Raw genomic sequence first — 57,671 nt, 5'->3', positions numbered from 1 at the left:
TTCGGGCATGGCGACGGTGCGGCGGTGTTCGCCGCTTACCCGGATACCCCCGAAGTGGTGCTCAAGCGTGGCGCCGAAGCGTGCCTGATCCGCTGTGGCGGCGAGTCGTTCGAGGTGCCGGCGCAGCGGGTGGAGCAGGTGGTGGACACCACGGCGGCGGGGGATTCGTTCAGTGCGGCGTATCTAGCGTGTCGCTTGCGCGGCGGTAGCCCGCAGCAGGCGGCAGAGGCGGGGCATCGCTTGGCGAGCCGGGTGATTCAGGTGCCGGGGGCGTTGATTCCAAGAGCCTGAGGCAACCTGTAGCCGCTGCCGCAGGCTGCGATAAGGGCCGAAGGACCTTCAGCGATCTTGAGTACGCCACGCCCGTTCCGGTCGTTCGCAGCCTGCGGCAGCGGCTGCAGGGGTATCTGGTCGCTTCTGTAGGAGCGAGGCTTGCCCGCGATGCGTTGTCAGGCGACGCGGTCAATCACGGTAGAACACCTGCACCAGGTGATAACCGAACTTGCTCTTGATCGGCCCGTGCACGGTGCGCAGGGGCTTCTTGAAGATCACCTGGTCGATGGCCCCGACCATCTGCCCCGGCCGTACTTCACCCAGGTCGCCGCCGCGTTTGCCGGAGGGGCAGGTGGAGTATTTCTTCGCCAGCACGTCGAAGGCCTCGCCCTTGGCGATGCGCTGCTTGAGCTGTTCGGCCTCTTCGGCGGTTTTCACCAGGATGTGGCGGGCTTGGGCTTTCATGGGGCGGTTACCTTGGAACGGTGCGGACGGCGGTCGCGGATTATGCCTGAAATCAGCCCTGCTGGCCGATCATCTGACGAATCTTCTGGGCCAGGGCCTCGATGGAAAACGGCTTGGCGATCAGGTCCATGCCGGCGTCGAGAAAGCCCTGGCGCTCGGCGGCCTTTTCCGCGTAGCCGGTCATGAACAGGACCTTGAGCTGCGGCCGCTGCTGGCGGGCGATTTCCGCCAGTTGTCGGCCGTTCATGCCCGGCAGGCCGACGTCGGTCACCAGCAGGTCGACGCGCCGCTCGGACTCCAGCAATGGCAGCGCGCTCTTGGCGTCCTCGGCCTCGAAGGTGGTGTAGCCCAGCTCGCGCAGCACGTTGAGCACCAGCATGCGCACCGCCGGGTCGTCTTCCACCAGCATCACCGATTCGCCGGCCACCGCGTACGGCGCTTCGACGCTGGCCTGTACCGGGCTGTCGGCCTGGACGGCGCTGTGCAGGCGTGGCAGGTACAGGCGCACGCAGGTGCCTTGGCCCGGTTCGCTGGTGATGGTCAGGTGGCCGCCGGATTGCTGGGCGAAGCCATAGATCATCGACAGCCCCAGGCCCGTGCCCTGGCCGATGGGCTTGGTGGTGAAGAACGGATCGAAGGCCTTGGCCAGCACCCGTGGGGTCATGCCGGCGCCGTTGTCGCTGACGCCGAGCATCACGTAGTCGCCGGCCTTGACCGGCTCCAGGGTATTGAGGTCGCTGCCGTTGAGGTAGCTGTTGGCAGTCTCGATGGTCAGCACGCCGCCGTCGGGCATGGCGTCGCGGGCGTTGATCACCAGGTTGAGCAGGGCGTTTTCCAGCTGGCTGGCATCGCTGTTGATCGACCAGACGTTGTCGCCCAGGTTCATCTTCAGCTCGATATGTTCGCCCTTGGTGTGGTTGAACAGGTCGTGCAGCGAACGCACCAGCTGGTTCGGCTCCAGTGGCCGGCGGTCCAGCGACTGGCGACGGGAAAACGCCAGCAGGCGATGGGTGAGGGCGGCCGCGCGCTTGGCCGAGGACATCGCGGCCTCGGTGAAACGGCCGATCTCGGCGCTGCGATTGTCGTCGATGTAGCGCTGCATCAGTTCCAGGCTGCCGATGATGCCGGTGAGCATGTTGTTGAAGTCATGGGCGATACCACCAGTGAGCTGGCCCACAGCTTCCATCTTCTGCGCATGGCGCAGGGCGTTTTCGGCGCGCTCGCGCTCGAACATCTCGCTCTGCAGGCGCTGGTTGGCGGCGGCCAGCGCCTGGGTGCGCTCGGCCACCCGTTCTTCCAGGGTTTCGTTGAGGTGGCGCAGGGCCTCCTCGGTCTGTCTGCGCTCGGTTTCGTCGATCACGAAGATGTAGAAGCCATTGATCGCGCCATCGGCGCCGTAGCGCGGCAGGTACTTCATCAGCGCATGCCGCGTGCGCCCGTCGCGGTGCGGCGTCTTGGCTTCGAAGCTGCAGGGCTTGCCGGCCAGGGCGGCGGCGATCTTGTCGGCGCGAGTGGCGTAGAGGGCGTCGCCGATCACCTCGCGGATGGTCCGGCCGTACAGTTCCTGCGGGGTCAAGCCGTACCAGTCGAGGTAGGCGCTGTTGTTCAGGCGAAAGCGCTCTTCGTGGTCGACGTAGCCGATCAGCACCGGCATGGCGTTGATGATCAGCTGTAGCTCGGTCTGGCTCTGGCGCAGCGCCTGTTCCATCTGCTTGCGGTCGGTCAGGTCCAGGGCGGCGCCGAGGAAACGCACCGGCCGGCCGTGGTGATCCTTGTAGCAGCGCCCGCGGGCGAAGACCCAGCGGATCTGGCCGTCGGGCTGTTGCAGGCGGTATTCCTCGGCGTACTCGGTGCCGTGGGTGATGCAGTGCTTGATGCTGCGCGCCACCATGCCGCGGTCTTCCGGGTGCACGCCCTTGAGGTATTCGCTGATGGGCAGTTGCCCGGCCAGGGCCGGGTCGATGCTGTGCAGTTGGGCGAAGTGGGCGTCGGCGATAAAACGGTCGTCGCCGATGTCCCAGTCCCAGGTGCCGACGGCGTCGGTCGCCGCCAGTGCCAGTTGCAGGCGCTCTTCGGTTTCGTGTTGGGCCTTGAGGCTGGCCGCCGAGCGCTGCTCCAGTTCCAGGGCGATGCGTCGGCGCTCGTTGGTTTCGATGCTGGTGACCAGGATTCCGGCGACCTCGCCGCTTTCGTCGCGGATCGGGCTGTAGGTCAGGTCCAGCCAGACCTCCGACTCACGGCCGTGGCGCTGCAGGGTGAAGGGTTTTTCGCTGAAGGTGCGCACCTGGCCTTGCAGCACGGCGCTGTAGATCGGTGCGGCGAAGTCCTTGAGTTCCGGCCAGGTCAGGTGGGCCGACTGGCCGAAGGCGCCGGGGTGCTTGTTGCCGGCCAGCAGGGCGAAGCCGTCGTTGTAGATCTGCGTCAGCTGCGCGCCCCACAACAGCAGCATCGGCATCGGCGAGTGGATCACGATGTCCACCGCGGTGCGCAGGCTCTGCGGCCAGTGGTCGACCGCGCCCAGCGGCGTGGCGGCCCAGTCCAGCCGGGCAATCAGGGTTTCGGCTTCGCTGCCGGAGGTGGGGGCGTTCATGTCGGGGGTGTCCTGAGCGTGCATCACGCCGGCATTGTAGCCGCTGCCGCAGGCTGCGATCGACGGCGTAGCCGGCGCAAGGGAGGTATCTGCGATCCGTCAGGCAGACTGCGTCGCCAGGTTTGCGGCCCCTGCGGGGCCGATCGCAGCCTGCGGCAGCGGCTACAGGGGCAGCGATTTCCGCGGATGGCCCGTTTCGCGGGGGGCGGAATTTGTGTTGAGCACGTCCGGCCTCATCGCGGGCAAGCCTCGCTCCTACAGGGGGAGTCGTACACACCATGGCGATCAATACGCGCTTCTGTAGGAGCGAGGCTTGCCCGCGAAGGGGCCCTCAAGGCCTAGCTGCGCAATTCCACCCGATCGCGAAACTGCTCCAGCGCCTCGGGGTTGGCCAGGGCGTCGGTGTTTTTCACCGGCAACCCGTGCACCACGTTGCGCACCGCCAGTTCGACGATCTTGCCGCTGATGGTCCGGGGAATGTCGCTGACCGCGAGGATCTTCGCCGGCACGTGGCGGGGCGTGGTGTTGGCGCGGATCACCTGGCGGATCTGCTCCTGCAGGGCATCGTCCAGTTGCACGCCGTCCTGCAGGCGGACGAACAGCACCACCCGCACGTCGTTGTCCCATTGCTGACCGATGGCCAGGCTTTCCAGCACCTGCTCGAGTTTCTCCACCTGGCGGTAGATTTCCGCGGTGCCGATGCGCACGCCGCCGGGGTTGAGCACGGCATCGGAGCGGCCGTGAATCAGCCAGCTGCCATGGGCCAGTTGCTCGGCATAGTCGCCCTGGGCCCAGACCCCGGGGAACTGGCTGAAGTAGGAGGCGCGCAGCTTCTCGTGCCGCGGGTCGTGCCACAGGCCGATGGGCATGGCCGGGAAATGCCGGGTGCAGACCAGTTCGCCCTTTTCGCCGATCACCGCCTGGCCCTGGTCGTTCCACACCTCCACGGCCATGCCCAGGCCCTTGCCCTGCATTTCGCCGCGGTGCACCGGCAACAACGGGTTACCGATGATGAAGCAGGAAATGATATCGGTGCCGCCGGACATGGAGGCCAGGCACAGGTCCTGTTTGAACGCCCGGTACACGTAGTCGAAGCTCTGCGGCGACAGCGGCGAGCCGGTGCTGAGCAGGGTCTTGAGGCTGGTCAGGGAATGGCTTTGGCGTGGCTCGATGCCGGCCTTTTCCAGCGCCACCAGGTACTTGGGGCTGGTGCCGAAGACGCTGATGCCTTCCTGGTCGATCAGGTCGATCAAGTGTTCGGGCGCCGGGTGGAACGGCGAGCCGTCGTACAACAGCACCGTGGCGCCCACCGCCAGAGCGGAGACCAGCCAGTTCCACATCATCCAGCCGCAGGTGGTGTAGTAGAACAGCACCTCGCCTGCGTGCAGGTCGGAGTGCAGGCCGTGCTCCTTGAGGTGCTGCAATAGCACGCCGCCGGTGCTGTGGAGGATGCACTTGGGCACGCCGGTGGTGCCGCTGGAATAGAGGATGTACAGCGGGTGGGAGAAGGGTACGGCGACGAACTGGGGCTCGCCGCCGGGGCGGTAGAAGTCGTCCCACAGCGCAACCCTGGCCGAGGTGCGGAAGTCTTCGGCGCGGGCTTCGGGCCGGGCGTACGGCACGACGATCAGCTGTTGCAGGGACGGCAGGCGTTCGAGGATTTCGTTGACCTTGGCCGTCTGGTCGATCTGTTTGCCGGCATAGCGGTAGCCGGCGCAGGTGATCAGCACCTTGGGTTCGATCTGGCCGAAACGGTCGATCACCCCCTGGGTGCCGAAGTCCGGCGAGGAGCTGGACCAGACGGCCCCGAGGCTGGTGGTGGCGAGCATGCCCACCAGGGTCTGCCAGGTATTGGGCATGCAGGCGGCGACCCGGTCGCCGAGGCCGACGCCGGCGGCCCGCAGGCTCTGTTGCAGGCCGGCGACATGGGCCGCCAGCTGGTTGTAGGTCAGCTGTTCGCGCTGGCCGTTCTCGTTGATCGCCACCACCGCGACGCCATCGTCACGGCGCTTGAGCAGGTGTTCGGCGAAGTTCAGGGTGGCGTCGGGAAACCACTGGGCGGCGGGCATGCTGCTGCCTTCGATCAGCACCGCGCTGGGGGGCGCATGGAACTCGACATCGAAGAAATCGACTATGGCCTGCCAGAAGGCTTCGCGCTGCTCGATGCTCCATTGGTGCAGGGCCGGGTAGTCGTCGATGTCCAGGTCATAACGGTGATTGATCAAGCGCCGGAAGGCTTCCATGCGGGTCTTGCTGATGCGCTCGGCACTGGGTTGCCAGAGTAATTCGGACATGGGTAGCCTCTTGTTTTTCTGCTGCACACACACACACACAAAGCGGGTCCAACTCTACCTGTAGCCGCTGCCGAAGGCTGCGATAAGGTCCGAAGGATTGAGTACGCCACGACCGTTCCGGTCGATCGCAGCCTGCGGCAGCGGCTACAGCGACTTATTGCGCCAACCAGCCGCCGTCGATATTCCATGCCGCGCCACGCACCTGGCTGCCGGCCTCACTGCACAAGAATAGGACCAACTCGCCCAACTGCGAAGGCGTGACGAACTCCAGGGACGGCTGTTTTTCCGCCAGCAGGTCGTGCTGCGCCTGTTGCGGGTCGACACCGGCCGCGGCGCGGTCGTCGATCTGTTTCTGCACCAGCGGGGTCAGGACCCAGCCCGGGCAGATGGCGTTGCAGGTGACGTTGCTGGTGGCGGTTTCCAGGCCGACCACCTTGGTCAGGCCGATCACTCCGTGTTTGGCCGCCACATAGGCGGCCTTGCCCACCGAGCCGACCTGACCATGCACCGAGGCGATGTTGACGATCCGCCCCCAGCCCTTGGCACGCATGCCCGGCAGGCTCAGGCGGGTGCTGTGGAACACCGACGACAGGTTGATGGCGATGATCGAGTCCCAGCGCTCCACCGGGAATTCCTCCACCGCCGCCACATGCTGGATGCCGGCGTTGTTGACCAGGATATCGACGCCGCCGAACTCGCGCTCGGCGTAGGCGAGCATGTCGGCGATCTGCGCCGGGTCGCTGACGTCGGCCGGGTGATGGCCGACCTTGCCGCCGCTGTCTTTGTTGAGGCGCGCGACCTCGGCGATCACTGTCGAGGCATCGCCGAAGCCGTTGAGGATCAGGTTGGCGCCGGCCTTGGCCAGGCTCAGGGCGATCCCCAGGCCAATGCCGCTGGTGGAGCCGGTGACGAGGGCGGTCTTGCCCGCAAGATTGCTCATGAATACCTCACACAATGCCGGTGGCGTAGAAAGTGGCGATCACGACGAAGACGGCCAGGGTCTTGATCAGCGTAATGCAGAAAATGTCCTTGTAGGCTTGGCGGTGGGTCAGGCCGGTGACCGCCAGCAGGGTGATCACCGCGCCGTTGTGCGGCAGGGTGTCCATGCCGCCGCTAGCCATGGCGGCCACGCGGTGCAGCACTTCCAGGGGGATGTTGGCGGCGTGGGCGGCGCTGATGAAGGTCTCCGACATGGCCGCCAGGGCGATGCTCATGCCACCCGAGGCGGAGCCGGTGATGCCGGCCAGCAGGGTCACGGTGATGGCTTCGTTGACCAGCGGGTTGGGGATGCTTTTCAGCCAGTCCGACAGCACCAGGAAGCCCGGCAGGGAGGCGATCACCGCGCCGAAGCCGTATTCCGAGGCGGTGTTCATCGCCGCCAGCAGGGCGCCGCTGACCGCGCTCTTGCTGCCCTCGGCGAGCTTGCCGCGAATGGCCGAGAAGCCGCACACCAGGACCACGATGATGCCCACCAGCAAGGCGGCCTGGACCGCCCAGATGGCAGTGAGCTTAGTGACATCGGTCTGCACCGGGGCGGCCATGCCGGCCAGGGCCAGGCTATGGGTCTTGCCGTACCACAGGGGAATCCAGTGGGTGAACAGCAGGTTCATCAGGCCCACCAGCAACAGTGGCGACAGGGCGATCCAGGGGTTGGGCAACTGCAGATCGGCGGCGGTTTCCGGCTCGTTGCGCAGGTCGCTGCCGTAGCCTTCACCGGCCTTGTACGCCTTGTTGCGCTGGCGCTGGAGGAACAGCATGCCGGCGCAGAACACGAAAATGGTGCCGATCACCCCCAACCAGGGCGCGGCCCAGGCGGTGGTGTTGAAGAAGGTGCTGGGGATGATGTTCTGGATCTGCGGGGTTCCGGGCAGGGCGTCCATGGTGAAGGAGAACGCACCGAGGGCGATGGTCGCCGGGATCAGGCGCTTGGGGATATTGCTCTGGCGGAACATCTCGGCGGCGAACGGGTAGACCGCGAACACCACCACGAACAGCGAGACGCCACCGTAGGTCAGCAGGGCGCAGACCAGCACGATCACCAGCATCGCCTGGCGGGTGCCGAGCAGGCGGATGGCCGCCGCGACGATGGAACGGGAGAAGCCCGACAGCTCGATCAGCTTGCCGAACACCGCGCCAAGCAGGAATACCGGGAAGTAGAGTTTGATGAAGCCGACCATCTTCTCCATGAACACGCCAGTGAAGGCGGGCGCCACGGCGGACGGGTCGGTGAGCAGGACGGCGCCGAGGGCGGCGATGGGGGCAAAGAGGATAACGCTGTAGCCACGGTAAGCAGCCAACATCAGCAGCGCGAGGGCTGCCAGGGCAATGATCACACTCATGGTGTGTCTCTCCAGGATTGTTATTTTTGTAGGGTGTTGCGGGTGTGGAAGGGGCTATAGCGAGTTTTGTGCCATGTATTTAAGTAGTTGATAAATAACAATATTTTTATGGTTTTGGAGAGTGGAAGCGAAGCTTTGTCTCTGTTTTGAGAGTTTTGGTGGCCGATAGGGCCTTATCGCGGGCAAGCCTCGCTCCTACAGAAGCGCGTAGGCCTTGCAGGAGCGAGGCTTGCCCGCGATCAGCGCGTAGCGCTGGCTCTTTCTCTGTATGGAGATCAGTGTCTCTTTATTGAGACTCTTCGATCCCCAGCGCCGCCATCTTCTTGTACAGGGTCGAGCGCCCCAGCCCCAGGCGCGCCGCGGCTTGCACCACCTTGCCGCTGCAGTGCGCCAGGGCCGTCTCGATCACCTGGCGGTCGAAGCGCTCCCGCGCCGCGGCGAAGGTTTCGTTGGGCTGCACCTCGGCGGCCTGGACGCTGGCGGCGCGCGGCACCGGGCTGAAGGTGCCGATGGCCGCGCGCAGGTCGCCGGCATTGAGCATCAGGTCGTCGCTGAGCAGGGCGGCCCGCTCCAGGACGTTGCGCAGCTCGCGGATATTGCCGGGCCAGGCGTGCTGGCCGAGCAGGGCCAGGGCATCGGGGGTCAACTCGTGCTGGCTGCGCAGTTCTTCGAGGATGGCTTCGCTGAGGGCCGGCAGGTCGTCCAGGCGTTCGCGCAGCGGCGGCACCTGGATCGGCAGCACATTGAGGCGGTAGTACAGGTCGGCGCGGAATTCGCCGCGCTTGATCGCCGCTTCCAGGTCGGTGGAGGTGGCGGCGATCACCCGCACGTCGCTCTGGATCACCTCGTTGGAGCCCACCGGCTCGAACTCTTTCTCTTGCAGCACCCGCAGCAGCTTGCTTTGCAGGGGCAGGGGCATGTCGCCGATCTCGTCGAGAAACAGCGTGCCGCCCTGGGCGATCTGCAACTTGCCGGCGCGGCCCTTGCGGTCGGCACCGGTGAAGGCACCGGGGGCGGTGCCGAAGAACTCGGCCTCCAGCAGGGCTTCGGGAATCGCCGCGCTGTTGATGCTGACAAAGGCCTTGTGCGCCCGTGGCGACGCAGCGTGGATGGCCTGGGCCAGCAACTCCTTGCCGGTGCCGGTCTCGCCTTGCAGCAGCACCGGCGAGTCGGCGCTGGCGCTGCGCCGGGCACGGCGTTTGACTTCCAGGCTGGCGGCGCTGGTGCCGATAAAGTGGGCGAAGTTGTATTTGGTCTGCCGTGCCCGCAGCAGCGACCGCGTGGAAGCAAGCTCTTCCTGCATGCTCAGGTAGCGCTTGAGCATCGGCGACAGGCTGCGCAGCTCGTCGAACAGGGCAAAGCCGATGGCGCCGATCACCGCCCCGGCGTCGTCATGGATCGGCAGGCGCATCACCACCAGCGGGTCCTTGGGGGTGTCCTGCATGTCCAGCAGGATCGGCCGCCCGGTGCGCACCACTTCGCGCAGCAGGCTGCCGGGGATCACGCTTTCGCAGGCCTTGCCGATGGCGAACGCCGCCGACTCCAGGCCAAAGCGCCGGGCGTAGCGCTCGTTCATCCAGACGATATTGGCATCGCGGTCGACGATCACCGTGCCCTCGCTGGATTGCTCGATGATCTCGAACAGCGAACGGATCGCCAGTTGGCGAACCCGCTGGTAATCCTTGAGGCTTTCGGTGTCGTTCATGGGGAAGGTCCTGAAGGGCGCGCGCGCCGATTATGCCGGGAATCTTCACGGCGACGCGACCATCAGGGTTAGCGTCTGTAGGAGCGAGGCTTGCCCGCGATTCAGGCGCTGCGGTATTGCAGGTACACCGCGTCGCATCTATCGCGGGCAAGCCTCGCTCCTACAGGACAGGTTCAGGCCGGGTGGGCGGCGGCCAGCAGTTCCTGGGTGTAGGGATGCTGCGGCGCTTCGAACACTTCGTGGCTGGGGCCGCGTTCGACCACCTTGCCATCCTTGATCACGATCATGTCGTGGGCCAGGGCGCGGACCACGGCCAGGTCATGGCTGATGAACAGGTAGGTCAGGCCATGCCGCTCCTGGAGCTGGCGCAACAGCGCCACCACCTGCTTCTGCACGGTGCGGTCGAGGGCCGAGGTGGGTTCGTCCAGCAGGATCAGCGCCGGTTTGAGCACCAGGGCGCGGGCAATGGCGATGCGCTGGCGCTGGCCACCGGAGAACTCGTGGGGGTAGCGATGGCGGCTGGCCGGGTCCAGGCCGACTTCTTCCAGCGCCTGGATCACCTGCTGTTCGCACTGCTGGGCGGTGGAGTGGCTGTGCACCTCCAGCCCTTCACTGATGATCTGTTGCACCGACATCCGTGGGCTGAGGCTGCCGAAGGGGTCCTGGAACACCACCTGCATCTGCTTGCGCCACGGCCGCAACTGCTTCTGGTTGAGGCCGTCGAGGGCCTCGCCCTGGAAGCGGATGCTGCCTTCGGAATCCAGCAGGCGCAGGATCGCCTGGCCGAGGGTCGACTTGCCGGAGCCGGACTCGCCGACGATGCCCAGGGTCTTGCCCCGTTGCAGGCTCAGGCTGATGCCGTCCACCGCCCGCAGGTATTGCTTGCGACGCAGCAGCCCGCCGCCGATCTGGAACTGCACGTTCAGGTCGTCCACCTGCAGCACCACTTCGCGCTCGTCCCGGGGCAGGGCTTCGCCTTCCGGCTCGGCATTGAGCAGTACGCGGCTGTAGGGATGCTGCGGCGCGCTGAACAGGGTTTCGCAGGGTGCCTGTTCGACGATCTGCCCGGCCTTCATCACGCACACACGCTGGGCGATGCTGCGCACCAGGTTGAGGTCGTGGCTGATCAGCAGCAGGGACATGCCCAGGCGTTGTTGCAGGGATTTGAGCAGCAGCAGGATCTTGCGCTGCACCGTCACGTCGAGGGCGGTGGTCGGTTCGTCGGCGATCAGCAGCTCCGGTTCGCAGGCCAGGGCCATGGCGATCATCACCCGCTGGCGCTGGCCGCCGGAGAGCTGGTGTGGGTAGGCCTTGAGCCGTTCCTCGGGTTTCTGGATGCCTACCAGGCGCAGCAGTTCGAGGATCCGCGCCTGGGCCGCCTTGCCACCCAGGCCCTTGTGCAGCAGCAGGGTTTCGCCGATCTGCTTCTCGATGCTGTGCAGCGGGTTCAGCGAGGTCATCGGCTCCTGGAAGATCATGGCGATGCGGTCGCCGCGCAGTTTCTGCAAGGTCCGGGCTTCGGCGCCGAGCAATTCCTGGCCGCGGTAGCGGATGCTGCCGCTGCTGTGGGTGTCGCAGTCGGGCAGCAATTGCAGGATCGAATGGGCGGTCACCGACTTGCCCGAACCCGACTCGCCGACCAGGGCCAGGCACTCGCCAGGGCGAATGTCCAGGCACAGGTCGCGCACCACCTTCTGGGTGCCGAAGGCGACGTTGAGGTCGCGGATTTCGATCAGGTTGTCAGTCATTTCAGCATCCGCTTGGTCAGGAACATGGCTCAAGAACGTGGATCGAAGGCATCGCGCAACGCCTCGCCGATAAACACCAGCAGCGACAGGATCAGCGCCAGGGTGAAAAATGCCGTCAGGCCCAGCCAGGGCGCCTGCAGGTTCTGCTTGCCCTGGCCGATCAACTCGCCCAGGGAAGCGCTGCCGGCCGGCATGCCGAAGCCGAGGAAGTCCAGGGCGGTGAGAGTGGAGATCGCCCCGGTGAGAATGAACGGCAGGTAGCTCAGGGTGGCGTTCATCGCGTTGGGCAGGATATGCCGCACGATTACCTTGCGGTCGTTGAGGCCCAGGGCGCGGGCGGCCTTGACGTATTCCAGGTTGCGCCCACGCAGGAACTCGGCGCGCACCACGTCCACCAGGGCCAGCCAGGAGAACAGCGCCATGATCCCCAGCAGCCACCAGAAGTTCGGCTCGACGAAACCGGAAAGGATGATCAGCAGGTACAGCACCGGCAGCCCCGACCAGACCTCCAGCAGGCGTTGGCCCAGCAGGTCGACCCAGCCGCCGTAATAACCCTGCAGGGCACCGGCGGCGATGCCGATCAGGGCGCTGATAAAGGTCAGGGCCAGGGCGAACAGAATCGACACCCGGGCGCCGTAGATCACCCGGGCCAGCACGTCCCGCGCCTGGTCGTCGGTGCCCAGCCAGTTGACCGCGGTCGGCGGGCTCGGGGCGGGGCGGCTGAGGTCGTAGTTGGGCGTGTCTTCGCTGAACGGGATCGGCGGGAACAGCAGCCAGCCGCCGTCCTGGCGGATCAGCTTCTGCACGTAGTCGCTGCGGTAGTCGGCCTGGAACGGCAGCTGGCCGCCGAACTCCTGCTCGGTGTAGCGCTTGAACACCGGGAAATACAGCGAGCCCTGGTAGCTGACCACCAGCGGTTTGTCGTTGGCGATCAGCTCGCCGCCGAGGGTGAGGATGAACAGGCCGACGAACAGCCACAGCGACCACCAGCCACGGCGGTTTTTCTTGAAACGGTCGAAGCGCCGGCGCGCCAGCGGGGAGAGCTTGAGCATCAGGCGTTCCTCGCGGCGAAGTCGATACGCGGGTCGACCAGGGTGTAGCAGAGGTCGCCGATGAGTTTTATCAGCAGGCCGAACAGGGTGAAGATGAACAGCGAGCCGAACACCACCGGATAGTCCCGCGACACCGCGGCCTCGTAGCTCATGCGCCCGAGGCCGTCGAGGGAGAAAATCACCTCGATCAACAGGGATCCTGCGAAGAACACGCTGATAAAGGCCTGGGGAATGCCCGAGACCACCAGCAGCATGGCGTTGCGGAACACATGGCCGTACAGCACCCGGCGCTCGCTCAGGCCCTTGGCCCGGGCGGTGACCACGTACTGGCGGGTGATTTCGTTGAGAAACGAGTTCTTGGTGAGGATGGTCAGGGTGGCGAAACCGCCGATCACCAGGGAAGTCACCGGCAGCACCAGGTGCCAGAAGTAGTCGGCGATCTTGCCCAGGGTGCTCAGTTGCTCGAAGTTCTCCGAGACCAGCCCGCGCACCGGGAACCAGTTCAGCGAGGTACCGCCGGCGAACAGCACGATCAGGAACATGGCGAACAGGAAGGCCGGCATGGCGTAGCCGATGATGATCGCGGTGCTGCTCCAGATATCGAAATGGCTGCCGTGGTGCACCGCCTTGCGAATCCCCAGGGGGATCGACACCAGGTAGGTGATCAGGGTCGCCCAGAGGCCGAGGGAGATGGTCACCGGCATCTTTTGCAGGATCAGCTCGGTGACCGTGGCGCCGCGGAAGAAACTCTTGCCGAAGTCCAGTTGCGCATAGCTCTTGAGCATCAGCCACAGCCGTTCGTGGGCCGGCTTGTCGAAGCCGTACTGTTTCTCGATGTCCTTGATCAGCTGCGGGTCTAGGCCACGGCTGGCCCGCGAGTTGCCGCTGATGCCGTCGCTGGAACCGCCGAGGTTTCCGCCGCCACCTATGCCTTGCAGGCGGGCGATGGCCTGTTCCACCGGGCCACCGGGGGCCGCCTGGACGATGGCGAAGTTGACCAGCAGGATGATCAGCAGGGTGGGGATGATCAGCAGCAGGCGCCGCAGGATATACGCCAGCATCAGTGCGGCCCTCCAGGCTGGCCGCGCTGGATGCGCTCGGCCGCCATTTGCTCGTTGGTCAGGGGCGTGCGGCTCATTTCCCACCAGCTTTCGATGGCTTCGTCATTGCTGGCGGGAATGGCCGGCATGCCGAAGCGGTTCCACCACACGGTGGAGGTTCCTGGCGGGTAGTAGTTGGGGATCCAGTAGTAATTCCATTGCAGTACGCGGTCCAGGGCATGGGCATAGCGCAACATCTGCGGCTGGGTGGTGGCCTTGACCAGGCCGGTGATCAGGCTGTCCACCGCCGGGTTCTTCAGCACCATCAGGTTGCTCGAGCCAGGGTCGTTGGCCGCCGCCGAACCGAAGTAGTTGTACAGCTCCAGCCCCGGCGAGGTGGTCACCGGGTAGCCGGTGACGATCATGTCGTAGTCGCGGGCCATCAGCCGGTTGACGTACTGCGAGGCGTCGATGCGGCGGATCTCCAGGGTGATGCCGATCTGCGCCAGGTTGCGCTTGTAGGGCAGCAGCAGGCGCTCGATGCCGCTCTGGCTATTGAGGAAGGTGAAGCGCAGCGGCTCGCCGTCGGCGTTGACCAGCGTGTCGCCGTCGGGTTTCCAGCCGGCCGCTTCGAGCAGGGCCAGGGCTTGCAGTTGCTTGTCGCGGATCAGGCCGCTGCCGTCGGTTTTCGGCGCCTGGAAGACCTGGGTGAAGACTTCGTCGGGAATCTGCCCGCGCAGCGGTTCGAGGATCTTCAGTTCCTCGGCATCCGGTAGCGCCCGCGCGGCCAGGGTGCTGTTGGAGAAGAAGCTCTGCTGACGGATGTACAGGTCGCGCATCATCTGCCGGTTGCTCCACTCGAAGTCCCAGAGCATGGCCAGGGCCTGGCGCACGCGGCGGTCCTGGAACATCGGCTTTTGCAGGTTGAACACGAAGCCCTGGGCCGGTTGCGGCGCCTCCTTGGCCAGGTGGGCCTTTTGCAGGCGCCCGTCGTCCAGGGCCGGGCCGTCGTAGCCGATGGAGAAGCCGGTGGCGGAGAACTCGCGGTTGTAATCGTAGGCGCCGCCGCGCAGCACCTGGCGGGCGACGTCGGTGTCGCCGAAGTACTCGATGCTGAAGCGGTCGAAGTTGTACAGGCCACGGCTGACCGGCAGGTCCTTGCCCCACCAGTCGGCATCGCGGGTGAAGGTGATGCTGTTGCCGTTGTCGACCTTGCTCACCTTGTACGGGCCGCTGCCCAGGGGCGCTTCGTAACCACCGCCGCCGGCGAAGTCGCGACTCTTCCACCAGTGCTCGGGGAGCACCGGCAGGGCCGCGATATCCAGGGGCAGGGTGCGGTTTTCATTGCTCTTGAAGTCGAAGCGGATCACCCGCGGCGATTCGACTTCGACGTCCTTGACGTCGGCGAACTGGGTGCGATAACGCAGGCTGCCCTGGGTCATCAGCAGGTTATAGGTGTAGCGCACGTCCTCGGCGGTGATCGGCTTGCCATCGGCGAAGCGCGCCTTGGGGTTGAGGTAGAAACGCAGCCACAGGCCGTCATCGGCGCGCTCCATCTTTTGTGCCACCAGGCCGTAGACGGTGTAGGGCTCGTCCAGCGAGCGCTGGGCCAGCGGCGAATAGATATAGCCGTCGAGTTGCGAGACGCCGATGCCTTTGTCGATGTAGGGCAGCACATGGTCGAAGCGGCCGATTTCGATGGCCGAGCGGCGCATGCTTCCGCCTTTGGGCGCACGAGGGTTGGTGTAGGCGAAGTGGCTGAAGCCGGCGGGGTACTTGGCCGGTTCGCCATAGACGGTCAGGGCGTGTTGCGGTGCGGCGTCGGCACTCGCGGTCCCCAGCAGCAGGGCCAGGGCGGTGAAGATCATGGAGGGGAAAAGCAGGCGCATTGTCAGCCTTAAGAGCCGGGTGATCGATGATCACGATTTGTACGCTACCGGCGCGCTGCTGACCAGCGCGGGCCGTAGCCCAAACACAACGGCCCACCAAGGGGCGGGCCGTCGTTCACGCAAATCGCGACAGGATCAGTCCTGGCGGCTGGTCACTTCCAGCAGGTGATAACCGAACTGGGTTTTCACCGGGCCTTGCACGACGTTGACCGGGGCGCTGAACACTACGGTGTCGAATTCCTTGACCATCTGGCCTGGGCCGAAGGAGCCGAGGTTGCCGCCGTCACGGCTGGATGGGCAGGTGGAGTTCTTCTTGGCGACTTCGGCGAAGTCGGCGCCGGCTTCGATCTCGGCTTTCAGTTCGTTGCACTTGGCTTCGCTGGCAACGAGGATGTGACGGGCAGTGGCTTTGGCCATGGGAGTTGCTCCTTTCAAGAAAGTGGTGAGCCTACCGGATTGTGTGGCCTATTTCTCGTCAAAGTTCCGTCAAGGCATTGCAGCAAAGGATGGCCGGTCGAGGTGCTTATCTGTAGGAGCGAGGCTTGCCCGCGATACAGGCGACGCGGTGGGTCAGGTACACCGTATCATCCTTCATCGCGGGCAAGCCTCGCTCCTACAGTCCCAGGATCAGGCGGAAGCGGGAATGTCTTGCCGGGCGTTGCGCAGCTGCCGGGCGGCATTGCGCAGCAGCTGCTCGGTGGCGTCCCAGCCCAGGCAACCGTCTGTCACCGAAACCCCGTAGCGCAGCGTCGGGCTCAGGGGCTGACAACCCTCGAACAGATGGCTCTCCAGCATCACCCCGACCAGAGACGAATCGCCCTGCAGGCGCTGCTCCAATACCTCGTCGAACACCGCCGGTTGGCGCAGTGGGTCCTTGCCGCTGTTGGCATGGCTGCAATCGACCATGATTCGCGCCGGGATCTTCAGCTTCTGCAGGTCGTGCCGGATCTGGGCCACGCTCTGGCGATCGTAGTTCGGGCCGCGATGGCCGCCGCGCAGCACCAGGTGGGTGTCCGGGTTGCCCGGGGTCTGGATCACTGCCGGATGGCCCTGGCTGTCGACGCCGAAGTGGCGGTGCGGGTGGGCCGCCGAGCGCATGGCGTCGCAGGCGATACCGACGCCGCCGTCGGTGCCGTTCTTGAAGCCCACGGGCATGCCCAGGCCGCTGGCCATTTCCCGGTGGATCTGCGATTCGGTGGTGCGCGCGCCGATGGCGACCCAGCTCAGCAGGTCGTCGAAGTAGCCGGCGGCCATGGGTTGCAGCAATTCGGTGGCGATCGGCAGGCCCAGGCGGAGCATTTCGCGCATCAGTTCACGGGACAGGGTCAGGCCGCCGGCCATGTCGTCGCTGCCGTCCAGGCGCGGGTCGTAGGCCAGGCCTTTCCAGCCGACGGTGGTGCGGGGTTTTTCGACGTAGGCGCGCATCACCAGCAGCAGCTCGTCGCTGACCTCGGCGGCCAGGCTGGCCAGGTTGCTGGCGTATTCCAGGGCGGACTGGGGATCGTGAATCGAGCAGGGGCCGACGACGACCAGCAAACGGGAGTCTTCACCGTTGAGGATGGCGCGCACCGCCTGGCGATGGGCGGCGACTTGCTGGCTGAGGGCCGGGCTGAGCGGCAGTTGCTGCTTGAGCTCCAGCGAGCTGGGCAGGCGCTGGGTCAGGGTTTCGTTGGCGCAGTTGCGGGTGGACAGCGGCAGAGCGGATACGGACGAGTTCATATTCAAGGCTTCCTGGGCAGGCGGCGGGTGGTGTCCCGCGCGCGGCCCTACTGGGGTGTTCGACAATTGGCCGGATTGGCTGTGCAGGTGTGTTTGCCACCAGTAGGTGACCGATCGGAGGCGGCAGGCTGTCCCGAACGGAGGCTGCTAAATCGCCAGGCGGAGCAGGTGTCGTAACGGTAATAGGTGCTGTAGTTCATGGTTTGAATCCTCGGTAAGTTCGATGTGTCGCTTGAAAGTCGTGGTTAAAAATCTTCGGCCCAGAAAAACAAAACCCCCGGTCGGGAGGCCGACCGGGGGTGAGATTTTCTCTGGTAGGCGACCCGTTCAAGTGGGCGCCGTTTGGGTATCAGGCGCGCCAGTGGCTAAACCAATACCCAAAATAAAAGCTCGCTGGAGCGCAGGCGTTTTTCACCCAGGCAGCCGCACCGGCGCGCGAGGCGCTGGCAGTGTGACGATGCATGGAAAGGGTGAGGGACGACATGCTGTTTCTCCGTGAAGTGGGCCGAGCTTACTAGAGGCCGGGGTCGCGGTTCAATCAGAAAATCCTATTGCCTTGCCAGTCAGTGCCTATGAGTTAAGCGCTTTGAGGTTTTATGACACACTCGCCACGCCCTCATTGCTGCTCATCCAGGACCCATCATGACCCCGCTGACCCTTGCTGCCGCCCAAGCGGTTTCCATCGCTGGCGACCTGCCGGGCAATATCGCCCGACACCAGGCCTTTATCCGCGCTGCGGCGCAGCAGGGCGTGCAATTGCTGGTGTTTCCCGAGCTGTCCCTGACCGGTTACGAGCCCGCGCTGGCGACCGAGCTGGCGCTATTGCCGCAGAGCCCGCTGTTGCAGCCGTTGCGCGACCTGGCCCGGGAGTTGGGGGTGACGGCGGTGGTGGGCATGCCCATTCGCCTGTCGGTCGAGGGACCGCTGTTGATTGGCGCCCTGGTGCTGGCCGCCGACGGTTCGCTGGCGGTGTACAGCAAGCAGCATCTGCATGCTGGCGAGGAGTTGGTATTTAGCCCCGGCACGGGTGGCGCGAACCTGAGGTTCGCCGAGGATCAAGTCGCCCTGGCGGTGTGCGCCGATTTCTCCCAGGCCAGCCATGCGCGTGCGGCGGTGCAGTCCGGTGCCGGCATCTATGCCGCCGGGGTGCTGATCAGCGAAAAAGGCTACGCCGTGGACACTGCCTTGTTGCAGGGCTATGCCGTGGAGCACGCCATGCTGGTGCTGATGGCCAACCACGGCGGGCCGACCGGAGGCTGGGTGTCGGCCGGTCGCAGCGCGATCTGGGGCCCGGACGGCGGGCTGATCGTGACCGCGACGGGCACTGGCGATGAACTGTTGATCGCCCGGCGCACCGACGGTCACTGGAGCGGCCAGCAGTTGAAGGTCGAAGCGCCTTGAACGGCTTCCAACTGCGTCCGGCCGGCACCCCGGAGGATCTGGTTTTCGCCCGCGACCTGACCCGCAGCAGCATGCTGGGTTATTACATTCGTCATGATCTGTTGTGGCTGGATGAAGCCTTCGATGTGGCCTGGGCCGGGCGGGAGAACCTGCTGATCTGCCAGGGCGCCAGGGTGTTGGGGTTCGTCAGCCTGAGTCGCGACTCCAGGGCTTTGTATATTCGCGAGTTGCATGTGCTCGAGGCGTTTCGCGGGCAAGGTGCCGGGGCCTGGACCCTCGGACAGTTGCTGGCGATGGCGCGCGGCGAACGGCGCGGGCTGCTACGGTTGACGGTGTTCAAGGACAACCCGGCGCAGGCGCTTTATGGGCGCATGGGGCTGAAGGTGGTCGGGGAAGACGAGTGTTTTCTACGGATGGAGCGAAGCAGCGCCGCGGATGCATAGCCGCTGGTTGCTGTGCGGGGTGGTGGTCGTCCCGAAGAATGTGGTGGCAGTCGAGGGTCAGGCGGGTTCCTGGTCGGGGCCCTCGGGCTCGGCAAGGATGATGCCGTCTTTCATGCCCAGCAATACGGCCACCTTGTGCGCCTCTCCGCGTCGTCCTTTCTTGCGGCCGGCCAGTACCTGGTAGGTGGTGGCTGGATCGACCCCGTGTTCACGGGCGAACTGTTGAACCGATTTACCTTGATGTTCAAGCCAGGCCTTGGCTTGTGCGGCAGTGCGGATACCGGGCATAGTTCAAAACCGTTCAAATTTGTTCAATGCTTGAAGGGTGTAACACCCCTAGGGGTGCATAAAAAAGGATCATACATCCAAATGAGTGGAATCGGTTCGCGGTTAAGACAGGAAAGGGAACGCCTGGGGTTGTCGCAGAAAAAATTTGGTGAAGTTGGCGGCGTGGAAGCCAATGCCCAAGGCAGATATGAAAGTGGAGACCGGGTACCCAAGGCGGACTACTTGTCCCGGGTGGCGGCAAAAGGGGTCGATGTCCTTTATATATTGACCGGCAGGCGGACCCCGACCAGCGCTGAGAATCTCAGCCAGAGCGAGGAGAAAATCCTCGTCAGTTATCGGGCCTTGTACAAGGAAGATCAGGACGCGATCCGGCACCTGACCCATACCCTTGCCGAGCTTTCGGTTTGCAGCCTGATGAAAAGAAAGGCGGACGCCCGAGAGCCTTAGGGCAGGGCGTTCGCAGCGCATTAACCATCCACCGGATACCCCTGGTGAGCAGGTGCTTTTTATATGGCGCTTGTCATTAGGTCAGCACGCTGCTTTTTTGCTAAGGTGTCCGGCAACCTATAAGACCAAATCGCGAGGTGTCTGCTTGATTAGGGTGCTAGTAGTCGATGACCATGATCTCGTTCGTACAGGTATTACACGAATGTTGGCTGACATCGATGGCCTGCAAGTGGTCGGTCAGGCCGAGTCAGGGGAGGAATCCCTGCTCAAGGCCCGAGAATTGAAACCCGATGTGGTCCTCATGGACGTCAAGATGCCCGGGATCGGCGGTCTTGAAGCCACGCGCAAATTGTTGCGCAGTCACCCGGATATCAAAGTCGTGGCCGTCACTGTGTGTGAAGAAGATCCGTTCCCGACCCGCTTGCTACAAGCGGGCGCGGCGGGTTACCTGACCAAGGGCGCGGGCCTCAATGAAATGGTGCAGGCCATCCGTCTGGTGTTTGCCGGCCAGCGTTACATCAGCCCGCAGATTGCCCAGCAACTGGTGTTCAAGTCATTCCAGCCGTCCAGTGAATCGCCGTTCGACGCCTTGTCGGAGCGCGAGATCCAGATTGCGCTGATGATTGTCGGCTGCCAGAAAGTGCAGATCATCTCCGACAAGCTGTGCCTGTCTCCGAAAACCGTGAATACCTACCGTTACCGTATCTTCGAGAAGCTCTCGATCAGCAGCGATGTCGAACTGACGTTGCTGGCGGTTCGCCACGGCATGGTCGATGCCAGTGCCTGACAATGACCGACCCGTTTGATCCCAGTGCTTTTCTTTCCACCTGCAGTGGCCGTCCCGGCGTGTATCGCATGTTCGACAGCGATGCGCGCCTGCTCTACGTCGGTAAAGCCAAGAACCTGAAGAGCCGCCTGGCCAGCTACTTCCGCAAGACTGGCCTGGCGCCGAAGACGGCTGCCCTGGTGGGGCGCATCGCGCAGATCGAAACCACCATCACCGCCAACGAAACCGAGGCCCTGCTGCTCGAGCAGACGCTGATCAAGGAGTGGCGGCCGCCGTACAACATCCTGTTGCGCGACGATAAGTCCTATCCCTATGTGTTTCTGTCGGACGGTGAGTTTCCGCGTTTCAGCATCCATCGCGGGGCGAAAAAGCAGAAGGGCAAGTACTTCGGCCCGTACCCCAGCGCCGGGGCCATCCGCGAGAGCCTGAGTCTGCTGCAAAAGACTTTCATGGTTCGCCAGTGCGAGGACAGCTACTACAAGAACCGCACCCGGCCGTGCCTGCAGTATCAGATCAAGCGCTGCAAGGCACCGTGCGTCGGCCTGGTGGAGGCCGAGGTGTACGCCGAAGATGTGCGCCACTCGGTGATGTTCCTCGAAGGGCGCAGCAATGCCCTGACCGATGAACTGTCAGCCGGCATGGAGCAGGCGGCCAGTACCCTGGACTTCGAGAAAGCCGCCGAACTGCGCGACCAGATCTCCCTGCTGCGGCGGGTGCAGGACCAGCAGAGCATGGAAGGCGGCAGCGGCGATGTGGACGTGGTGGCGGCCTTCGTCAACCCGGGCGGCGCCTGCGTGCACCTGATCAGCGTGCGTGGCGGTCGGGTGCTGGGCAGCAAGAACTTCTTTCCCCAGGTGGGTATCGAGGAGGAGGTGGCCGAGGTCATGTCGGCGTTCCTCGGCCAGTACTTTCTCAGCAGCCCCGAGCGCGACCTGCCCAGCGAGCTGATCGTCAACGTGGTCCACGAAGACTTCCCGACCCTGATCACCGCGATCCAGGCCTTGCGCGGTCGCGAGCTGAGCATCAGCCACCGGGTGCGCGGCACGCGGGCGCGCTGGCAGCAACTGGCAGTGACCAACGCCGAGCAGGCCCTGAGCGCGCGCCTGGCCAACCGGCAGCATGTGGCGGCACGTTTCGAAGCCCTGGCCGAAGTGCTGAACCTGGACGAACCGCCGCAACGCCTGGAGTGCTACGACATCAGTCACTCCAGCGGCGAGGCGACCGTGGCCTCCTGCGTGGTGTTTGGCCCGGAAGGGCCGCTGAAGTCCGATTACCGGCGCTACAACATCGAAGGCGTCACCGCCGGCGACGACTATGCGGCGATGCACCAGGCCCTGACCCGGCGCTTCAGCAAACTCAAGGACGGCGAGGGCAAACTGCCGGACATCCTGCTGGTGGACGGCGGCAAGGGCCAACTGTCCATGGCCCGCGATGTGCTCAACGAGCTGGCGGTACCCGACCTGATCCTGCTGGGGGTGGCCAAGGGCGCGACGCGCAAGGCCGGTTTCGAGACCCTCTACCTCAATGATGCGGCCCATGAGTTCACCCTCAAGGGCGACTCACCGGCGCTGCACCTGATCCAGCAGATCCGCGACGAGGCTCACCGTTTCGCGATCACCGGCCACCGCGCGCGCCGCGGCAAGACCCGCCGCACCTCGACCCTCGAAGGCGTGGCCGGCGTCGGCCCCAAGCGCCGCCGCGACCTGCTGAAGCATTTTGGCGGATTGCAGGAGCTGTCCCGCGCAAGTATCGACGAAATCGCCAAGGCACCGGGGATCAGTAAAAAGCTCGCTGAACTGATTTATGCGAACTTGCATAGTGAGTAGGGGAGAACTCAGGGGCGGAAAGGGTCAGGTTGACCAGGACACAGTTTCAGGCGGGCAATAACATCAGGACCTGTTTTAGTGATGTCGATCTTACCGCTCCCATCGAGGTAAATGTCCATTGTTCTCCACCGTTTTGGTGTGATGTAGATGCACCGGGGCGGGGTCGTATCGGCCCACCAATCGAACATCATAAAGAAATCCTTATCGGGGAAAATATGCCCCGCATCACCGGTTGTCTCACCCGGCATCAAGTCCCGTCGAAATATTGAATGCTGCGTATTGAAGACGTATTTGAGTTCTTTTGAACCATCGTCCGAGTAGTAAATGACAACCCTTGGCAAAGCCAAATACCAGCATGCAATAAGGAAGCAAACGAATCCTGTAATCCACCGCCCTAAGTAGAGCCTTTTCTCACTTGCAGACATGTGGTTGAACTCCTTTCGCCCAGTCGCTTATGGGTACTGCCAGCACTTTGTCCATAATGATCTTCCCTGTGAGGCCACCATTTGGATATTCCTTGTATAGGCTTATCCCGATAATGATCGAGACCCTATCGGGTACATCATCCCATGCGCGCATACCTTCAACACCCTTGGTCCTTTGCGGGCCATCAAATCTCTCAGGGTTTTTGATGAAGCGCCAAGTGTCTGATCCGATTTGCTCTACACCAGCACCGTCCAATAAGACACTCTCAGAAAGCCCACCTGCTACACCCACATATCCGTAGTGGATGTTCGACCAGATATCGTAGAAATATTCATAGGCACCTTGCTTATGCCAAGGATATTCACCAAAGAGTTTTTGCAGTATTGGCTTATGGTCCCATGGCCTGTTCTGACCTACGCGCTCAGTCCAGATAGCAAAAGCCTTTGCTTTCTTTCCGAGCGCCAAGCTGTAGAAGTCTGGACCAAGACCGAGTCGCATGTAAAAGGGCAAGGCTGCGTACTTTCTTGTTTCTGCTGCGGGGTCAAAGCTATTCAAATCTTTCATTTGCCGCACGGACGGGCTGTTGATGTTGCGGTTCATCTCGCCAGCAATGTAGCTCGCCAGTTCCTCCATGTGGTCGGGGTCGGTACAGAGCTTCTCCTCTGACTGCTCTTCAGGCGCCTTAGAGGCCGCATTGGGATCAACCAAGGCATTTGCAGCGGTCGCCTTCTCGGTCAGCCTCGGGTCGGCCAGCAAGGTCGCCATCTTTTCATCGTCTACCGAGCCGTCTGGGCGAAACACGCCGAGGGCTGCGAAGTTAATGATTGCCGCGCCAGGAGTGGGCCCAAAGACGAAGCCTCCGAAGGTATCGCCTGACCCCGTGATGATCGTCCCGCCGTGACTGGTAGGGCTCCCTAAGTGGGCCATAGGGCGACCATTCAGGATGATCGAGGGAAACCCCGTGGTGATGACTGCACCACAACCGCAAGTGTCACCGACTCGGGCTGCTCCCATGGAGTTGATGTTGATGTCGCCAGAAGCGCCAGCAATCGGAGTGGTGCCGTGACCGGGAAGTGGGCAGACGTGTTTGTCCCCAGGCGAGCAGAAGAGAGCATTTTATCGTCCCTGCGTTGACTGATCCGCGAGGCTCTTTGTAGAGCCCCGCAAACCTAGCAAGCGGTGATGGGCAAGGCTTTAGGACGATTCTGAACTTGGATGGGGTCTAGCGAGGGCTGAGAGTCTGGCTGGAAAATCTGCATGGCCACCGCACTACGTCTGCATACGACGGTTCCAGCAGGCTTGCGAACTGAGCCTGGTACTGCGCGCGCAGGCCCCAGAAAGTTGCGCTTTCAAGGGACTCAAAGTGTTGGAACAGTGTTAGACACGCTGTGCGAGAAGCCCGTAGAATGGCCGTGCCTACCTCATCTGCTGTCTTTTTCGAGTAGATTGCCAACTCACCTCGTAGCCAGTTGTGCCGATGAATATCCCTAATCTGATCACCGTTCTACGCGTTCTGCTCATCCCGATCTTCATTTTGCTGTTTTACCTGCCTTATAGCTGGAGCTACATGGCCGCCAGTTCCGTCTTCGCGTTCGCCGCGGCCACCGACTGGCTCGATGGCTACCTGGCGCGGCGTCTGGAGCAAAGCACGCCGTTCGGGGCTTTCCTCGATCCGGTGGCCGACAAGTTGATGGTGGCGGTGGCCCTGGTGCTGTTGGTGCAAGAGCACGGCAACCTGTGGCTGACCCTGCCGGCGGCGGTGATCATAGGACGCGAAATCGTCGTTTCCGCCCTTCGCGAGTGGATGGCCGAACTGGGCGCCCGCGCGCAAGTGGCGGTGTCCAACATGGGCAAATGGAAAACCGCCGCGCAGATGCTGGCGCTGGTGATCCTGCTGGCCAACCCACCGGCCTTCACTTTCTGGGTGTTGCTGGGTTATGCCTTGTTGCTGATCGCCGGAGGGCTGACCCTGTGGTCCATGCTGCAGTACCTGCGCGCCGCCTGGCCGCATCTGAAGACCGATGTGGAAAAGAAATAAAACTTTTTTGAATCAAGGGGTTGACGCAGTTTCGAATTTCTATAGAATGCACACCACCAAGACGCGGGAATAGCTCAGTTGGTAGAGCACGACCTTGCCAAGGTCGGGGTCGCGAGTTCGAGTCTCGTTTCCCGCTCCAAACATAGCACTACAGAGTTCCACTGAATTCTGTAAGTGATTGAAATCAGGGCCTTAGGGTCCTTTTTTCGTTCCGGTGGGAACCACTGAAATCCAGCACTATCCAGTGCGTTTAAGTCCCGATTTAAGTCCCGATGAGAATCTTGAATTCGGATGAGCACTGAATCGGTTTGATGCTGGATCAGTTTGGGTAGCGAGATGAGCATCTGGCCCTGACTCTGTTCAGGAGCTCGCAATGGCACTTTCGGATACGACCGTTCGACACGCACGAATCACCGGTAATGACTACACGCTTGGCGACACAGATGGGCTTGCGCTCAATGTGACGGCCCAGGGTGGGAAAATCTGGCGCTTCAGGTACTACTGGGTAGGGACACAGATGCGTATGTCCCTGGGTAGTTATCCGCAAATCAGCCTTAAAGAAGCCCGAGTGCTGCGTGATGAAGCGCGTGCTTTGGTTGCCCGAGGCATCAACCCTAATGAGCATCGTAAACAGCAGCGTCGTGCTGTCCGTTTCGCGGCAGAGCACACCTTCGAGGCAGTGTTCAATCAGTGGGTGGAGTTTCGCAGGCTGAGCTTGAAGGAAGGCCGCCAGAGCACGCTCTCGCAAATCTTGAGAATCTTCAATAAAGACGTCTTGCCCACACTGGGTGGGCGGTCTGTCTACGATATCAGTCGTCACGATTTGCTGGATTTGCTAAGCAGGATCGAACAGCGCAAGGCCTTAACGACCGCTGAAAAGTGCCGGACCTGGTTCAACCAATTGTTCCGCTATGCGCTGGTGAAGATCGAGGGGCTGGAGCACAATCCGGCTTCAGATCTCGATGTTGTTGCGCTCCCCAAACCTCCGGTGTCACACAATCCGTTTCTTCGTATGGACGAGCTGCCTGCGCTGATGGCCGCTCTCCGAAACTGCGGCGGCGCCAACCAAACACGCCTTGGCCTTCGATTGTTACTGCTGACCGGTGTTCGCACCGGCGAGCTGCGCTTGGCGACACCCGACCAGTTCGATCTGGAGCAGCGGTTATGGATCATACCCGCGGAGGTAGTGAAACAACTCCAGTTAGCGATGCGGAGGCCAGGGAGGCAGGTCGCAAACATACCGCCCTACATCGTGCCGCTGTCGGTTCAGGCGCTTGAAATAGTGCGTCACTTGCTGGACCAGGTTCTCCCCGCGCAACGTTACTTATTTGTGCATCGGAGCGATCTTGGCAAGCGTATCAGTGAGAACACCCTCAATGGAGCGCTACGCCGGATGGGCTATGCCGATCAACTCACGGGTCATGGCATGAGGGCTACGATCTCGACGGCGTTGAATGAAATCGGATACCCAAAGGTATGGGTCGATGCTCAACTTTCTCATGCAGATCCGGACAAGGTGAGCGCGGCTTATAATCACGCAGAATACGTTGAACAGCGCCGGACCATGATGCAGGACTGGGCGAACCGCCTGGATCTTTGGGGGCAGGGCCAGCCGAAAGCAGCGAGCTCTCCGCTCACTATCCGTTTAGAGGGTGCAGCTTCGCTGCCCTTGTTGGAAAACGCGAACGCAAATTCCGTTCTGTACAACGGTAACTTTCCAGCGATGACCGTCCCGGCATCTAAGGTGCGGATTCCATGCGCACTTTGGACGCCCATTCCACAAACACTTGGACAGCGATTCCACGCTGACTTGGACACTCATTCCACGGCCACGCGGACACTGATTCCACGAGCACTTGGACAGTGATTTTTCACTGATCCACCCAGTGCTCAGGCAGGCAGCGACGCAGGATTATTCACTACCATCGACCTCTTTTTTCGAAGCAAAGAGGTCGTCGTGGAGCGTTTATCCATGCGTAAAATCCGAGAGGTACTACGCCTAAAGTTCGACGCCGGCCTGTCCGTGCGCAAGATCGCCGCCAGCCTTCGCATCAGCAGCGGCAGTGCCGGCAATTATCTGCATCGCTTCAACGCCTGCGGACTTACTTGGCCGACGGCATTGTCGGACGTTGAACTGGAACGATGTCTGTTCCCGCCAGCACCGACGGTTCCCAGCGATCAACGCCCGATGCCTGACTGGGCATGGGCTCGCGCGGAGCTGCGCCGCCCCGGCGTCACCTTGGCCCTGCTCTGGCAAGAGTACCGACTCAGCCACCCACAAGGCTTCCAGTACAGTTGGTTCTGCGAGCACTACCGGCTCTGGGCCGCCAAGGTCGATGTGGTCATGCGCCAGGAGCATCGCGCAGGCGAAAAGCTGTTCGTCGACTACGCCGGCCAAACCGTGCCGGTCATCGACCGGCAGACCGGGGAGATCCGCCAAACGCAGATCTTCGTTGCCGTGCTCGGCGCCTCCAGCTACACCTTCGCCGAGGCCACCTGGTCGCAGAAACTCCCCGACTGGTTGGGCTCGCACGCTCGCTGCTTTGCCTTTCTCGGCGGCACATCGCAGATACTGGTACCCGACAATCTGCGCAGCGGCGTCACCAAAGCGCATCGCTACGAGCCGGACATCAACCCCAGCTATCGCGATCTGGCCGAGCACTACGGCGTGGACGTGCTGCCTGCCCGAGCCCGTAAACCCAGGGACAAAGCCAAGGTCGAAGTTGGCGTCCAGGTGGTCGAGCGCCGGATCCTCGCGGCCTTGCGCAACCGCCAGTTCTTCTCGCTGGGCGAACTCAACACAGCGATAAGCGCACTGCTGGATCGGCTCAACCAACGCCCCTTCAAGAAGCTGACCGGCTCGCGCCGCTCGGCCTTCGAGGCCATCGACCAGCCCGTACTGCAACCGCTGCCGGAACAGCTGTACGTCTACGCCGAATGGAAAAAGGTACGGGTGCACATCGACTACCATGTCGAAGTCGACGGCCATTACTACTCGGTGCCGTACCAGTTGGTGAAGCATCAACTCGAAGTGCGGCTGACCGCGCAGACGGTCGAGTGCTTCCACGCCAACCAGCGCGTGGCCAGCCACCTGCGCTCACAGCACAAAGGCCGCCACACCACTCAGACCGAGCACATGCCCAAGAGCCATCGCGAGCACGCCGAATGGACGCCGCAACGGTTGATCCGCTGGGCAGAACAGACCGGGCCGAACACTGCCGGCGTCATCGCCTACATCCTCGAACGCCGAATCCATCCGCAGCACGGCTTCCGCGCCTGTCTGGGCATCCTTCGCCTGAGCAAACAGCACGGCGAAGAGCGGCTGGAAGCCGCTTGCCAGCGTGCGCTGGCACTGGGCGCGTGCAGTTACAAAAGCCTCGAATCGATCCTGCGCCAAGTCTTGGAGCGATTACCACTGGGTCAGCAAAACCTGCCACTGCTGCCCGAAGAACACATCAATTTGCGTGGCCCCGGCTACTACCACTGACCTGAAAAAGGAGCACGAATATGCTGCCCAATCCGACCCTCGACAAGCTGCAAACCCTGCGCCTAAACGGCATGCTCAAGGCGCTGACCGAGCAACACACAACGCCCGACATCAACGACCTCAGCTTCGATGAACGCCTGGGTCTGATGGTCGACCGCGAGCTGACCGAGCGCGAAGATGCCTACCTGAGCACCCTCTGAAAGCCGCCCGACTGCGCCATAACGCTTGCCTGGAAGACATCGACTACCGCAGCCCGCGCGGCCTGGACAGGTCATTGATCCTGCAACTGGGCAGCGGCCAATTGTTGCGCGACGGCCTGAACCTGATCATCGGCGGCCCCACCGGCGTGGGCAAAACCTGGCTCGCTTGCGCGCTGGCCCACAAGGCCTGCCGGGACGGCTACAGCGTGCGCTACCTGCGCTACCTGCGCCTGCTGCGCTTGATGGAGGAGCTAGGCCTGGCCCACGGCGATGGCCGCTTCGTGAAGCTGATGGCGGGTTATGCCAAGACCGATTTGCTGATCCTGGACGACTGGGGCTTGGCACCGTTTACCGCTGCGCAACGGCGCGACATGCTAGAGCTGCTGGACGACCGCTACGGGAACCGCTCGACGCTGGTCACCAGCCAGATGCCGGTGGACAAATGGCATGCGCTGATCGGCGATGCGACCTTGGGCGATGCGATCCTCGAACTGAAGGGCGAATCGATGCGCAGGCGCGCAACGAAATTGACGGCAGCAGGGACTTCAGACTAACAATACAAACCTGCGTCGCTGCGCTCCGACTGCCTGTCAAAGTGAGCGTGGAACGAGTGTCCAAATGATCGTGGGCTGGGTGTCCAAGTGTCGTGGAATCCGCATGCGGATTAAAATTCTTTGAAGACATGCGCGAACGGGCCTACATTCCTGATGGATGGGCCTCTCGCGAAGCATCTCTACATCGCCTACCTATTTGGCACTGTTGGCAGTGGCTGTTATATGGATCTTTAGGTCGATGAGATCATTCCATCTATCCATTTCCTAAGGTAATGCCATTATTTTTGTTAAGGCGTTCGCCCGAAGGTAGGTGGGCGAATCTCATCGTAGGGATCTACGGTGATTTGTTGGCTGATAATGACAGTGGATCCAATGTGAAGACCACCTGTTTTGTGATGCGTTCATACCGATAGTCGCGATTCTTCTCGTCGCTTGTTACCCGATAGAACACGAAATGGTTGGGCTTTTGACCGCCTGATGTGGGGCTCTGGTGTGAGGTGATCGCTGGCGAAGGCTCGGCGCAAGTTCATCGGGGTCATAGCTGTGATGCTCAAGTTGTCCAAGGCCTGTCGATCCCATTGGGCATCTTTTTCGTCGGCGGTACCCGGACAGATTGGATGTTCCTGCCAGAACCTGAACCCGCTGAGAACTGGGCACTGGCGTTTCTGGCAAAACGGGCCGTTTGTCTTGTCCTTGGGGGCCATCATCGCAAACGGAACAAGCGATGGCGATAGGCTCCACCGTGCACCTCTAATGTGTTCCACATTGGCGCCGCGTCAAATCCTTATCGGTAAAATAGATAACATATGCCGATAATATGGTGAAAAACCGATAAGGAAATAGCCTAAACTGCACACATGGTCATCCACACACGCACACATCACGAGGATTGCCAGACGCGTAGGTATCTTGCCGCTCCAAGCCTCTTGGCCATTTGGGCGGGCCATCGGCGCCCCAGACCTGCGGCCCATTTCTGAAGGGCATTGGATGTTGAACATCGTTCTGTTTTGCACCTTGTAGTGTTTGTATACAGCTCGGTGGTTCATGTTTTTGATGGGAACAAACAGGTTTTCGGATGCACTCTAGCGAGACTGATTAGTTTAGGTTTTTGGCTGGTCCTAAATCAAAATTGGCGCTATATCACTTCTTATAAAGGAAGGCCCAAGATGTATATGTTTTTGCCGTTTTTAATTGCTCTGCTGAGCGCGGCTTCTATATTTTTCGGGAAAAAGCGAACAGGGTTCTGGCTGTGGGGGGCTTTATTGATTGTCAGTCTGGTATGGTTTAACTACCACTCAACCGATCTCCTTAACTTATCCTTTTGAAAGGTATTAGGACATGAGTAACTACAGCTCGCAGCCCTCGATGGGGGGGAGTGCTTCTCAGTCTTCCAAACTCAATATTGGCGATACGCTAAATATTCTTGGTCTTTTGGGTATCAGTCTGTCGCTGGTAATCGCTTTCTATTATCAGTTTTTTCAGCATGAACTGCCATGCCCACTATGCCTGCTGCAACGAGTGGGTATGATTACCATAGGCTTTGGCTTTTTAATGAATGTGCGTTTTGGTGTACGTAGCGCACACTACGGTGTTGCGCTATTAGGGAGTCTGCTAACCGGAGCTATCGCCTCGCGCCAGGTGTTTCTGCATATTCTCCCAGGGGATCCGGGCTATGGGGTGACGCTTTTGGGCCTGCATTTCTATACGTGGGCTGTGGTGTCTGCCCTTGCATCCATTGTATTCATCTCGGGGCTTCTACTGCTTAAGAGCTGGGAGCAACCATCTCCCATCAAGCAGCAGGCGCATGCTCTTGGGAAGTTGGCCATGGCTGCATTCATCTTTCTGATCGCCGCAAACCTGGTATCTACAGTTCTGGAGTGTGGTACCAGAGAGTGCGAGGCTAATCCCATGGTTTATCAGCTACTAACAAACTAGTGCTGCTCGGATATGACTTTTCATCGGGCTGTGAGGTAATGAGCTCACAGCTCGCTGCAATCCAATGACTCGTTCTTTGTATTTCAATTCTGGTAACTGAAGTTCGCTTAATAGTCTTCTACTGATCGAAAGAGAACTTGAGCCGACTTGCCGTCCACAATCCTGCATGCTATCCCGGCAGAGAAGCTCTGTCGGTTATGTAGGGCACAGCAACTACCTTGAAAGCACCGCTCCAGTCATGATTTACCTGCATATAAGAGGGCAGTTATGTTTAATTTACAGGCGTTAGACTTGGCGCGAATGCAGTTCGCATTTACGGTCTCGTTTCATATTCTGTTCCCGGCTATCACGGTCGGTTTGGCCGGTTACCTGGCGGTTCTTGAGGGGTTGTGGCTGAAGACCCGCAACGATACCTACCGTGATCTGTACCACTTCTGGTCGAAGATCTTCGCTGTCAACTTTGGTATGGGCGTGGTCTCCGGATTGGTTATGGCCTATCAGTTCGGCACCAACTGGAGTCGTTTTTCGGACTTTGCTGGCCCCATCACCGGTACTTTGCTTACCTATGAGGTACTCACAGCCTTCTTCCTTGAGGCGGGTTTTCTGGGAGTGATGCTGTTCGGCTGGAACCGGGTCGGGCGCGGACTGCATTTCTTTTCTACCGTTATGGTGTCTCTGGGAACACTGATATCGACCTTTTGGATCTTGGCGTCCAATAGCTGGATGCAGACCCCTCAGGGTTTCGAAATCGTTAACGGCCAGGTGATTCCGACGGACTGGCTGGCGGTGATTTTCAACCCTTCGTTCCCGTATCGCCTCGCACACATGTCGATTGCGGCGTTTGTCGCCACCGCCTTCTTCGTCGGTTCGTCGGCTGCCTGGCACCTGTTGCGCGGCCGTGATAACCCGGCGATCCGCACCATGCTGTCGATGGCCATGTGGATGGCCCTGATCGTCACGCCCATTCAGGCCATGGTCGGTGACATGCATGGCCTGAATACCCTGGAACATCAGCCGGCAAAAATCGCCGCTATTGAAGGTCACTGGGAAAACCATGGCGACGAACCGACTCCGCTGATCCTATTCGGCTTGCCGGACATGAAAGCCGAGAAGACCAGGTTCGCCGTCGAAATTCCTTACCTGGGCAGTCTGATCCTGACCCATAGCCTGGACAAACAGGTGCCCGCGCTGAAATCGTTTGCCCCTGAGGACCGCCCCAACTCGACCATCGTGTTCTGGTCATTCCGGGTCATGGCCGGCCTCGGCATGTTGATGGTCTTCACCGGATTGTGGAGCTTGTGGCTGCGCAAGCGCGGAACGTTGTACCAGTGCCGTCCGTTTCTGTACTTGGCAATGTTCATGGGGCCGTCCGGCCTGATCGCGATTCTCGCTGGTTGGTTCACCACTGAAATCGGTCGTCAACCGTGGGTGGTGTATGGCCTGCTGCGTACTACCGATGCCTCGTCGAACCACAGCGTGGCGCAGATGAGCCTTACCCTGATCATGTTTATCGTGGTGTATTTCGCGCTGTTCGGGACCGGTTTCGGCTACATGATGCGTCTGGTGCGCAAAGGTCCGAAAATCAACGAAGGTGCTGCATTGAGCCAGGGTGGTCCTGGTCAGCAACGTACGCCTGCTCGTCCGCTTTCCGCTGCCGACGACAACGGTGAAGGTGATTACAGCCACAGCCTGAACAAGGGGAATTGAGTCATGGGTATTGATCTTCCACTGATCTGGGCCGTGGTCATCATCTTCGGCATCATGATGTACGTGATCATGGACGGTTTCGATCTGGGGATTGGCATTCTTTTCCCTTTCATCAAGAACCATAGCGACCGCGACGTCATGATGAACACCGTCGCCCCCGTCTGGGACGGTAACGAGACTTGGCTGGTACTGGGTGGCGCTGCGCTGCTCGGTGCCTTCCCGTTGGCTTACTCGGTGGTTTTATCGGCGTTATATCTGCCACTGATTTTCATGCTGTTTGGGCTGATCTTTCGCGGCGTGGCGTTCGAGTTTCGCTTCAAGGCCAAGGAAGACAAGCGTCATATCTGGGACAAGGCCTTCATCGCTGGTTCGCTGGTCGCCACGTTCTTCCAGGGTGTAGCGCTGGGTGCGTTCATTGATGGTATACCGGTGGTCAATCGGCAGTTCGCCGGCGGTGGGCTGGATTGGTTGACGCCCTTCAGCCTGTTCTGTGGTGTGGCGCTGATCGTCGCGTATGCCTTGCTGGGTTGTACCTGGCTGATCATGAAAACCGAAGGCAAGTTGCAGGAGCAGATGCAAGACCTGGCGCGGCCGCTGGTCCTCGTGCTGCTGGCGGTAATCGCTATCGTCAGTATCTGGACCCCAGTAACTCATCCCGAGATTGCCTCGCGCTGGTTCACCTTGCCGAACCTGTTCTGGTTTCTGCCGGTGCCGATCCTGGTGCTGGTAACAACTTGGGGTCTGTTCAAGGCTGTGGCGCGTAACGCGCATTACACGCCGTTCCTGCTGACCCTGGTGCTGATCTTCCTCGGCTACAGCGGTTTGGGCATCAGTCTGTGGCCGAACATCGTGCCACCGTCAATTTCAATTTGGGACGCTGCCTCACCGCCGCAAAGCCAGGGCTTTCTCCTGGTCGGCACCTTGTTCATCATCCCGTTCATCCTGGGGTACACCTTCTGGAGCTACTACGTGTTCCGCGGCAAGGTCACCCACGAAGACGGTTACCACTAGCAGAGGAGTGCTCCAATGGACCGTAAGAGAATTGTTGAATCGGCCGAGCATAAGCCACTACTGCGGCAGCGGCTGGGCTGGATGCTGGTGATTTATGCGGGCAGCGTGGCGGCGTTGGGTGTGTCTGCCATGCTGATCCGACTGTTCATGCAGGCGGCGGGGATGAAGTCGCACTGACAGGTTTTTCGATGCTGGGGCAGTCTCTTTAGGATACGGACGTCCGGGGGCTGTTCTTTGCTATTAGATTCATACAAAGCGATTGCACCTGTTCACGCTTGGCGCTCCTTCCTTCGGGAGTTTTGTTCGGACTTCACACGACTCGATGTCGGAACTACGAGAGCACCGGTATACCAATAATCCTTTTTGGGGGTTGATACGAACAATGAAATTTTTCGGCGCGCCGCAAAGCTATCGGAGGGTTTGTCGAGCCGCCGGCATGATTCGGTGACGGCAGCCATGGCAGAGTTCGTCATTAACACCCCAGCACGGCAGGCGGCCTTTTTTGCCCTGGCGGTTACGACCCGGACGGATTCAGGCAACTGGCCGAATCGTTCAACTACTCGGTCAGCGGGCTGGTCATCTTTGGGCGGTGGTTGAGCGCGCAGCAGCACGCCGAGTTGGGCCGTCAGCTCGATGAGTCCATGCTACTGCCGTTGGTGCAGCAGCAGACGATCGCCAATATTGTCTACGGCAGCCGCTATGGCAGCAGTCCCGACCTGGGATGACCAGTTTGCCCGTGCCATTGTCCAATCCGTCTGTTCGCTGCTCACCGCCTGCTCTGGCAAAGTTACTGGTTTGCCTCGCACGTGTCGCGTAGCGCGTCACTGTAGAAAAAACTCCTTATCGGTAAAGTCGATAACACATGCCGATAATACGGTGAAAAGCCGATAAGGAAATCACCTAGAATGAACACACGGTCATTCACACATCAGGAAGATCACCATGTCGCTTAGAGATCTCGCAGCTATCAATGCGGGAGCCAAACCCCTTAGCCATTTGAGCCGACCACGGGAGGCGATACGCCAATTCACGCCGAACTGGTTCGCCGCCACCATGGGCACCGGCATCCTGGCCTTGGCCCTGGCTCAGTTTCCGCTCGCCATTCCAGGCCTGCGATCGGTTGCCGAAGGGCTGTGGATGTTGAACATCGTTCTGTTCTGCACCTTCAGTGTCCTGTACCTGGCCCGGTGGATCATGTTTTTCGATGAGGCCAAGCAGATCTTCGGGCACTCTACGGTCTCGATGTTCTTCGGCACTATTCCGATGGGGCTTGCGACCATCATCAATGGACTTCTGGTGTTCGGCGTCCCTCGGTGGGGCACTGGCGTCATACCGCTTGCCGAAGCCCTGTGGTGGATCGATGTGGCCATGGCGCTCGCCTGCGGTGTGCTGATTCCTTACCTGATGTTCACCCGTCAACAGCACAGCATCGATCAAATGACTGCCGTCTGGCTGCTGCCCGTGGTTGCCGCAGAAGTGGCGGCTGCCAGTGGTGGGTTGCTGGCTCCGCAGCTGCTCGATACAGGCGCGCAATTCATCATGTTGATCACCAGCTATGTACTGTGGGCCTATTCGGTGCCCGTCGCGCTGAGCATTCTGGTCATCCTGCTGTTGCGCATGGCGTTGCACAAACTTCCCCACGAAAGCATGGCGGCATCCAGCTGGTTGTCGCTGGGCCCTATCGGCACAGGCGCGCTGGGCATGCTGGTCATAGGCGGCGATGCCCCCGCGATCTTTTCGGCGCAGGGGCTGCAAGGGATTGGCGAGGTTGCTCAAGGCATTGGACTGATTTCCGGCATTCTTTTCTGGGGCCTGGGGTTGTGGTGGATGGCAATGGCCACCTTGATCACCGTCCGTTACTTCAAGGCAGGCATTCCTTTTAACCTGGGGTGGTGGGGATTTACTTTTCCTATCGGTGTCTATTCGCTCACGACTCTCAAGTTGGGCTCGGTTCTGCATTCCAGCTTTTTCAATATCTTTGGCGGATGCCTGGTGTTGGTGCTGGCGGTCATGTGGTTGATCGTGGCTTGCAGAACGCTCGCAGGGGCGTATCGAGGCAATCTTTTCGTCTCGCCTTGCATCGCCTCTTTAGCTAAATAGTCAACTCATCAATAGCGACCTCAGGCTTGCAAGCCTGAGGTCAGCGGTCAATCTGACTCACGGTATTACCTATCTGACGAACGACAGGCGCGTAGAGCGGGCCATTGGCAGCGCTTGGGAAAAATAAAGTGAAGGTTGTGATCTTCGATCCTTTGTTGAGAGTGCAGAACGTATGTCCACTGATAACGGAAACACTATTAAGCGACGTGTCTTTCTCCAGGGCGCAAGCCTGGTAGCTGCGGGGCTTGCATTCAAACCGTTGCGCAGTCGAGCGGCAGAAACCGAGGCTCAGGACTTTGCCAACGGAACCCGGGAGTTGGTGGCTTATCCACAGAAAAGACCCTTGATGCGTGTCACTGCTCGTCCACCGCATCTGGAAACACCGTTTTCGGTGTTCAACGAGTCGGTACTGACGCCCAATGATGCATTTTTTGTTCGCTACCACCTCGCCAATATTCCTACCTCGATTGATGCGGACAACTATCAGCTGCAGGTCAAGGGCCTGGTGGACAAGCCGCTCAGCTTGAGCCTTGCGGAACTCAAGGGGTTGGGGAAAGCCGTCGAGGTCGTGGCCGTCAACCAGTGCTCCGGTAACAGTCGAGGTTATGGGGCGCCGCGGGTATTTGGTGCGCAGCTGGGTAACGGCTCGGTGGGTAACGCACGGTGGACAGGCATTCCGTTAAAAGCAGTACTTGAACATGCTGGCGTCCAGGCGGGAGCCAAACAAGTCACCTTTCGCGGCCTGGACCACCCGGTCTTGCCGACAACGCCAGAGTTCATCAAGGCACTGGGTATCGATCTCGCGCTCAGCGATGAGCCGATGATTGCCTGGGCCATGAACGATGCCGATATCCCTTTTCTTAATGGCTACCCCATCAAACTGATCGTTCCTGGTTATTTCGGTACCTATTGGGTCAAGCACTTAAGTGAAATCGAGGTCATTGACCATACCTTCGAAGGCTACTTCATGGAAAAGGCCTACCGCGTTCCTGACAATGATTGCCAGTGCGTACCGCCAGGCACGGTGCCCGACAAAACCCGTCCGATCGGCAAGCTGAAAGTACGATCCTTTATTACCAGCCTGCAGCCTGGCGCCAAGGTCAAGCTCAACGAGCCCATTACCTTGAGAGGTTTTGCATTTGACGGTGGGCACGGTATTCAGTCGGTTGAAGTGTCTGAAGATGGTGGCAGAAATTGGCGGTTGGCCGTGTTGGGCGAGAGCCTGGGCAATTACTCATTTCGTGAGTGGACACTGCAGTGGCTCCCTCGAGAAAAGGGCAAAGTAGGTTTGCAAGTTCGTGCCACGAACGGGCAGGGCGAACAACAGCCGGTGAAAGTCTTATGGAATCCCGCTATCTATGTAAAGAACAATATTGAAACCACACCGGTCACGGTTGTATAGGAATTCAGGATGAAATGTGTATTTGCGCACTATAAAGCTTTGCTGTTTGCATGTTGTACCTTTCCGATCTGTGCAGTAGCTTCTCCGTTAACAATTAATCTGCCTGCCGAGACTATCAGCCTGCGCCCCTCGGACTTGCCGGGTTATGCCATTGCTCAGCAGAAGTGCGGAATATGTCATTCGGCCGATTATATTGAGTATCAACCGCCCGGCTTCAGCCAGAAACAGTGGACAGGGCTGGCCAGAAAAATGAAAGAGTCCTATGGTGCGCCACTCTCTGAGAGTGAAGTAGGGCTGGTGGGTGAATACCTGGCCGCTACCTATTCAGGTCAACCTGCTGCCGAGAGTAAGCCTGTGATCAAGGCAATCGAGCTTGCGGCCAATACAGTTGATCAACCTAAAGTTGCAGATGCGAAGGCGCTTCTGGATCAGAACGGCTGTCTCGGCTGCCATGCGATTGATCGACAGGTTGTTGGCCCCGCGTACCACGATGTTGCTGTGCACTACAAAGGCAATGCCCAGGCCATTTCGCAAGTTATCGATCACATCAGTCACGGTGGCTCTGGACGTTGGGGGGCAATACCGATGCCGCCATTCCCAGGTTTGCAGCCGGCCGAGCTGAAACAGTTGGCGGACTTTGTTCTGGCGCAGTGACCGTCATAAATACACTTCGATTCATAAAATGAGTGAGATACTTTGATGCGTAAGTTCTGCTTGGCTTTGGTGATGCCCGCGATATTTTATATTCCAGTGGGGATGGCAACCCCGGTTGTTTCATTACAGGCTGGAAAGAATTATACAGTGACGAATGAGCCGGTGAGCCAATCGCCAAAAGTGCTCGAGTTTTTTTCGTATGGCTGCCCTCACTGTCGGCAACTCGATCCGAGCATGACCCAATGGGCTGCCAAGGCTGGAAACGACGTAGCCCTGACTCGGGTCCCTGTCACGTTTGGCAGCAAACAATGGGAAGGCTACGCTAAAGCCTTTTATGTTGGTGAGGCCCTTGATATTCAAGTCGTCACAAATCATGCGCTATTTGAACTGGCGCGCCGCGGCGGGAAGCTGGAGACTGTTGAGGAGATTGCTGACTTTTTTGTTGGGCTCTGCATAGAAAGAAAAGTTGCCGAGCAACAAATCAACTCATTCGCGGTTAAAAGCCGGATGGCTCAAGGCGATAAACTTGCCCAGCGCTATAAAGTCCAGACGGTGCCCAGTTTTGTGGTGAATGACAAATACTTCACCGACGCCAGCATGGTGGGCTCCCCCGAGGCAGTGCCTGCGGCTCTTACGCAGTTGGCAAAATTGCACGATTAGATTGTACAGCCTCCAGCATCGTATGCTCTTTGTTGGAGGCTATTTGATTGAACTGGCCGACATAAAACGATTATGCATGACTAACGGTGAGGCCGTTAGTCTGCTTCCGGCTGGAGCTCTTCCAACAAGAGGTTCGGTTGCTGAGGGCAAGGAGATTAGTTTGATCAAATGGGCGATTTCTTTACCCTAAATTTATACAGGGGCAGTGGGCTCATATTTAAAATAGCAACTTCCGTTATTAATCCAAGGAGCTATATCCCACGTGAGTATCATCCTCAAACTCAGTCCGTTATTCATTGCAATGGCCGCGGCGATAGGTGTAAGTGCTCAGGCCGCAGAGCATTCCAGTCAAGAAGGTTTCATCGAAGGTTCCAGCCTTAAACTCGACACTCGCAACTACTACATGAACCGCAACCGTCAGCAGCAGACCGACGACAACATCGAGTGGGCTCAGAGTTTCATCGGTATCTTCGAGTCGGGTTACACCCAGGGTACGGTCGGTTTCGGTCTTGATGCCAACGCCATGCTCGGGCTCAAACTCGACGGTGGTGGCGGCACCGATGGTTCGACTATCCTGCCGGTCAGCGATGGCAATGGCAAAGCTCCCGGCTCGTTTTCAACCGGTGGCGGCGCCCTGAAAATGCGTGCCCTGGACACTGAGCTGAAAGCTGGCGACCTGTTTCTCAACAACCCGATGATTGCTGGCCAGACCCGCCTGTTGCCACAGACCTTCCGCGGCATCAGCCTGACCAATCATAGCTTCGACGGCTGGCTGCTCGAAGGCGGTCAGGCCAGCTTCACCAAGCTCTACAACCAGAGCGGCCGTCAGCGTATCGACACGGCCTACGGCAAACTGGCGGACGGCGACGAAAGCCGCCACCTGAACTGGGCCGGCGTGGCCTGGAGCGGTTTTCCGGGCCTGACCAGCAGCCTGTATGCCGCCGAACTCAAGGACATCTGGAACCAGTATTACTACGACCTCGACTACAGCTATGCGCTGAACGAGCTGGTGACTCTGAACCCGGGCCTGCACTTCTATCACACCCAGGACACTGGCGACGCGCTGCTAGGCGACATCGACAACAACACCTACAGCCTGCATTTCACCCTGGGGGTCGGCCATCACAGCCTCACCGCCGCCTACCAACGGGTGAACGGCAACACACCGTTCGACTACATCAACCAGGGCAGCAGCATCTACCTGGACAACTCCCAGCAGTATTCCGACTTCAACGGCCCCAACGAGCGCTCGTGGAAACTCAAGCACGCCTACGACTTCGTTGGCCTTGGCCTGCCGGGCCTGACTTCGGCGCTCTCCTACTCGCGTGGCGAACTGGACCTGACCAAGGTCGATCCCCACAGCCGTGGCTACGCCCATTGGTACAGCGCCGGTGGCGAGCACGCCAAGCACTGGGAACGCGACCTCGACCTCAAGTACGTGGTACAGGGGGGGGCGGCCAAGGATCTAGCGGTAGATCTGCAATGGGCGAGCAACCGTGGCGGCAATGGTTATGGGGCACTGGGTACCGACACTGATGAATACCGGGTGATCGTCGACTACCCGCTCAATATCTTCTAGGTATCAATAAGCAACAGGTCAGCCTGTTTTCAGAGGGTTTGAAAGCGCGACCTACCAAGTCTAAGGACAAAAGCCAAGGCCCCCGCTTGTTGGGGCACTGGCTTTTCTGACGAACCAGGAAAAAGGATCTTTTCAATTCATCAAAACACTCACATTCCAGCTTATTTCAGAACCTATGAAAACCAGCAAAGCAGCAGAAGCGTGGCCTGCCAAGGCAGCAGCATCAAAAGAGGACTTAAACAAATCCCCCCTTCGAATTAAAGAAGAAAGCAGAAAGGCAAAAGAAGCCTATATCGCCTGGAGAAAAAATTGCACTATCCTTCTTGAAAGGCCCGCCATCAATAATGAATCTTCTGTAGATACTGACTGCAAAAAATCAGTGCAGACAGATTCAAACAATCATTCAAAGGACAAAAAAATACCAATCTCTGAACAGCTGACAAAAATGTTCGAGTTGTTAGGCGTCAGCTTTGAATTTGTGCCGATAACTTACCTGGGTTTACTTGGATTTATGCCGGCGGAGGAGGTGAAAGCCTTCATCGAAAGCCGATGTGAAAAGAAACAAATTGATTTGCGCAGTTCACTTTCTCCACGCAAGGCCTATAAATTAATAGATGCGCTGCAGACAATATTTCCCGAGCTACACCGTTACATCGCAGCTGTATATGAAGGAGCGCTGGAAATTGAATTTAGCCAAGGGGGTTTTTCAGGCACTGATACTTTAAGTAGAGAAGACCTTTGTTATCCACTCACACTGAAGTGGCTGGCGGATCAGGGCACAGGACAAGTCATGGATTTTTTTAATGATATCAATACCTGTGAAGGCCGTAAGGAGTTGATGTCTTTAATGGAGAACCACGACTCTGTAGGTAGATACATGAGAGGCAGAGGTCTTGCCTGGGAGGACAAGAGTACAGAGCGCTTTGAAAAAATCGAGGGCGATGGGAAGTATTTTATAAAGCTAATTGATCGGGGCTCAAAAACAATTGGTCATGCCATGGGGGCTTTTGTTGATCGTAAAAGCTCATTTTACTTTATGTTCGACCCCGATAGAGGGGTATTTTCCTTCAACTCAGAACACCAGATGAATTCTTTTCTGGATGATTACAGCCGTATTTTCTATCGGGGCTTGAGAAAAGGAAGATTACGATTGGTGTGCAACATATAACGGCATTGTTACCCAATGCTCGACATCTCACGCTTTGGCTCGTGGCTATTTACTAAAGTCCGTAACAAATGACTGTTCCACTAAACTCTTGAGTTCATCCTCTCTTGAAACTGAAGATGTTTGGACGTTTTTTGATCTTTTTGAGAGAAGCCAGCTACTCTTGGTGCCGGTGCTCAATGCAACTGATCCCCCCGAAGATAATCCAGTGCAGTGAGCAAGGTGACAATGCTGTGGCGGATATAGTCATGCAATTGCGCATGGATGTCTCCGATCGCCAGAGGCAGACCAGATCGCGTGTGCTCCAAGGCTTGAGCCTGGCTTTTCTCATCGCGGCAGAGCACCGCTGCCTTATCCAGTGAGTTGAAATACATCCTGCATCGCAAAGCTTCTCTTTGAAATACGGATCATTGGACAGTTTGAAGGTGTGAAGCAGGTGCGGTTTCAGACCATTGGAGGCCCAGAGTCCGTGCGTGCTGGTGGCAGATGTGCAGGGAGTAGCGGATAGGCTAATATCGCGCAATTGTTTGACTTGCTTAGTCACGGTGTCAGCTCAGTGCTGTCACGCCACTTCGATTTTACGGCTTGCGCTGACCGTATCGTCCAGATCCTGGATGGACTGAGTACCCGCTAGCATTTGCTCATAGCCATTCTTTCCTCACCTATATGAACCTTCATCACCTCTTAGTCTTTCACACGACTGCCAAAACCGGCAGCATTACCGCCTGCGCAAAGGCGTTGCACATCTCGCAGCCGGCTTTGTCTCGCGAATTGCGCAAACTGGAGGAGCGCTTCGGTCTGACACTCTTTGAGCGCCAACCGCGTGGCATGCGTTTGACGCACGCCGGCGAAGTTCTTGCTGAATATGCCGATCGCCTCTTTGATATTGCCAGAACGGCTGACCTGGCGATGAAGGAACTCGCAAGCGCCAAGGTTGGGCACTTATCCATAGCGGCGAGCAATACCATCGGTACCTATGTGTTGCCGCGGGTTCTTGCACGTTTTCGCAGAAACAATCCAGGTGTGAAGGTAAGTCTTTTCGTGAGTAACACAGAACAGGTTGCTCAGGCCGTTGCGGACATGCGCTATTCGCTGGGTTTCATTGAAGGTCCTTTGCATATAAACGGTTTGACCGCGACCCATTTTCGCGAGGACGATTTGTTGCCGGTAGTGGCCGCGTGGCACCGGTTGGCCGATGCTACCGCCATCAACCCCCGGGATCTTAATGATGAGCCTTTACTGATGCGCGAGGTGGGATCGGGTACGCGCGAATTGATTGCGGCAGTACTCGAAGATCTGGACGTGCAGCAAGGATCGATCATGGAGTTTGGCAACACCGAGGCCATCAAGCAGGCGGCCATTCATGGCGGCGGCATTGCCTGGCTGCCCGCCATCAGTATCACGGATGAATTGGCCAACGACGTACTCATCCCTTTACCTTGCGCGCAGCTCACGCTTCGCCGAACGTTGAGCATTGTGCGTCGCGCGGCCGTACCTGATGGGCCGGCCGAGCGCGAATTGCTTTCCTTGCTCGAGCAGTAACCGCAAACGGCGGGCAAAAAAAGGGGCAGAGCGGTGAGCTCTACCCAAAACTATTCAAAAGGAACCCTCAGAACACCGCCTGGGTTTAGTTGTTACCCGTTGTCGGTGGTTGACGGACATGCCTGGCGCCATTGACCACGGGGCTAGTGTAGCGTGCCCTAAATGAATAGAACCGCTGCACTGGCCGTGTGATCACTTCGGCCAGCGCGGGAAGACCTTGGCCAGCCAATGGTCGGCGCTGACATAGCGACCCGCGCCATAGAAGAACAGCACCATGATCATGACGGCGTAGGTCACCGTGAACTCGATACCGTTGTTGAGAACTATTGGATCCCCCAGTTCCGTCACATAGTTGAAGCGGCCGGGGAAGGAATGCTGCAGCCAGGTCATGAGACCACTGAGGCGCATGCTTGCTTCCGTGGTTTTGTCGGCAATCGCGGCCCAGCCGTGCGACCAGTGCACGGACAAGCCCGCGACGGTCATCAAGATCGCCAACGGAACGGTGACGATGCGGGTGAACAGACCTAGGGCGATGCAGATGAGCCCTGCTACTTCGGTGCCCGTAGCAAGTGTGGCCATCAGCGTGGGCAAGGGCATGCCGAGACCGCCTTGGGCCACCGGAGTGGCGAACCACTCGACCAGGCCACTGAAACCGGTGACTTTGGCGTGGGCACCCTCGTAGAGGGTGGGTAGCAGGTACAGGCGGATGGAAAGTAGCGCTACGAAATCCAGCTTTTTGGATTTTTCGAGGGCGCGGTTGAGGAGTGCGATCAGTTTAGCCATGGCGATGCCTTACTATTCGTGGTGTGAGGTGATGAGTTCGCGCTGAAGGGCGTGCGTGAACCAGTGTGCTGATTCCATCGGGGATACGACTCGCTCACCGCCCGTGAAGGTGGACAGCTCTACGATGTCGTGGTTTGAAAGCTGTTGCGTCACGACCCTATGGTCGAATGTGCGAAAGACGGCATAGGCACAAGGCGCGTCGTGGTGTAGCAGCGCTTGCTCCGCAAGTCGGTCGTCCGCGTGCAGGTCAAACGGAGTGGCCAGCCATCGCACGGTGGGATTGAGGCGAAGGTGGGTCGGGCGGCGCGCGTCCCCTCCATAGGGATGGGGGACTGCGGTCTTATCGACCTCGACGTCAAACAGCATCCATTCGTACTCGATGAGGGGACGCCCGATACCCAGGGGCAGGCGCGGCTGCATGAAGCGGACAAACTCGGTCGCGAGGTGAATGAATTCGGCCCGCGCTGCACCAAAGCATTTGTAGAATGCGTCGATGTCCTGGCACAGACGCTCGGCACCGCGATGTCGGGTAAAACGCGGGAACATCGTGGCGACTAGCTCTTGCGCGTTCGCTCGGACCAACTCGCCATACGGGCCGAGATCACCGCGGCGTACGGCCTGGCACCGGCGCTCAGCTTCGCTGGCGACACTTGGGGCGATGTGCAAGTTCATTGCAGACTCCCCGTCGAGCCGGTCATGGCCTGGTGGATGCCGTGCAGCTCCTCACATAGCTCGTCGAGGCTGGGTATGTTGTTGTCGCGCTCCAGCACAATGGGCCGTTCGCCGAACCGATGAACCGCATAGGCACCCAGGTCCAGTACGGCGGCCGACACATCGGCGCCGTGGGTGTCCAAGACCTGCTCTTGAGATCCATTATCGAGATGACCGGCCACGTGAAAGTAGCTCACCGCGTCCGCCGGCAATGCATCGATGAATGCACGTGGATCGGATCCGTGGTTGCGTGCGTTCACATACGCATTATTGACATCCAATAGCAGCCCACAGCCTGAGGCGTCGACCAGGCGCGCGATGAATTCGGTTTCGGCCATCTGCCCCTCCTCATCGTAGTAGTAGGAGATGTTCTCCAACGCGATACGCCGGGACAGGTAGTCCTGCACTGCCTGGACCTTGTCGACCATAAGCTGCAGGCTCGCCTGCGTGCGGCATACAGGAATCAGCTCGTAAAGGTAGCCGCGGCTATCGCGTGACATGCTCACGTGATCGCTATAGATCGCAATGTCGTAGGTGTCTAAGAAGGTCTTCACCGCGCTCAAGTAGTCCATATCCAGCGGTTGTGCGTCGCCGATGGACAGGCTCAAGCTGTGTGCCACCATCGGATACTTGGCCGCGATCGCGTCGAAGTGTTCCTTGCTCTCTCCGCCCAACCGCATCCAGTTGTCCGGTACGACTTCCAAAAAGTCGAAGTCAGTCCGGACCGGAGCGTTGGCGAGAGGCAGGGCAAACTCACGCCGGAGCCCAAGCCCTCGTCCTTGGATGATCATTGGCCGCAGACCCCTTCGGCGAGTTTCTTCAGGGTCGTTTCGGCGACGTCGTATCCTTGAGCGGTCAGGCCACATTTGCCGTCACGTGTGCGGACCAAGCGATCCTGCGGGTCCTGACTGATCTTGGCCTTGCCGTAAATCTTCTCGGTGCCGCACTTGCCGCTGGCACATTTGCCGCCACCCTTGGTGGTCTTGGCAGTGGCCGGTGGTGGGGTTTCACTGGCATGGGCCGGTTGGCTGATGACGGCGAGCGAGGCGAGCGAGGCAATGGCGATGGATAGCGCGAGTGTGTGTTTCATGGGGTGCTCCTGGTTCATGGCATTTCGAAGCGCGACAGATCACGACCTGCGTGGACCGGACCGTGGTAGTAGCGCTTGATGATTGCGATGTTGCTCTCCTTGTTCTTCAGGGATTTACCCATGAAGTGATTGAGGACGAGCATCTTGGGGTTGATGGCTGCGGCGATCTTGCCGACGACCGTCGGCGTTGCATGGAGAAACTTAGAGGTGGCGTCGGCGTCGTCGTCGATGGCCGCCGGCATGACCAAGATGTCGGCGCCCTTGGCAAAGTCGACGAATCCGGCACGGCTGCCGTTCTGATCCGCGGAGATCACGATCGTGCCGCGCTTGCCCTCGATGCGGAACGCCAGGGTTGGCACATCGCCGTGTGGAATGCCGTAGGCATATACCTTGACCTCGGCATCCTGATAAACGAGGGACGCTTTCTCGGCGTGGCGATCCACATCGATGATTGGGCTGACCTTTAGGTTCAACCCATCGCTGCCGTCATGCAGACCCTCGAGGTAGGCAAACGAGCCAGTCTTGGCGCCGAACATGTCGTGGAAGAATTCCGTCATGCTCGGGAACGAGTCAGACCCGTCCGGACCGACCAGTGCAATTGTGTTGCTCGTGGCCATGAAATACGCGCCCTTCAAGATGGCGGGCAAGTCGGCGCTATGGTCCGTGTGAAAGTGTGAGATGCCGATGAAGTGCAGGTCTTCCAACCGGGCATGGGCCTGACCAAAGCGCAGGTACGTACCGCCGCCGGCGTCGATGAGCAGCCGCGACTTGCCATCGATCCAGACAATCTCGCCTGATGAAGCCCGGGCGTCGTCAGAGATAGGGCCACCAGAACCGAGCAGTTGTATGCCCATGGAATGCGATGTGTCGCAATGGGTCGTAGCGGCGAATGCGCCGGTGGAGAGTGCCGCCAAGCCGAGAGCGGTGGCGATGCGCAAGATTTTTTTCACAGTGAGGCTCCAAGCGGGCTGAAGTGGAATGTGCGGGTCACCGAGTGGTGCCAGGCAGCACCAATGAGGTGTGACATATCGTCACTTGTTGCTGACCTATGCACCATTGCTTGTTTTCGATATGTCGCATGCCTTTTTGATATGCATTGGCGCGGTGCAACCGTGCGGATGGCTTTGATGCTCTTGTTGGGGGGAGGTAATCAATGCCTTTTGGGCATGGAGAGCATGCAAAAAATGTCATCGTGCATAGCGGGGGAGAGTGGGAGGATGAATTCGAGCCATTCACCGGCCCATATCGCGTTACTTGCTAGTTGCTGTGGGCCCATTACCAGTTAACAAGCAACTTCCCACTAGAGAGATACCTTCATGAAATTGCTTATGCTTGGATTTGCTGCATTGCTCACCACCGGTTCAGCGTTTGCCGACACTACCGAGAGCTCACCGGTGATTCACGACAAGACCGGCTTCTACGTTCATATGGACGTTGCAAAAGTTATATCCATGACTGATATCCCGGACCAGTGCGGTGTGGTTCCCGCACGTCTGGATTATCTGGACCATCAGGGGCGGGAGCATGTTCTGGACTATCAGGTTCAAGGAAATTGCACGAACGAAAACTGATAGCGTGTTTTCTTTATGAACACTTAACGGTCAGTTGATAACGAAACTTCCTAAAGCGCCATCCATAACTTTCATTTAGCCCAAGCGGCTCTTCCCTTTATCACCTCAGGAGATTGATCCTATGAAACGCTCCACCCTTGTCATTGCTTGCCTATTGTCCGTTACTTCTGTCGCCGCCTTTGCCGAAGACGGCTCTGACCGGGCCCGCGCCCGTTGGGAGGCGTTCCAGGCCAGCCATGTGCAGGCCCATGCTGAAGCCGCGCAGAAGACCTTGACAGCCCAGACCAAAAACAATGGTTCTTCCGCAGTAGGCACTACTGGGCAGAAGCAACAGCCCGATACCTGATTGTTCACTCTTTTTTTGCTCTTGATACTCCCTGAAAACAAGTCCAGAATTGAGTCCTTTCCTGCTTTGGCAGAAAAGTTAACCCCTTAGATTTCAATGGGTCGGACGCCAGATGCGAGTCTCGTTTCCCGCTCCAAGATTCAGAAAAAAGCCACTCAATGAGTGGCTTTTTTTTGTGCCCGGGATTTGTGTCCTGTAGCGAAACAGCAGTGTTGCAAGACGTTTGCGGCATCCATGTGTTGAAGTCGAACATCATCCCGTGCGTTCAAGTCCCAAATGGCTGCCTTGAGTCTGGACGAGCGCTGAATCGATTTATTGCTGGAGCAGTTTGCGTAGCAAGTTGAGTACCTTGCCCTGGCTCTAGATCTGATATGTTTCACCCGGTTTTCGATGACAGGCGCCGCAAGCACCGCGCGCTCTGGTCTGCCTGTATTGACCACTCCCGACAGTGCCACGCTGGAAGTGTGAAGGATGCTTCAGGCTGATGAGTTCGTTTTTTCCCAGGATGGATGTTTACCCAATGCTCAAGTTCAATGCTCATCTCGGTTTCCAATTCAATGAGTTGCCTTTTCTGCAACGCATCGAGGCTGCCGCCGCCGCTGGTTTCCGGGCGGTGGAGTTCCCGTCGCCCTATGAGTTCGACGCCAGTCTTTTGGCCGACCACCTGGCTCAACACAGCCTGTCGTTGATTCAGTTCGCGGCACCGGCTGGCGTTACCAAAGGCATTGCTGCCTTGCAGGGCAAGGAAGAAGAGTTCCGCAGCGGGTTGCTCCAGGCCGCCCGCTATGCAAAGGCGCTGGCGTGTCCGGATGTCCACATCATGTCTGGAGTGACGACGCAGGATGAGGCAGCGCTTATCTTCGAAGGCAACCTGGAGTATGCAGTCAAGTACTTCGAAGACCAGGGGTTGCGGCCGCTTATCGAAGTGATCAGCTCGCAAGAGGTACCGGGTTATTACATGTCTGACTTCAATAAGGCGCAGCAGGTGCTGGAAGCCTTCCCGAGTGTCGGGCTGATTCTCGATCTTTATCATGCCCAGCTTCTGACGGCAGATGCAGGGGATGTTCTGGCCCGGTTTTATGACAGGACCGTCCATGTGCAAATTGCCGACTGCCCGGGTCGTCACGAACCAGGAACGGGGAGCATCGACTTTGCTGCCTTGTTCGCGGCTCTGGAGCAGCGTGGCTACCCAGGATGGATCGGCTGTGAATACCGTCCTTCCGGTTTTACCGTTGCGAGCCTCGACTGGATCAAGCAGCTAGGTGCTTAGCGCTGGCGGGCACGAGTCACCCTGATGCACTCCAGACCAAAGTTGAGTCTTTTCCTGCTTCGCAAAGAAAATAATCCCTGGATTTCAATGGGGCGGACGCCAGAGTTAACTCTCGTTTGCCGCTCCAGGGTTCAGAAAAAAGCCACTCAATGAGTGGCTTTTTTTTGTGCCCGGGATTTGTGTCCTGCAGCGAAACAGCAATGCTACAGGGCGCTCGCGGCATCCGCTCAACCATGTCTTGGCCCTCGATTGTTGTTGCTGACCGGTGTTCGTACAGGCGAACAGCGCCTGGCCAGAGGTCGTGAAGCAACTCCAAATAGAGATGCGAAAACCTGGGAAGCAGGCTCATGCGTTACTGCCTGGTCGTAGAGCACAAAGGTGGCTTTAGGGATTTTCCGATAGGTTCTGTTTGGCGGCATCCCTAACCTTGGATGCATGAACTACAAACAGTTTCTTCAACCACTGGACAAAAACTTTTCCTCGCCCAAGGCGGTTGGCAAGCTCCTTCAGCTGTTGGCATGGGTGCTCTTGGTGTGCCTGTTCTGCGGTCTCTGTTTCTATTGGGTGTCCAGTTTCAATAACGAGGTGTCCAAGCATCGCCGAGTGATGAACGATGAAGTTTTCAACGTTCAAGAATCGTTGTTTCTGCGTGAGGCCCTGTTGCTGCATTTCAGCCGCTCGGTTCATTTGAATGCGCCAGATGTGGTGTCTCCCCCCGAAGCACTGAAGGTTCCTCTGGGCCAGGACCAACGTAAGAGAATCCTGCTGGGCAACTACGATTCCCCCTGGAGCCTGACTCTGTCCGGGCGCGATATCCGCGAGCTGGAAGAGTTTCAGCTCGGTCTCGTGTACGTGGCCAACAATGCGGAGCACACCATCAGCCGCATCTACGATCGCAGCTTCGATCATTACGTCCTGCCGAACAATGTGCTCAATGCGCTGGCTACGACGAAGATGGCAAGCCATCAGAAGTTCATCTGGTTGAACGATCCTAATGATCCGCTCACGCGAATCTACATCTTTCGACGCATTTCCAATGAGAAGGATGCTGGGTGGCTGGGGCTGGAAATGGTGGGTAAAGAGCTGGCGGCGGGGCTGATCGGTCAAGGCTCGGATGACTATCTGTTGTTGAACAGGACGCGCCAGCAAGTATTGGGCAGTACGCCCGAAAAGGACTTGAGCCCCTATTTTTCCAGGGTTTGGTCCAAAGATGGTTTCGGCTTTACTGGCCGCGGTCTGAACCTCGGTTATCTGGCTCTGACCAAAAGCATCGGCGGTTCAAAGTGGGTGTTGATCTACTACGTACCATTCAAGGCGCTGTTGACGCCGCTGTGGCGGGACTCCGTGCTGGCCCTGTTGGTATTTGGCCTGATGGCCATGGGCGTTCAGCGTTTGGTGCTGCGGATCAATCGGCGGTTGGTCAACCCGGCTCTGCACCGCTTGGAAGCCTTGATCGAAAGTGAAGAGTTCAGTCGTACGGTCATCGACACGGCTCCGGTAGCCCTGTGTGTGTTGCGGCGTCTTGATGGCCAGGTGGTACTGGAAAATCGCCTGTGTGTGCAATGGCTAGGTGGAGATGCGCAGCGCATTGCTCTGGAGCAGGACTGGATACGACGCGCATTCGACGACAACTCACCCGTCTGCGAAGAGTTGGAGACTTCCAGTGGCCATCATTTGCACCTGAGCTCGGTGCCTACCCGCTACAAGGGGGAGGATGTGCTGTTCTGTGCCTTCAGCGACATCAGTGCGCGCAAGCAGATGGAGCTGGCATTGGCTCGAGCCAAGCAGCATTCCGATGCTACCAACGAAGCTAAAAGCGTCTTTCTCGCGACCATCAGCCACGAAATTCGCACGCCTCTTTATGGGTTGCTCGGCACGCTGGAGTTGCTTGGCTTGACGAAGCTCGAACCGCAGCAGACGAACTATCTTGATGCCATGCAGCGCTCGGCGTCGACCTTGGGGCACTTGATCAACGATGTACTGGATGTCTCCAAGATCGAAGCTGGTCAGTTGGTGCTCGAGCCCGATGACTTCAACCCCTGCGAATTGGTGCAGGAGTTGATCCAGGTGTTTTCCGCGGCAGCACAACGCAAGGGATTGATCCTGCAAGCGTTCTGCGACCCGAAACTGCCGACGATGATGCGCGGGGATGTAGCGCGGATTCGGCAGATTCTCAGCAATCTGCTGGGCAATGCTTTGAAGTTCACTGACTCCGGTCGCGTGGTGTTGCGTGTCAGGATCGAAAGTCGCGATTGCGAACGGTTGAACCTGCTTTGGCAAGTGACCGACACCGGCTGCGGTATTCGCGTGGAAGAACAAAGTCGTCTGTTCGAACCCTTCTATCAGGCTGGAGACCGTCAGAGCCGAGCCGGCGGTACCGGGTTGGGCTTGTCTATTTGTCAGCGTCTGGCCGAGTTGATGAATGGCGATATCCGTCTGGTCAGTGCCTACGGGCTGGGTAGCAGCTTCACCTTATCGTTGCCGCTGGAGCAGGGTCGCCCGGAGAGCACGGGCGAGCAGGGCATCCGCCTGGCATCGTTACCGGTTTTCGTCAGCTCGCCTCTGCAGGAAGCGGCAGAGAACGTATGCGGTTGGTTGAACCGTTGGGGGGCGTCCGCGCAGATCCTCAACAGTACCGAGTTGCAACTGCCGCCCAAGGCGACATTGGTGGAACTGATCGTTGAGAACGGCGCCGCCAGCCCGATGCTATTACCCAGCAGTTCGCGGGTACGGGCTTACCTTGGGGCACCAGGACAACCGGTACTGACGGACACCGCTTGGGAGGTCAACCTCAACAATATTCACGCTATCGGCAAAGCGGTCAGCCTGGCTCAAGGTAGTAGCCAGACTCATGCCGAGGCCAGCGCCGAACCCTTTCGTCAATTGTTGCAACGAGTGTTAGTGATCGAAGACAACCCCATCAATCAGTTGGTGCTCAAGGAACAACTCGAAGTACTGGGTTGTGAGGTGACGCTGGCCAGCGACGGACGCGAAGCGCTGATGCAGTGGGCATGCGGCACCTTCGATCTGGTGCTGACCGACATCAACATGCCTGGCATGGATGGCCACCAATTGGCGCGCCAAATGCGCCGTATCGGTTGCACCGTGCCGATCGTGGGCGCGACCGCCAACACTGACCCCGAAGAGGCCGTGCGCTGTCTCGATTCGGGCATGAACTTGTGTTTGACAAAGCCCGTGGATCTTCTGTCCCTGTTCAACAGTTTGAACGCATTAAAGCCGGAGAAAATCGTATGTGCGCCATGAGTGTATTGATCGTCGAAGATCACCATTTTCAACGCGAATATCTGAAATCGCTGTTCAAGGCTGAGGGCGTGCATCGCATCGAGATTGCCGCTGACGGACACGAAGCCCTGCAATGGCTGGACAAGCGAGACTTCGATCTGGTGCTCAGTGATCTGATGATGCCGGAGCTCGATGGCGTGCAGTTCATCCAGCAGCTGTCGTTGTCGAAGAGGCCGCCCCGCCTGGCACTGATGAGCTCGTCCTCACGGCGCATGTTGGGGAGTGCCTGTACCGTGGCTGAAATGCTGGGAATCGAAGTGATCGATACGATTTCCAAGCCTGCCATGCCGGCCTCGATCAGGAGCTTGATCGAGAAGTGTGCCGCTCCTCAGCCGATCCCAGAAAATGCGCCGGCTCCGGTGTTGGTATTCCATCGACAGCAGTTGGAAGAGGCCTTGGAGCAGGGGCAATTCAAAGCGTGGTTCCAGCCGAAGAAGGCGTTGCGAAGTGGCAAGATCGCTTCGGCCGAAGCCTTGGTGCGCTGGGAGCACCCGACCTTGGGTACTTTGTTGCCAGGGCAGTTTCTATCGCAGATGGTTGATGCCGGGCTGGAAGAGGCATTGTTGTTCTGCATGATCGAACAAACCGTTGAGGCTCAGTTCAACTGGCAGAATGGTGGCTTTCGAGTTCCGGTTTCGATCAACCTGCCGACACACTTGTTGAATGACCCCACCTTGCCCGATCGGCTTCACGAATGTGTTCTACGCTTGAACGGCATGCCATCCAAGCTGTGTTTCGAACTGACCGAATGCAGCATGACTGAGTTGCTCAGTCACTACATTGCCGGGGTATGCCGGTTGCGAATGAAAGGTTTCGGATTGGCCCAGGATGACTTCGGACAAGGGTTCAGTTCTTTTTACAACCTGGTCAAAACACCCTTTACCGAGTTGAAAATCGATCGGGCTCTGATCGCCAACTGCGAACATGAAGAAAGTACTGCGGTAGCACTCAAAAGTATTATTGCACTGGGGCAGCATTTGGGACTTGAAGTCGTAGCAGAGGGTGTTGAGAATCACGCGCAGCTGGCGTTATTGCGCCAGTTCGAGTGTGACGCGGTACAGGGCTTTTTGATATCCAAAGCCGTCTCGAAAGAATCGTTTTCGGCTTTGCTACAACAGGAGGGTCGATGATGAAACAGTCGATCCTCTAGGCTTCTCACTGGGTTGAATCAGCCGGATGGTTTATGGGAAACGATAATCTAATTAAAAATTTTGCCCGTACCTCCTTGCGATTGAACATGCTACTGATCGTAGCGGTTTCGCTGGCAATTCTGTTGTTCGCCATGACCTACTGGGCTGCGGCGCGTCTGGTCCAGGAGCAACTGTTCAAGATCGAATTTCACTTCTCGCGCTTGATGGGCAACATCCATGAGCAGGAAGAGTTCTTGCTGCGTGTTGCCAGGCATAGCGATGAGGTGACACAAAAACGGGATCAGGCGGTCATTCCGTTTCAGCATCGCTTGCTCAAGGAAGCACGCGACTCCTGGATCTACGAGGGACGCGAATTCTCCTTTTCCATGCCGTTCACTCTGGCTGTGCCCACTGAGATGGCTTCGCAGGGTGAAGATCAAGTTGCCGGTATTGGGAAGTTTGGGGTGCTGATTTCCAACTTGTACGGCTCGTACTGGAGCATTTCTTCTTATGCTGCGCCGCAAACGCTACTGCTGGATCTTGATAGCTCAATCAGCATCGGTGTTCCGGCAGCCACTGCCTCAAGGGAAAATGGACAGGTCGGTAAGAACGACTACCTGGAGCTGAGTGAAAACCTGAAAAAGCAAATTTTGAAGTTCCGCCCGGCACAATCGGATAATGCCGTGATGTGGGCGCCGGCCAATCATGTCCAGGGTGACGGGTCGTCTATCAAGTTCATTACCTACATGTACACCGACACGCCACAAAACCTGTTGGCCCACGATCAATCGAAGCGTCAACTGGTCATCGCCTCGTTGCTGGATCTGCGTTCAATTACAGACTCTTCTCGTCTCAGCGATTGGACGGTGTTCGATGCCATGGAGCTCATAACCCCCGATGGATTGTTGCTGACGGGCAAGATACCCAGCTTCGATGATGCTCAAGAAGGGCTGCAATTGACCAGCGCCGGGTTCCTGGTCAAGACCACCAGCAAAGACGGCTGGCGCGGTTACTATCACCTTGATTACCGAAGCTTTTTTCAATATGCCAAGTGGCAGTTACTGGTGTTGCTGGCTGTGTGCCTGGCGTTTGTTGTCGTAGGTTATTTCTTGTTGCGCTGGTATGCCATGAGGGTGGTCGTACCGGCTCGTCGGGCTCATGACCGGGTTGTAGAGAGTGACTCGTTCAGCCGCGCGATCATTCAGAGCGCCCCAGTGGCGTTGTGCGTGCTGGCGCGCAAAGATCGCAAGGTGGTGATGGAAAACGAGCTGGCGCTGCAATGGCTGGGAGACACACAAACCATCAGTCAGCTTAGCCGCGGCTGGCCTTCCATAGTCGAATCGGCTGGAGCCGTCGGGGACAAGCATCTATCGATCACAATCAACGACCGACAGCTGGAAGTCAGTTTTTTGCCGTCGCGCTATCAAGGCGAAGACGTGGTGCTTTGTGCATTCAGTGACATCAGTGCTTACAAGCTGGCGGAGCGAGCACTGGCTGAAGCCAAGCAATCGGCGGACGCCTCGAATGAGGCCAAGACGGTATTCCTGGCGACCATGAGCCATGAAATTCGCACACCGCTGTATGGCGTGCTCGGTACCCTGGAGCTCCTGACCCTGTCACCACTCAATGCCCTGCAACGTTCGCAAGTGCAAACCATGCAACGTTCCTCCTCGATTCTATTGCAGGTGATCAGCGATATTCTGGACGTGTCGAAAATCGAAGCCGGGCAGCTGGCGATCGAACACGTCGAGTTCAGTCCATTGGAAATGATCGAGGATGTCCTGCAGGCCTATTCGGCTGCTGCGGGCGCCAAAGGTCTGCACCTCTATGCCTGCGTGGAAGTCGAGCTTCCGCGAAGAGTCAGAGGCGACGCAGCCAGAATCCGGCAGATACTCAACAATTTGCTTAGCAATGCCATCAAGTTCACCGATGTCGGACGAATCGCCTTGAGGGTCAAAAGCGAGCAGGTCAAGGGCGCGTGGCAGTTTCAGTGGCAGGTCACCGATACCGGCTGTGGCATTTCCAGCGAGCATCAGGTCCGCCTGTTCGAACCCTTCTATCAGGCGCATAGCCAACAGCACACCGTCGGTGGTACCGGGCTTGGCCTGTCGATTTGCTGGCGCTTGACGCAATTGATGGGCGGCAACCTGGCGATCGTCAGTGACACAGGGCTGGGCAGCAGTTTCACCTTGAGCTTGCCGCTCACGGTTGTGCCTGGTGAACATCCGCTCCTGCCTGGATTCACCCTGAAGAACGAGGCCGTTGCAGTACGCGCTCCGATCAAGGAGTTGGCCATCAGCGTCTGTAACTGGCTGTCGCATTTCGGAGCGCTGGCGGTAACCGGCAGTGAGGTATCCGATGACCGTTATCCTGGCGCGGTGCTTGTCGATGTGATCCCGGAACTTTTGCCGGAGCTGGAATGGAGTGGTGAGCGGGTACGTTGCTCGGAAGAGGGATTGATCAAGCCACAACGTACCTCCGACGGATATATCGTCAGCCTGCACAGCCTCAAGGGCTTGTTGCGGGCGGTGGCACTGGCTCAGGGCGAGCCGCTGGCTGCGAGTGAAAGCTCCGAGGCGGTACAGAGTTGGTGTCGGTTCAGTCTGCATGTGCTCGTAGCCGAAGATAACCCTATCAATCAGACTTTGCTCAAGGAGCAACTCCAGCAATTGGGGTGCAGCGTGGCATTGGCATCCAATGGCGTAGAAGCTCTGCGACTTTGGGATCATGATGCTTTTGACGTAGTGCTGACTGACGTCAACATGCCGGAAATGAATGGGTATGAATTGACCACGGCGCTACGTCGAGCCGATGGCAACACTCCCATTGTCGGCGTGACCGCCAATGCGATGCGCGAGGAAGAGGAGCGCTGTATCGGGGTGGGCATGAACGCTTGTGTGGTCAAGCCGATGTCATTGCAAACCCTGCACAATGTGCTGTTGAAGCTCTGCGGACATCTGGATGGCGCAATACTGTCCGAGGAAGAGGCGTCGGAAGAGAAAAGTGTCATGCAAGTGTCCAGTCAATTGCGTGATGTATTCATTCAGACGTTCAAGGAAGACCTGGCCAAAACTCGCGCCGCAGTGCGGGACAAAGATGCCAAGGCAGTGGGCTCCATGTTGCACCGGATACGCGGCGGGTTGTCGGTGGTTCAGGCACAGGATCTGCTCGATCGCTGTGTGGCCATAGAAGCGCAACTGGATGCAGAGGGTTGGGTGGATGCAAGAAGGCGTGAAGTAGAGGACGTCCTCGAACAGATTACGCAGGAGATGGAAAAGTTATGAATGCTACGGAGAGCATCGGGAGCGGTTCGATCATTTCTTTTTCAAGGACAGTCTTAGCATGAATAAAATAAAAGTGGTGCTGGCCGATGATCACCCCATTGTATTGGCAGGGGTGAAAGAAACTATCGAGAGTGACGGCCTGTATGACGTGGTGAGCGTGGCCAAGACGTCTGGCGAGTTGATGGATGCCATTAAGGAACACTCGCCGGATATCGTGATCACCGACTTTTACATGCCAGGGGATGAGCACTACGGCGATGGCATGCGCCTGGTCAGCTATCTGGTGCGTAATTTTCCCCAGGTGCGTTTTCTGGTGCTGACCATGCTGAACAATCGTTCGATTCTGGGGAGTCTTTACGATTGCGGAGTGTCCGGCGTGCTGCAGAAAAGCATCAACCTTGATGAAATAAATGTGGCGCTGCGCACTATCTCCAAGGGAGGCATCTACAAAGGTAACTTCACTCTTGAGCCTGACAGTGTGATGGCCTCTACGTCGTCAGTCAGTGAGCGTATCGCGAGTATTTCAATCAAGGAGGCAGAAGTGCTGCGGCTGTTTTTGGCGGGTGAGCGGCTCAAGGATATCGCTACCAGCCTCCAACGTAGCGCAAAGACCGTCAGTACTCAGAAGACTTCGGTCATGCGCAAATTATGTGTCCACTCCGACCAGGAGCTGTTCGCATTCTGTCAGGAACATCAGGTCGTCTGAAAGGCCCTGGATTCAACGACTGACTTACCTTCTTGCGCTCCATTTTTCATGTTGCTGACCACCTTGGGTGGTCATGTCTCCAGCATTGGTCCCATTGGATTCTTGCTGCTCGTATTTTAATTCCTTCCTTCCTCGCTCGCGCCTCGACTCTGTTCGGATCGGCGCGTTTTAGGTTTTTCCCTAAATACCCCTCCAGGGGCGCTCCTTACCATTTGATTAATTCCAAGCATTGGCTCCGGCCATTGTGAAACGGTCTTGAGAGAACGCTGTTGCCAAAGACCGGTATTGGAAGGAGGTACGACAGTACGAAACCGCCATTGAGTAGCCGTTTCGCTCTGTGCAGGACTTGAATTGAATGTTTAACGGAGTGGTTATGTTACCGATCAAGATCATCGCAAAAGACACTGGGCATCCTCTGGATGTCACGGGCAATAATCTGCTGACAATCAATCGGCCGGCGGTCATCAAGATGTCCACGGCAGCAGAGGATATTCAGTCGGTCAGTCGTGAAGGCGAACGTCTTGTTATCAAGCTCAAGAGCGGGGAAACCATCTCCATCGATGGTTTTTTCGAGGTGGTTGATGGCGTAAAAAGCGATCTGGTATTTGAAGATCCCAACACCGGTGAGCTGCTGATCGCCGATTACTCGGTCCCTTGGACTGGCGTGTCACTGGTGCCGCTTGAGTCGATCGACTCGCTGCTGGCCGTGGC

General features: G+C 58.8%; 47 protein-coding genes, 1 tRNA gene and 5 pseudogenes (2 of these 53 running past the window's edge). 32 read left to right on the top strand and 21 right to left on the bottom strand.

All coding sequences use genetic code 11. The features are described 5' to 3' along the window. Positions 1-291, top strand: partial view of a sugar kinase gene (locus tag C4K38_RS19335; protein WP_053279761.1) — the 3' portion only. 627 nt of this gene lie to the left of the window's left edge; 291 of the gene's 918 nt are visible here — the last part of the coding sequence; its start codon lies off the left edge, out of view; the stop codon is at positions 289-291. Positions 292-462: 171 nt separating this feature from the next. Here C4K38_RS19335 and C4K38_RS19330 read toward each other — a convergent pair whose 3' ends face one another. The 12 genes from C4K38_RS19330 to C4K38_RS19275 form a co-directional block, all read right to left on the bottom strand. After that, positions 463-738, bottom strand: coding sequence for a peptidylprolyl isomerase (locus C4K38_RS19330; RefSeq protein WP_007932676.1), 276 nt, complete (start codon positions 736-738; stop codon positions 463-465). Between the two features lie 52 nt (positions 739-790). Next, positions 791-3,328 carry a PAS domain-containing hybrid sensor histidine kinase/response regulator family protein gene (locus C4K38_RS19325; protein WP_053279760.1) on the bottom strand — a complete coding sequence of 846 codons (2,538 nt, stop codon included), beginning with the start codon at positions 3,326-3,328 and terminating at the stop codon, positions 791-793. 338 nt (positions 3,329-3,666) lie between these two features. Then, positions 3,667-5,622, bottom strand: a complete 1,956-nt coding sequence (locus tag C4K38_RS19320; protein WP_053279759.1) for an acetoacetate--CoA ligase — start codon at positions 5,620-5,622, stop codon at positions 3,667-3,669. Between the two features lie 154 nt (positions 5,623-5,776). Then, positions 5,777-6,562, bottom strand: a complete 786-nt coding sequence (locus C4K38_RS19315; RefSeq protein WP_009049626.1) for a 3-hydroxybutyrate dehydrogenase — start codon at positions 6,560-6,562, stop codon at positions 5,777-5,779. Positions 6,563-6,569: 7 nt separating this feature from the next. Then, the gene (locus tag C4K38_RS19310; RefSeq protein ID WP_053279758.1) at positions 6,570-7,961 is read right to left on the bottom strand and encodes a GntP family permease; all 1,392 of its coding nucleotides are present in this window, start codon (positions 7,959-7,961) and stop codon (positions 6,570-6,572) included. Between the two features lie 286 nt (positions 7,962-8,247). Then, the gene (locus tag C4K38_RS19305; protein ID WP_053279757.1) at positions 8,248-9,666 is read right to left on the bottom strand and encodes a sigma-54 interaction domain-containing protein; all 1,419 of its coding nucleotides are present in this window, start codon (positions 9,664-9,666) and stop codon (positions 8,248-8,250) included. 173 nt (positions 9,667-9,839) lie between these two features. Beyond that, a complete protein-coding gene (locus C4K38_RS19300) occupies positions 9,840-11,414 on the bottom strand; it encodes an ABC transporter ATP-binding protein (protein WP_053279756.1) in 1,575 nt (524 codons plus the stop codon). Between the two features lie 29 nt (positions 11,415-11,443). Next, positions 11,444-12,466 (bottom strand): ABC transporter permease, encoded by a 1,023-nt coding sequence (locus C4K38_RS19295; protein ID WP_053279755.1) that lies wholly within the window; start codon positions 12,464-12,466, stop codon positions 11,444-11,446. Continuing rightward, the gene (locus C4K38_RS19290) at positions 12,466-13,527 is read right to left on the bottom strand and encodes a microcin C ABC transporter permease YejB (protein WP_053279754.1); all 1,062 of its coding nucleotides are present in this window, start codon (positions 13,525-13,527) and stop codon (positions 12,466-12,468) included. Before C4K38_RS19290 ends, C4K38_RS19295 begins: the two co-directional genes overlap by 1 nt. Beyond that, positions 13,527-15,395, bottom strand: a complete 1,869-nt coding sequence (locus C4K38_RS19285; protein ID WP_053279753.1) for an extracellular solute-binding protein — start codon at positions 15,393-15,395, stop codon at positions 13,527-13,529. The genes C4K38_RS19290 and C4K38_RS19285 overlap by 1 nt, the downstream gene beginning before the upstream one ends. Positions 15,396-15,530: 135 nt before the next feature. After that, positions 15,531-15,812: a peptidylprolyl isomerase gene (locus C4K38_RS19280; RefSeq protein WP_007924449.1), complete on the bottom strand. Its 282-nt coding sequence runs from the start codon at positions 15,810-15,812 to the stop codon at positions 15,531-15,533. Positions 15,813-16,022: 210 nt separating this feature from the next. Then, positions 16,023-17,114, bottom strand: coding sequence for a 3-deoxy-7-phosphoheptulonate synthase (locus tag C4K38_RS19275; protein ID WP_053279752.1), 1,092 nt, complete (start codon positions 17,112-17,114; stop codon positions 16,023-16,025). 642 nt (positions 17,115-17,756) lie between these two features. Here C4K38_RS19275 and C4K38_RS19270 point away from each other — a divergent pair. After that, complete coding sequence (locus tag C4K38_RS19270; protein WP_053279751.1) at positions 17,757-18,515, top strand: carbon-nitrogen hydrolase family protein; 759 nt, start codon at positions 17,757-17,759, stop codon at positions 18,513-18,515. Next, entirely contained in the window at positions 18,512-18,958 is a 447-nt protein-coding gene (locus C4K38_RS19265) for a GNAT family N-acetyltransferase (RefSeq protein WP_053279750.1), read from the top strand. Before C4K38_RS19270 ends, C4K38_RS19265 begins: the two co-directional genes overlap by 4 nt. Positions 18,959-19,015: 57 nt before the next feature. Here C4K38_RS19265 and C4K38_RS19260 read toward each other — a convergent pair whose 3' ends face one another. Continuing rightward, positions 19,016-19,246, bottom strand: coding sequence for a DNA-binding protein (locus tag C4K38_RS19260; protein WP_025810110.1), 231 nt, complete (start codon positions 19,244-19,246; stop codon positions 19,016-19,018). Between the two features lie 81 nt (positions 19,247-19,327). Between C4K38_RS19260 and C4K38_RS19255 the strand changes: the two genes are divergently transcribed. From C4K38_RS19255 to uvrC, 3 genes are all read left to right on the top strand, one after another. Next, the gene (locus C4K38_RS19255; RefSeq protein WP_025810112.1) at positions 19,328-19,693 is read left to right on the top strand and encodes a helix-turn-helix domain-containing protein; all 366 of its coding nucleotides are present in this window, start codon (positions 19,328-19,330) and stop codon (positions 19,691-19,693) included. 145 nt (positions 19,694-19,838) lie between these two features. Then, positions 19,839-20,480 carry a response regulator transcription factor GacA gene (gacA, locus tag C4K38_RS19250; protein ID WP_009049615.1) on the top strand — a complete coding sequence of 214 codons (642 nt, stop codon included), beginning with the start codon at positions 19,839-19,841 and terminating at the stop codon, positions 20,478-20,480. A gap of 2 nt (positions 20,481-20,482) precedes the next feature. Beyond that, entirely contained in the window at positions 20,483-22,306 is a 1,824-nt protein-coding gene (gene uvrC, locus C4K38_RS19245; RefSeq protein ID WP_053279749.1) for an excinuclease ABC subunit UvrC, read from the top strand. Between the two features lie 8 nt (positions 22,307-22,314). Here uvrC and C4K38_RS19240 read toward each other — a convergent pair whose 3' ends face one another. Next, the gene (locus tag C4K38_RS19240) at positions 22,315-22,731 is read right to left on the bottom strand and encodes a hypothetical protein (RefSeq protein WP_053279748.1); all 417 of its coding nucleotides are present in this window, start codon (positions 22,729-22,731) and stop codon (positions 22,315-22,317) included. Continuing rightward, a pseudogene (locus tag C4K38_RS19235) lies at positions 22,718-23,847 on the bottom strand (polymorphic toxin type 44 domain-containing protein). The gene C4K38_RS19240 and the pseudogene C4K38_RS19235 overlap by 14 nt, the downstream one beginning before the upstream one ends. A 362-nt stretch (positions 23,848-24,209) precedes the next feature. On the opposite strand from C4K38_RS19235, the gene pgsA reads away from it, so the two are divergent. The 16 genes and pseudogenes from pgsA (at position 24,210) to C4K38_RS19160 (ending at position 41,227) form a co-directional block, all read left to right on the top strand. Continuing rightward, positions 24,210-24,770 (top strand): CDP-diacylglycerol--glycerol-3-phosphate 3-phosphatidyltransferase, encoded by a 561-nt coding sequence (pgsA, locus tag C4K38_RS19230; RefSeq protein ID WP_007924430.1) that lies wholly within the window; start codon positions 24,210-24,212, stop codon positions 24,768-24,770. A 63-nt stretch (positions 24,771-24,833) separates the two neighbouring features. Next, a tRNA-Gly gene (locus C4K38_RS19225) sits at positions 24,834-24,909 on the top strand. 234 nt (positions 24,910-25,143) lie between these two features. Continuing rightward, positions 25,144-26,466, top strand: a pseudogene (locus tag C4K38_RS19220) (tyrosine-type recombinase/integrase); the annotation flags it as partial. 276 nt (positions 26,467-26,742) lie between these two features. Further along, complete coding sequence (istA, locus tag C4K38_RS19215) at positions 26,743-28,257, top strand: IS21 family transposase (RefSeq protein ID WP_053279746.1); 1,515 nt, start codon at positions 26,743-26,745, stop codon at positions 28,255-28,257. A 20-nt stretch (positions 28,258-28,277) separates the two neighbouring features. Next, positions 28,278-29,011, top strand: a pseudogene (gene istB, locus C4K38_RS19210) (IS21-like element helper ATPase IstB). A 1,166-nt stretch (positions 29,012-30,177) separates the two neighbouring features. Beyond that, positions 30,178-30,336 carry a DUF5993 family protein gene (locus tag C4K38_RS32950; protein ID WP_414860352.1) on the top strand — a complete coding sequence of 53 codons (159 nt, stop codon included), beginning with the start codon at positions 30,178-30,180 and terminating at the stop codon, positions 30,334-30,336. Positions 30,337-30,349: 13 nt separating this feature from the next. Then, positions 30,350-30,946 (top strand): disulfide bond formation protein B, encoded by a 597-nt coding sequence (locus tag C4K38_RS19205; protein WP_197678030.1) that lies wholly within the window; start codon positions 30,350-30,352, stop codon positions 30,944-30,946. Positions 30,947-31,213: 267 nt separating this feature from the next. Further along, positions 31,214-32,653 carry a cytochrome ubiquinol oxidase subunit I gene (locus C4K38_RS19200; RefSeq protein ID WP_053279745.1) on the top strand — a complete coding sequence of 480 codons (1,440 nt, stop codon included), beginning with the start codon at positions 31,214-31,216 and terminating at the stop codon, positions 32,651-32,653. A gap of 3 nt (positions 32,654-32,656) precedes the next feature. Then, positions 32,657-33,664, top strand: a complete 1,008-nt coding sequence (gene cydB / locus C4K38_RS19195) for a cytochrome d ubiquinol oxidase subunit II (protein WP_053279744.1) — start codon at positions 32,657-32,659, stop codon at positions 33,662-33,664. 15 nt (positions 33,665-33,679) lie between these two features. Next, positions 33,680-33,841 (top strand): DUF2474 domain-containing protein, encoded by a 162-nt coding sequence (locus C4K38_RS19190; protein WP_081001544.1) that lies wholly within the window; start codon positions 33,680-33,682, stop codon positions 33,839-33,841. A gap of 765 nt (positions 33,842-34,606) precedes the next feature. Beyond that, entirely contained in the window at positions 34,607-35,764 is a 1,158-nt protein-coding gene (locus C4K38_RS19185) for a TDT family transporter (RefSeq protein WP_053280003.1), read from the top strand. 172 nt (positions 35,765-35,936) lie between these two features. Next, the gene (gene sorA / locus C4K38_RS19180) at positions 35,937-37,166 is read left to right on the top strand and encodes a SorA family sulfite dehydrogenase catalytic subunit (RefSeq protein WP_081364222.1); all 1,230 of its coding nucleotides are present in this window, start codon (positions 35,937-35,939) and stop codon (positions 37,164-37,166) included. 9 nt (positions 37,167-37,175) lie between these two features. Beyond that, positions 37,176-37,820 (top strand): c-type cytochrome, encoded by a 645-nt coding sequence (locus C4K38_RS19175; RefSeq protein WP_081001475.1) that lies wholly within the window; start codon positions 37,176-37,178, stop codon positions 37,818-37,820. A gap of 45 nt (positions 37,821-37,865) precedes the next feature. Beyond that, a complete protein-coding gene (locus C4K38_RS19170) occupies positions 37,866-38,480 on the top strand; it encodes a thiol:disulfide interchange protein DsbA/DsbL (RefSeq protein WP_053278606.1) in 615 nt (204 codons plus the stop codon). Positions 38,481-38,781: 301 nt separating this feature from the next. Further along, a complete protein-coding gene (locus tag C4K38_RS19165) occupies positions 38,782-40,059 on the top strand; it encodes an OprD family porin (protein WP_053278607.1) in 1,278 nt (425 codons plus the stop codon). Between the two features lie 175 nt (positions 40,060-40,234). After that, positions 40,235-41,227, top strand: coding sequence for a hypothetical protein (locus C4K38_RS19160; protein WP_124345303.1), 993 nt, complete (start codon positions 40,235-40,237; stop codon positions 41,225-41,227). A gap of 188 nt (positions 41,228-41,415) precedes the next feature. Here the strand turns inward: C4K38_RS19160 and C4K38_RS32615 are convergent. Beyond that, positions 41,416-41,687 (bottom strand): annotated as a pseudogene (locus tag C4K38_RS32615) (IS630 family transposase); the annotation flags it as partial. Between the two features lie 203 nt (positions 41,688-41,890). Here C4K38_RS32615 and C4K38_RS19155 point away from each other — a divergent pair. Then, entirely contained in the window at positions 41,891-42,766 is an 876-nt protein-coding gene (locus C4K38_RS19155; RefSeq protein ID WP_081001476.1) for a LysR substrate-binding domain-containing protein, read from the top strand. Positions 42,767-42,958: 192 nt separating this feature from the next. Here C4K38_RS19155 and C4K38_RS19150 read toward each other — a convergent pair whose 3' ends face one another. Genes C4K38_RS19150 through C4K38_RS19130 form a run of 5 tightly spaced genes read right to left on the bottom strand, consistent with a single transcriptional unit; the run spans position 42,959 to position 46,300 of the window. Then, positions 42,959-43,549 carry an HvfX family Cu-binding RiPP maturation protein gene (locus tag C4K38_RS19150; protein WP_053278610.1) on the bottom strand — a complete coding sequence of 197 codons (591 nt, stop codon included), beginning with the start codon at positions 43,547-43,549 and terminating at the stop codon, positions 42,959-42,961. Between the two features lie 12 nt (positions 43,550-43,561). Beyond that, positions 43,562-44,221 carry a hypothetical protein gene (locus C4K38_RS19145; RefSeq protein ID WP_053278611.1) on the bottom strand — a complete coding sequence of 220 codons (660 nt, stop codon included), beginning with the start codon at positions 44,219-44,221 and terminating at the stop codon, positions 43,562-43,564. Further along, positions 44,218-45,051: an MbnB/TglH/ChrH family RiPP precursor modification enzyme gene (locus C4K38_RS19140; protein ID WP_053278612.1), complete on the bottom strand. Its 834-nt coding sequence runs from the start codon at positions 45,049-45,051 to the stop codon at positions 44,218-44,220. The genes C4K38_RS19145 and C4K38_RS19140 overlap by 4 nt, the downstream gene beginning before the upstream one ends. Then, the gene (locus tag C4K38_RS19135; RefSeq protein ID WP_170181105.1) at positions 45,048-45,350 is read right to left on the bottom strand and encodes a hypothetical protein; all 303 of its coding nucleotides are present in this window, start codon (positions 45,348-45,350) and stop codon (positions 45,048-45,050) included. Before C4K38_RS19135 ends, C4K38_RS19140 begins: the two co-directional genes overlap by 4 nt. A 14-nt stretch (positions 45,351-45,364) precedes the next feature. Beyond that, complete coding sequence (locus tag C4K38_RS19130; RefSeq protein ID WP_053278614.1) at positions 45,365-46,300, bottom strand: MBL fold metallo-hydrolase; 936 nt, start codon at positions 46,298-46,300, stop codon at positions 45,365-45,367. Positions 46,301-46,666: 366 nt separating this feature from the next. On the opposite strand from C4K38_RS19130, the gene C4K38_RS19125 reads away from it, so the two are divergent. From C4K38_RS19125 to C4K38_RS19085, 9 genes and pseudogenes are all read left to right on the top strand, one after another. Then, positions 46,667-46,921: a DUF2790 domain-containing protein gene (locus C4K38_RS19125; protein WP_053278615.1), complete on the top strand. Its 255-nt coding sequence runs from the start codon at positions 46,667-46,669 to the stop codon at positions 46,919-46,921. 121 nt (positions 46,922-47,042) lie between these two features. Continuing rightward, the gene (locus tag C4K38_RS19120; RefSeq protein ID WP_053278616.1) at positions 47,043-47,267 is read left to right on the top strand and encodes a co-regulatory protein PtrA N-terminal domain-containing protein; all 225 of its coding nucleotides are present in this window, start codon (positions 47,043-47,045) and stop codon (positions 47,265-47,267) included. 363 nt (positions 47,268-47,630) lie between these two features. Next, a pseudogene (locus C4K38_RS32945) lies at positions 47,631-47,828 on the top strand (arylsulfatase); the annotation flags it as partial. Beyond that, positions 47,788-48,537, top strand: a complete 750-nt coding sequence (locus C4K38_RS19110) for a hydroxypyruvate isomerase family protein (protein WP_053278632.1) — start codon at positions 47,788-47,790, stop codon at positions 48,535-48,537. The pseudogene C4K38_RS32945 and the gene C4K38_RS19110, both read left to right, overlap by 41 nt. Positions 48,538-48,972: 435 nt before the next feature. Then, positions 48,973-51,801: an ATP-binding protein gene (locus tag C4K38_RS19105; RefSeq protein WP_053278617.1), complete on the top strand. Its 2,829-nt coding sequence runs from the start codon at positions 48,973-48,975 to the stop codon at positions 51,799-51,801. Continuing rightward, positions 51,789-52,970: a response regulator cyclic di-GMP phosphodiesterase PvrR gene (gene pvrR / locus C4K38_RS19100; protein WP_053278618.1), complete on the top strand. Its 1,182-nt coding sequence runs from the start codon at positions 51,789-51,791 to the stop codon at positions 52,968-52,970. The genes C4K38_RS19105 and pvrR overlap by 13 nt, the downstream gene beginning before the upstream one ends. A gap of 53 nt (positions 52,971-53,023) precedes the next feature. Continuing rightward, entirely contained in the window at positions 53,024-56,254 is a 3,231-nt protein-coding gene (locus C4K38_RS19095; protein ID WP_053278619.1) for a hybrid sensor histidine kinase/response regulator, read from the top strand. 58 nt (positions 56,255-56,312) lie between these two features. After that, a complete protein-coding gene (locus C4K38_RS19090; RefSeq protein WP_053278620.1) occupies positions 56,313-56,960 on the top strand; it encodes a response regulator in 648 nt (215 codons plus the stop codon). Between the two features lie 355 nt (positions 56,961-57,315). Further along, on the top strand, positions 57,316-57,671 hold the start of the coding sequence (locus C4K38_RS19085; protein WP_338000792.1) for an Ig-like domain-containing protein. The gene runs 7,873 nt beyond the window's last position; only the first 356 of its 8,229 coding nucleotides appear in the window; the start codon lies at positions 57,316-57,318; its stop codon lies beyond the right edge, outside the window.

Source organism: Pseudomonas chlororaphis subsp. piscium (genome assembly GCF_003850345.1).
Lineage (GTDB): Bacteria > Pseudomonadota > Gammaproteobacteria > Pseudomonadales > Pseudomonadaceae > Aquipseudomonas > Aquipseudomonas piscium.
The sequence above is the reverse complement of the archived record's forward strand: the minus strand, read 5'-3'. Positions and strand labels throughout refer to the sequence as shown.

What these genes read in the sequence shown, in the direction of transcription:
- C4K38_RS19320 (WP_053279759.1), bottom strand. Translation starts at nt 5,622, where the DNA reads ATGTCCGAATTACTCTGGCAACCCAGTGCCGAGCGCATCAGCAAGACC.
- pvrR (WP_053278618.1), top strand. Translation starts at nt 51,789, where the DNA reads ATGTGCGCCATGAGTGTATTGATCGTCGAAGATCACCATTTTCAACGC.
- C4K38_RS19305 (WP_053279757.1), bottom strand. Translation starts at nt 9,666, where the DNA reads ATGAACGACACCGAAAGCCTCAAGGATTACCAGCGGGTTCGCCAACTG.
- C4K38_RS19175 (WP_081001475.1), top strand. Translation starts at nt 37,176, where the DNA reads ATGAAATGTGTATTTGCGCACTATAAAGCTTTGCTGTTTGCATGTTGT.
- C4K38_RS19190 (WP_081001544.1), top strand. Translation starts at nt 33,680, where the DNA reads ATGGACCGTAAGAGAATTGTTGAATCGGCCGAGCATAAGCCACTACTG.
- C4K38_RS19315 (WP_009049626.1), bottom strand. Translation starts at nt 6,562, where the DNA reads ATGAGCAATCTTGCGGGCAAGACCGCCCTCGTCACCGGCTCCACCAGC.
- C4K38_RS19110 (WP_053278632.1), top strand. Translation starts at nt 47,788, where the DNA reads ATGCTCAAGTTCAATGCTCATCTCGGTTTCCAATTCAATGAGTTGCCT.
- C4K38_RS19260 (WP_025810110.1), bottom strand. Translation starts at nt 19,246, where the DNA reads ATGCCCGGTATCCGCACTGCCGCACAAGCCAAGGCCTGGCTTGAACAT.
- C4K38_RS19150 (WP_053278610.1), bottom strand. Translation starts at nt 43,549, where the DNA reads ATGGCTAAACTGATCGCACTCCTCAACCGCGCCCTCGAAAAATCCAAA.
- C4K38_RS19170 (WP_053278606.1), top strand. Translation starts at nt 37,866, where the DNA reads ATGCGTAAGTTCTGCTTGGCTTTGGTGATGCCCGCGATATTTTATATT.
- C4K38_RS19200 (WP_053279745.1), top strand. Translation starts at nt 31,214, where the DNA reads ATGTTTAATTTACAGGCGTTAGACTTGGCGCGAATGCAGTTCGCATTT.
- C4K38_RS19310 (WP_053279758.1), bottom strand. Translation starts at nt 7,961, where the DNA reads ATGAGTGTGATCATTGCCCTGGCAGCCCTCGCGCTGCTGATGTTGGCT.
- sorA (WP_081364222.1), top strand. Translation starts at nt 35,937, where the DNA reads ATGTCCACTGATAACGGAAACACTATTAAGCGACGTGTCTTTCTCCAG.
- pgsA (WP_007924430.1), top strand. Translation starts at nt 24,210, where the DNA reads ATGAATATCCCTAATCTGATCACCGTTCTACGCGTTCTGCTCATCCCG.
- C4K38_RS19120 (WP_053278616.1), top strand. Translation starts at nt 47,043, where the DNA reads ATGAAACGCTCCACCCTTGTCATTGCTTGCCTATTGTCCGTTACTTCT.
- C4K38_RS19280 (WP_007924449.1), bottom strand. Translation starts at nt 15,812, where the DNA reads ATGGCCAAAGCCACTGCCCGTCACATCCTCGTTGCCAGCGAAGCCAAG.
- C4K38_RS19125 (WP_053278615.1), top strand. Translation starts at nt 46,667, where the DNA reads ATGAAATTGCTTATGCTTGGATTTGCTGCATTGCTCACCACCGGTTCA.
- C4K38_RS19205 (WP_197678030.1), top strand. Translation starts at nt 30,350, where the DNA reads ATGAGTAACTACAGCTCGCAGCCCTCGATGGGGGGGAGTGCTTCTCAG.
- C4K38_RS19145 (WP_053278611.1), bottom strand. Translation starts at nt 44,221, where the DNA reads ATGAACTTGCACATCGCCCCAAGTGTCGCCAGCGAAGCTGAGCGCCGG.
- istA (WP_053279746.1), top strand. Translation starts at nt 26,743, where the DNA reads ATGCGTAAAATCCGAGAGGTACTACGCCTAAAGTTCGACGCCGGCCTG.
- C4K38_RS19165 (WP_053278607.1), top strand. Translation starts at nt 38,782, where the DNA reads ATGGCCGCGGCGATAGGTGTAAGTGCTCAGGCCGCAGAGCATTCCAGT.
- C4K38_RS19290 (WP_053279754.1), bottom strand. Translation starts at nt 13,527, where the DNA reads ATGCTGGCGTATATCCTGCGGCGCCTGCTGCTGATCATCCCCACCCTG.
- C4K38_RS19295 (WP_053279755.1), bottom strand. Translation starts at nt 12,466, where the DNA reads ATGCTCAAGCTCTCCCCGCTGGCGCGCCGGCGCTTCGACCGTTTCAAG.
- C4K38_RS19255 (WP_025810112.1), top strand. Translation starts at nt 19,328, where the DNA reads ATGAGTGGAATCGGTTCGCGGTTAAGACAGGAAAGGGAACGCCTGGGG.
- C4K38_RS19330 (WP_007932676.1), bottom strand. Translation starts at nt 738, where the DNA reads ATGAAAGCCCAAGCCCGCCACATCCTGGTGAAAACCGCCGAAGAGGCC.
- C4K38_RS19095 (WP_053278619.1), top strand. Translation starts at nt 53,024, where the DNA reads ATGGGAAACGATAATCTAATTAAAAATTTTGCCCGTACCTCCTTGCGA.
- C4K38_RS32950 (WP_414860352.1), top strand. Translation starts at nt 30,178, where the DNA reads ATGTATATGTTTTTGCCGTTTTTAATTGCTCTGCTGAGCGCGGCTTCT.
- C4K38_RS19185 (WP_053280003.1), top strand. Translation starts at nt 34,607, where the DNA reads ATGTCGCTTAGAGATCTCGCAGCTATCAATGCGGGAGCCAAACCCCTT.
- C4K38_RS19240 (WP_053279748.1), bottom strand. Translation starts at nt 22,731, where the DNA reads ATGTCTGCAAGTGAGAAAAGGCTCTACTTAGGGCGGTGGATTACAGGA.
- C4K38_RS19275 (WP_053279752.1), bottom strand. Translation starts at nt 17,114, where the DNA reads ATGAACTCGTCCGTATCCGCTCTGCCGCTGTCCACCCGCAACTGCGCC.
- uvrC (WP_053279749.1), top strand. Translation starts at nt 20,483, where the DNA reads ATGACCGACCCGTTTGATCCCAGTGCTTTTCTTTCCACCTGCAGTGGC.
- C4K38_RS19285 (WP_053279753.1), bottom strand. Translation starts at nt 15,395, where the DNA reads ATGCGCCTGCTTTTCCCCTCCATGATCTTCACCGCCCTGGCCCTGCTG.
- C4K38_RS19270 (WP_053279751.1), top strand. Translation starts at nt 17,757, where the DNA reads ATGACCCCGCTGACCCTTGCTGCCGCCCAAGCGGTTTCCATCGCTGGC.
- cydB (WP_053279744.1), top strand. Translation starts at nt 32,657, where the DNA reads ATGGGTATTGATCTTCCACTGATCTGGGCCGTGGTCATCATCTTCGGC.
- C4K38_RS19135 (WP_170181105.1), bottom strand. Translation starts at nt 45,350, where the DNA reads ATGAAACACACACTCGCGCTATCCATCGCCATTGCCTCGCTCGCCTCG.
- C4K38_RS19140 (WP_053278612.1), bottom strand. Translation starts at nt 45,051, where the DNA reads ATGATCATCCAAGGACGAGGGCTTGGGCTCCGGCGTGAGTTTGCCCTG.
- C4K38_RS19155 (WP_081001476.1), top strand. Translation starts at nt 41,891, where the DNA reads ATGAACCTTCATCACCTCTTAGTCTTTCACACGACTGCCAAAACCGGC.
- C4K38_RS19090 (WP_053278620.1), top strand. Translation starts at nt 56,313, where the DNA reads ATGAATAAAATAAAAGTGGTGCTGGCCGATGATCACCCCATTGTATTG.
- C4K38_RS19325 (WP_053279760.1), bottom strand. Translation starts at nt 3,328, where the DNA reads ATGAACGCCCCCACCTCCGGCAGCGAAGCCGAAACCCTGATTGCCCGG.
- C4K38_RS19160 (WP_124345303.1), top strand. Translation starts at nt 40,235, where the DNA reads ATGAAAACCAGCAAAGCAGCAGAAGCGTGGCCTGCCAAGGCAGCAGCA.
- C4K38_RS19300 (WP_053279756.1), bottom strand. Translation starts at nt 11,414, where the DNA reads ATGACTGACAACCTGATCGAAATCCGCGACCTCAACGTCGCCTTCGGC.
- C4K38_RS19105 (WP_053278617.1), top strand. Translation starts at nt 48,973, where the DNA reads ATGAACTACAAACAGTTTCTTCAACCACTGGACAAAAACTTTTCCTCG.